Origin of the sequence: Kribbella sancticallisti (genome assembly GCF_039530625.1) — a bacterium.
Taxonomy (GTDB): Bacteria; Actinomycetota; Actinomycetes; order Propionibacteriales; family Kribbellaceae; genus Kribbella; species Kribbella sancticallisti.
Window position 1 is genome coordinate 141,429 of the sequence record NZ_BAAAOS010000037.1, and the last position, 57,671, is coordinate 199,099.

Here is a 57,671-nt window from a genome sequence, read left to right on the forward strand (position 1 = left end):
CCTTTCGCTTTGTCAGGACAGGGGTGTTTGTCAGGACAGCAGCGTGGTGCACCAGGGTTGTCCGCGCTCCTTTCGGTGCCAGGCCGTCGACTTTGGTCGGATGTGCCCGGCCCCGGAGTACGGGATCGTCGGGGGAGGGTCAGGGGCTTAACCGATGGCACACCGGTGGTGAGGACGGCAGAATCCCACCAGAGGTGGACCCACCGGATCCGCCCCGGGTCCGATGTGATGACCCGAATCGACCTCGATACTGGGGTTGTACGCCCGCCCGACGATTCACTGGCGCGCCACCGAACGAGGAGTACGGCGATGATCGAGGCACAAGGCCTCACCAAGCGATACGGCGCAACCGTTGCCGTTGACAACCTGTCCTTCGAGGTCAAACCCGGCAAGGTGACCGGCTTCCTGGGCCCGAACGGGGCCGGCAAGTCGACCACGATGCGGATGATCCTCGGACTCGACACCCCGACATCGGGTGACGTCCGGATCGACGGTCAGCACTACCGCGACCTGCGTCAGCCGCTGACCAAGATCGGCGCCCTGCTGGACGCCAAGTGGGTGCACCCGAACCGGTCGGCCAGATCTCACCTGATGTGGATGGCCGCCTCCAACAAGCTGCCCAAGTCCAGCGTCGACAACGCGCTGGAGATGGTCGGCCTGACCTCGGTCGCGAACAAGCGGGCCGGTGCCTACTCCCTGGGCATGTCGCAGCGGCTCGGCATCGCCGGCGCCCTGCTCGGCGATCCGGAGATCCTGCTCTTCGACGAGCCGGTGAACGGCCTGGACCCCGAGGGCATCGTCTGGATCCGGACCTTCATGCACCGGCTGGCCGACGAGGGCCGGACCGTGCTGGTGTCCAGCCACCTGCTGTCCGAGATGGCGCTGACGGCCGAGGAACTGATCGTCATCGGTCGCGGCAAGCTGATCGCGCAGAGCACCACCACGGAGTTCGTCGACCGCGCCAGCGGTACCACGGTCAAGGTCCGCAGCCCCCAGCTCGACCAGTTGCAGGGCGTCCTGCAGCAGCAGAACCTGGCGACCCGGATCGAGGACATCGACGAGCAGGGCAAGGTGTTGTTCGTCGAGGGCGACCTGACCACCGACCAGATCGGCGAGACGGCCGCCGCCCAGGGCATCGTGCTGCACGAACTGTCGCTGCAGCGCGGCTCGCTGGAGGCCGCCTTCATGCAGATGACCGGCGACTCGGTCGAGTACCACGCGCACGACGAGATCGCCGCGGTGACAGACCTCACCGCGGTTCCGCCGGTCTCCGGCGCCGAGGTGGCCGCCGGGCCGAAGGAGGACAACTGACATGTCGGTCATCACAGTCGAGCGGATCAAGCTCTTCTCCACCCGCTCCCCGTGGTGGTGCATGGTGGTCGCCGCGGTGCTCACCATCGGCTTCGCCGCGCTGACCACCGGCTTCCTGAAGGGAGCCGAGGAGCAGCAGGCGACGATCTTCATCACCCAGCCGGGCGCCCAGCTCAGCCAGATGGTGATGATGGTGATGGCCGCGCTCGCCGTCACCACGGAGTACCGGTTCAGCACCATCCGGACCAGCTTCCAGGCCGTGCCGCAGCGGGCCGCGCTGCTGCTGGGCAAGACCGCGGTCGTCGCGTTCCTGGCCGGTGTGATCGGCCTGATCGCGTCCTTCGGTGCCTGGTTCATCGGCAGCCTGTTCGCCGGCTCGGCCGACCTGGCGATCAACACCGGCGCCGAGTGGCGGCTGATCGCCGGGCAGGGGCCGATCTTCGCGCTGTCCGCGGTGATCGCGGTGGCGATCGGGATCCTGATCCGGCAGAGCGCCGGCGCGATCGCGATCCTGATCCTGTGGCCGTTGCTGGTGGAGAACCTGTTCACCCTGATCCCGAAGGTCGGCGACGACCTGCAGCAGTGGTCGCCGTTCGCCAACGGCAGTTCGTTCCTGAACCAGGGCCAGGACTTCGGTCTGGCCGGTGAAGGCGCCGGCGGCAGCCAGTTCGCCCTGACGCCCTGGTGGGCTCTGCTGTACTTCGCCGGCTGGGCAGCGGCGTTGCTGGTGATCGCGTTGTTCTCCGCGAGCAAGCGCGACGCCTGACAGAACCACCGCGGGGTGGCTCCGGCCATCGCGCGACTGTACGACCCCGGCCGTGGTTGAGGGGCCCTGGCCGGGGCGCGGGGTCCGGCCGGGCTGAGTGGTCCTGGCCGCTGCGGCCCGTGGAGCATCTGACTCAGATGTCCCACGGGCCGTTCTCTTGTTAGCCTGCGCTGCATGACCGATTGGGCGCAGGTGCGCGCCGACGGCTTCGCCGTGCCGACCGATCGCCCGCTCGCCGATCTCGTCGCCGAGCTGTCCATGATGCTGCGGTCACCCGATCCGCTGATCCGCGACCGGCAGGCGTACTCGACCCTCGCGACCTGGATCGGCACCGGGGTGCTCGCGCCCGATCAACTGCGCGCCCTCGGTGACGAGATGGTGGCCAGGTTCGGTGACGAGGAGATCCAGGCCCGGACCTTCGCGCCGCTGATCCTCGCCTCGATCGTCTTCCAGGGCGTCTTCGAGCCGAGTTGGGTGCCGCCCTTCGAGCGCTGGTACGTCGCCGAGGAGGATCTGCGCGGCCACGACCCGAAGCTGGGCTGGCTGCACGCCGTCGCGCACGGCAGCGACCTCCTGGGCGCTCTGGGCCGCCTCCAGGCCGTCGAGCCGGTGCAGATGCTCCGGCTGGGCATCGGACGGCTCCTGACCCCGACCGAGTATGTGCTGCGGGACTTCGAGGACGAGCGGCTCGGTTTCGCGCTCGCGACCACCCTGACTCGCGAGGACCTGCCGGCGGCGGACGCGACCGACTGGCTCGATCCAGCGGTGCGGGCGGTCGCCACCGTCCCGACCGACGGAATCCGCCCGGAGATCTCGAACACCGTGCGCGCCCTGCGGGCGGTCTACACGATGGTCGACCACGGCGTCCGCCTGGACGACGAGCACCCGAACGCGCAGGCGCGCCACCGAGACCTGGTGAAAGCCAAACTCGTCGAGGTGTTCCGCGCCGCCACCCCGTACTTCTTCTGACATGAGCACCAGCGACATCCGCGACAACTACAGCCGCATCGCCACCACGTACGACGGGAAGTGGGCGGGCACACTCGCCATCCACGCGCGCGCGGTGTCCGACCGGCTGCCGCTCGCCCGAGCCCGCCGGATCGCCGAGCTCGGGTGCGGCCCCGGGCGGGTCCTGCCGCACCTCGCGCAACTGGCTCCGCAGGCGAGGGTGATCGGGTCGGACCTGACCGAGCAGATGCTCCGGCTGGCCCCCGCGCGGTTCGACCGGGTGGTCGCCGACGCTCAGCGGCTGCCGTTCCGCTCCGGCAGCCTGGACGCCGTCGTGATGGCGTTCGTGCTCTTCCACCTGCCCGATCTGCCCGCCGGGCTGTCCGAAGTACGCCGGACGCTGGTGCCAGGTGGTTCGTTCGGCGCCGTCACCTGGTCCGAGTTCGACCCGCACCCGGCGTACGAGGTGTGGGTGCGGGTGATCGACGAGCACGGCGCGCCCCCGGATCCCTCGCCGCAGATGCCGTCCGACAACATCACCTCCGACCCCGGCAAACTCCGCAACGCCTTGCAGGAGGCGGGTTTCGAGACCATCGAGATCACCGGGGAGCGCTTCCACCACCAGACCACGGCGGCCGAGTTCCTGGCCCACTCCGAGGTGGTCGGCGCGATGGCCCGGCGGATCGACGAGCTCCCCGCGGCACGCCGTACGGCGTGTTTGGCGGCCGCCGAGCGTGAGCTGGCCGGGCTGGCGCCGGAGGCGTTCATCGAGTCCGGCACAGTGCTCTACGCCACCGCCCGAGCTGCGAAGATGGGCGGATGGAACTGAGTGCTGGTGTGGTCGATCGCCTCCGGGGTGCCTTCGAAGCGGCGGACTACACCGTCGACGGGGTCGCGGGACGGTTGGGGGAGCAGGCGAACGCGGCGCTGGCGCGCAACGAGACCACGCTCGCCTACCGGCGGACCGAAGCCGGTGATCCACTCGACACGATGATCCGTCTGTTCCTGTTGCAGCGGCCGGTGCCCACAACCCTTGTGGATCAGGCGTTTGCGGGTGTCGCGGAGGTGCTTGTTGCCCTGGGCATCTTGGAGGTCGGTGACGGGGAGGCAGTCGCGACCATCGACGTCCGGCCCTATGCGGAAGACGATCGGCACTGGTGGGTTGTCGCGGATCTGACCCCGGGGCTGGACGGCCGACGGGAGCCGATGCGATCGGACTATGTGCTCGGGATCGCGCCGGCGAGCTTGAGTCTGGTGAAGCTGACCGTGCCGATCAAGGCCGAGACCGCTCTCGACGTCGGCACCGGGTGCGGCATCCAGGCGCTGCACCTGGCGGACCGGGTCGGGCATCTCGTCGCCACCGATGTGAACCCGCGAGCGCTGCGGCTGACCCGATGGACCGCGGCGCTGAACCATATCGGGCTCGACGTCCGCGACGGCAGTCTCTACGAGCCGGTCCGGAACGAGCGATTCGACCTGATCGTCAGCAACCCGCCGTACGTGATCGCGCCGCCGAGCGATGGGCGGCTGACCTATCGCGAGACCGGGTTCGCGGGTGACGCCGTGGTCGAGCAACTCGTTCGCCAGGCGCCGCAACACCTCACGGACGGCGGCTGGTGCCAGTTGCTGGCCAATTGGACCTGCGTGCGCGGTCAGGACTGGCGGGAACGAATCGCTAGCTGGACCGGTGACCGGTCGAGTTGGGCGGTCCAGCGCGAGCAACTCGACCCGGCGGAGTACGTCGAACTGTGGTTGCGCGACGCCGGCCTGCACGGGCGCCCGGAGTACACGAGCCGGTACGACGCCTGGCTGCGCTGGCTCGACGAGCAGCAGGTGGAGGCGATCGGGATGGGCTGGATCAACCTGCACAACACCGTCGGGACCACCCACGCCGAGGAGTGGCCGTACGAGATCGAGCAGCCGATCGGGCCCTTCGTGCTGGACCGGTTCGAGCGGGCCGAGGGGCTTCCGGCCGATCTCACGCAGCTTTATCTGACGACCGCGCCGGACGTCGTACAGGAGACCGCCGGGCAGCCAGGCGCAGAGGATCCGGCGACGATCGTTTTGCGCCGGCAGCGCGGGATGCGCCGGGCTGAGCAGGCCGACACCGTGCTGGCCGGACTGGTCGGCGCGTGTGACGGGGACCTGAGCGTCGGCCAGATCCTCGCCGCGCTGGCCGATCTGCTCGGAAGGCCGGCCGACGAGCTCGCCGCCGACTACCTCCCGCAGATCAGGAACCTGGTCATCGAGGGGTTTCTCGACCGTTAGTGGCTCGGCGGCGGCGCTTGTCGTCGTACATCCGGCGGTCGGCTTCGGTGAGCAGGTCGCCGACGGACGTGCCGTCTGTGCTGCTCGCTTGCCCGATGCTCAGCCGCAGCATCGCGAACCACGGCTCGACGGCACCGCGGGAGATCCGGTCGGCGGCGCTCCTGATCCGCTCGACGAGCTCCCGCGCGCCCCTCTCGTCCGGGTTGTCGAGCACCACCACGAACTCGTCGCCACCGGCTCGCGCGACCACGTCCTCGGCGCGGCACTGCTCGGTCAGCACCTGCGCGACCCGGCGGAGCACCTCGTCGCCGCAGGCATGGCCGTGGCTGTCGTTGACCACCTTCAGGTTGTCCACGTCGATCGCGATCACCGCGATCGAGCGGCCGGAGTCCTGCGCTGCGCTCATCCGCTCGTCCAGCGCCCGGCGATTACCGACGCCGGTGAGCGGATCCTCCCGGGCGGCTCTCCACTCGGCGTCGTGCCGGATGGACAGCTCGTGGGTCGCCAGCGCGCTCCGTACGGCGTACAGGCCGCGGAGGCGTTCGGCCCACCAGCCGCGGGTGATCGCTCGCGCGTACTGCAGCCCGGCGGCGGCGCCGGCGTCGCCCGAGTTCGCGGCGATCTGCACGGCCGTGTGCCGGACCAGCGCCTCGACCGGCGGATCGGAGGTCGGCGGCAGATCGGTACCGGCCCGGTCGGCGGCCTCCAGGGCATCGTCCAGCCGGCCCATCGAGGCGTGCGCCTTGGCGAGGTAGGCCCCGGCGATCGCGGCCAGCTCGAGCGCGCCGAGCTTGGCCAACTGGTCGCGGCAGTCCTTCAGTACGACCGCCGCCTCGGCCGGATCGGCCTCGTAGTCGCTGGCGGCCAGCCACATCCGCCCGCTGATCGGCCAGTAGCCGACCAGGTTCGCGTGGACGATCACCTCGTTCGCCTCGGCGGCCCACCGCCGGGCCTCCTCGCGCCGGCGCCGGATCTCCCCGTCGTACGACGAATCGCTCAGCCGCTCCATCTCGTGCGCCCAGCGGAGGTTGGACTCGGCCAGGTTCAACCGGTTGATCGCGGGTGACTCGGGCAGCCCGAGCGGATCCACGTTCGCTTCGGCCGCGAGCTCGAAGTGCGGGATGCACAGCTCGAACAGGCGCAGCAGGTCGTAGGCATAGCCCAGTCCGGTGTGCGCCCAACTGGCCAGGCCGGCGTTCCAGGTCCGGGACAGGGCGTTCTCCGCGGCGACCAGGTCGGCGACCGAGTCGCCACCCTCGCCGTTGCGGATCAAGGTGATGATCCGGACCGCGAGCGCGTTCGCCTCCCAGCCGGGTTCGTCGATCGCGCGGGCCACCCGGATACAGGCCTCGACCGAGTCCAGGGCCTCCTCGGCGTCGCCGGTGTAGTGCGCGGCGACGGCACGGACGTACTCGGCGGCGGCGCGTTCGCTGGTCGGCTCCGGGCCGAGCTCGTCGAGCAGCCGGCGGATGTCGCCGGCGGCTCCGGTCGGGTTGCCCGACTGTGCGCGCGTCATCGCCGCACCGATCCGCGCGGTCACCCCCGACGTCTCGCGCACCCGACCTCCCCTGTCGCCCTGCTCAATTCACTGCCCGACTCACGGCTTGTCCCACGACTCATTCGATGGCTGGATCCACCGCTCATCGCGAGCTGCGCTTGTCTTCGTACAGCCGGCTGTCCGCCGTCGGGATCAGCTGCTCCACCGGAACCCCTTCCGCGGTGGCGGCGTAGCCGATGCTCAGACCCAGTCCGCTGAGCCATGGTTCGGTGGTGGTCGCCGCTACCCGCGCGATGGCGGCCCGGATCCGCTCGGCCAGCTGGGCGCCGCCCTTGGCGTCCGGCTGATCCAGCACCACGAAGAACTCGTCTCCTCCCGATCGAATCACGGCATCGGTGGCTCGTGCCTGTTCTACCAGCAGATTTGCCACTAGTTGCAGCAGTTCGTCACCGCGGGCATGCCCGAAGCTGTCGTTCACGACCTTCAGGTTGTCCACGTCGATGGCCAGCAGGGTGACCGCGCGCTGCGAGTCCCGGGCCGCGGCCAGCCGCTCGTCCATCGCCCGCCGGTTGCCGACCCCGGTCAGCGCGTCCTGCCGGGCCGCGTGCCACTCGGCATCGTGGCGGGCCGACAGATCGTGCACCGCCAAGGCATGCCGTACTGCGTTCAGCGCGCGACGGCGTTCCTTCCACCAGCCGCGAGCCACCGAACGCGCATAGGCCAAGGCTGCTACGGCTCCGGGGTCGCCGGCGCGCGCCGCGAGCTCCGACCTGGTCTGGAAGACCAGCAGGTTGGTGGACGGATCGGCCAACGGCAACAAGTCATCGGTGGCCTGCTCGGCGGCGCCCCGGGCTTCGCTGAGCTTGCCCTGAGCCGCCAAAGCCCTTGCCAGGTAGGCGCCGGCGATCGCGAGCCGCTCGGTCTCGCCGAGCTTCCTGAGCTGGTCGCGGCACTTCTCCAGCTCCTGAACGGCTGTCGCCGGATCGCTCGTGGTCGTGGCGGCGGCCAGCCACAGCCGGGCAGTCTGCCGCCAGTACTCCTGGCTCTCGTCCTCGACGATCACCAACTCCGCTTCGCCGGCCCAGTGGGCCGCGGCGGCCAGCAACTCCTCGATCTCCTGCTCGTACTGCGCATCGCCGAGCCGCTCGAGTTCGTGCGCCCAGCGCAGGTGGGTCTCGGCGAGATTGAGCCGGTCGATCGCCGGCGACTCCGCGAGTTCCAGCGCGTCGGCCTCGATACCGGCGGCGGTCTCGTAGTGCGGGATGCACAGCTCGAACAACCTCAGCACGTCGTAGGCGTACCCGAGTCCGGTGTGAGCCCAGCCGCGCAGGCCCAGGTCTGTGGTGCGGTCGAGGGCGTGCTCGGCGGCGAGCAGATCGTTGACGGTGTCACCACCCCGGCCGCTGCGGGCCAGGGTGATGATCCGGATCGGCAGCACGTTCGCCTCCCAGCCCGGCTCGTCGATCGCGCGGGCGACGGTCAGGCAGTCCTCCACCGCGGCCAGCGCCTCGTCGGCGTCGCTGGCGTGGTGGGCGGCGACCCCGCGGACGTATTCCGCGGCGGCCAGGTCGTAGCTCGGCACCCCGCCGAGCTCGGCACGGATCGCGTCGATCTGGACGGCAGCGATCGCGTGACCGCCCGACTGGGCCAGCGTCATGGCTGCCGCGATGCGTGCGGACAGCCGCCCCGCGTCCATCCCCCGCCCTCCCCGGTTTCCGTCACCCGCTGTTCGGGTGGGACCGCCCATTGTGGCCGCGACAGCCCCCGCTGTCACGGTCTCGCCGCAACCGCCCGCAGGAGGGTGGGTGCTTCTTGGGGAGGGTTTTACGTCAACCCAGGCTCCCACGCGGGCCCTTAGTCGCTACTGGTGAGCGACGGAGGAGCCAGCGTGCCAGGCCCGCGCGGGAGGACTAGCCGGCTGCCTGCCGAGCGTCCGCGGCGTGTAGTTGGACGGGAAGGGACTCGACGCCGTAGACGATGGAGAAGTCGCGGAAGCGGAGTTGTTCCTCGGAGACCGCGAGGGAGAGGTCTGGGAAGCGGTGGGCCAGGGCGGTGAAGGCGGCGCGTAGCTCCATCCGGGCCAGTTCGGCGCCGACGCAGCGGTGCATGCCGTGGCCGAAGGCCAGGTGCGCGGCAGGAGCGCGCTGCGGGTAGAAGGACTCTGCGTCAAGGCCGAAGATCTCCTTGTCGCGGTCGGCGCCGGACAGCGACACCGCCACCAGGTCACCCTTCTTGACCTGCTGCCCGAACAGTTCCTGGTCGTGCCGGGCGAACCGCGGGAAGGCGACCTGGACGACCGTCAGGTACCGCAGTAGTTCCTCGACGATCGCGTCCACCGCGCCGGGCTCGTTGCGGATGCGGGCGAAGTTCTCCGGGTCGCGGAGCAGCACCAGGGTGCCGAGCGCGAGCATGCTGGCGGAGGTCTCGTAGCCGCCGAGGAAGACGCCGTCAGCGAGCCCGCCGAGCTCGATGTCGTCGATCCCGTCGCCGTGCTCGCGGATGATCGAGCCGATCAGGCCGTCACCGGGGTTCTGCCGTTGCTTGCCGACGATCTCGAAGAGGAACTCGCGGGACTCGCTGGCCGAGCCGAACACCCCGATCCCACCGCCGGACAGGTCGAACCGGGCCGGGCCGAGGGCCCGAAACCGGTCGCGGTCGGACTCCTCCACCCCCAGCAGGTCGCTGATCAGCAGGAACGGCACGTTGAAGGCGAAGTCGGCGACGATGTCGACGACCGGGCCCTTGGCCTCCATCAGGTCCAGTTGGTCGTTGACGATCTTCTCGATCGCCGGCTCCAGCCGGGCCAGCCGGCGCTTGGTGAACTCCGGCGTCAGCAGCTTGCGCAGCCGGGTGTGGTCGGGCGGGTCGGTGAAGCCCAGTCCGCCGATCCCCTCCGACGGCTTGTTCGGGTCCGAACCGATCATCGGCCGGATGTCGTTGCTGAAGTTCGTGGTGTCCGCCAGCACGGCCTTGGCCTCGGCGTGGCCGCTGACCACCCAGACGTTCAGGCCGAACAGGTTGGCCAGCTTGTGCACCGGCTCGACCTCGCGGATCTGGCCCAGCTCCGGCGTCGGGTCGAGCCCGACGCGGCGCAGCGGCATCGACACCTGGCGAGGGAACACCCGCATCTTGGACAGGTTGAGACCACCCTTGCGGGTGGTCCTGCTCAAGACCCGGCTGCCGACCCATCTCTTGAGGTATGTCGCAACCATGACTCCCACGCGCCCTCTCTGACACTGCTGCCCCCGACGGGCTTCGTCTGTCTAGAAGTCAACCGCAACCGGGGACCAGATCTGATGGTGTTAGCACTACTTCCGCGGTGGCTTCTGCACCACCATGGGAGGGGGCCACGGCGCTGAGAATTGTTGCCAGGTCAGACCTTGTCATGGAGAGGGGCCGCGTTACCACCGGAACCCACCTGTTGCCTCCCCTGGGAGGGCGATCAGGTGGGTTCCGGGGTTCGTCAGGGAAAGTCCAGCCGAAAGTCGGATGCGCTCCGCGCGATCGGCTGCCAGGTCAGGCGTCCGCGCAGGTCAGCCGCGCCTCCGCCCAGTCTGCGTGGTCGCTGGTGACACCGTCGCCCGCATCGGTGACCTGCAAGGTCAGCGTCTGACCGCCGGTCACGTCAACCGTTACGGGCACGGTCGGTGACGTTCCGGTGAGCAGATCCGATGTGTACTTCACCACACCGTCGACGGCGACCTTGAAGCTCACCTTGCCCCGGTCCTCCATCTCGTCGTCCACCCCGATCTTGGCGGTGAAGACCGAACAGTTGGCGCCGAGCCGGACACTGACCGACGACGGTGCGTGCGTGCCCAGCCCCTTGGCGTACTGCGTACCGTCCAGCGTCAGGGTGGCTCCGTCCCCGGCGGCGTCCTCGCCGTTGCTCTTGTCCCGCTCCACCGGACCCCAGCCGTTGGTCGAGTCGATCCACTCCAGATCGCTGATCCAGGGTTGCCCCGTCGGCGCCGGCGGCAACGGCTTGTCCGCGAGCGTGGCCGCGAAGAACCCGAGCCCACCGCCGGGCAGTTTGATCGCCTTGACCGTCTTCCCGGCCTCCAGCGGGACGGCGGTGTAGAAGACCCGGTAGTCCGTGGTGGTGTTGGCCAGACCGGCCGCGGTGTACCGGCCCTTCACGCCGACCGCCAGTTTCGCTCCGCCGGTGGTCGGGTCCTGGCAGCACCAGTTCGGGAGTTGCAGCGGTGCTTGGGATTGCGAGCCGTCGGTGTAGATGACGGTGACGCTGCCCTTGGCGTTCAGACTGGCGCCCGCACCCAGGAGAGCCAGGTGTGAACCGGTACCGGACACCAGGATCGGCGCGGGCTGGTTCTTCACCAGGTTCGGGGTCCCGGGAACGCCGGTGGGCCAGGTGAACTCGGCCCCTTGGACGGTGACCTTGGCGCCGGGAGCGTAGCCGGCGGCGGCCAGGGCCTCGCCGTGGAAGGAGTTGCCGGAGCCGTCGAAGTTGCCCTTGGCAAAGCTGGACGCGTCGCTGACGCCGACCACGTTCGCGGCCTGCGACAACGATGCGTAGGGCAACTGTGCGGTGGCCACCGTGCTGCCGGTGTAGGCGTTGTCGTGGATCTGGTACGAAGCGTCCAGCCGCAGGGTGAAGCCGGCCGGTTTCACCGCGGCATCAGGAGTGACCGCGAGCTTGGTGCTGACGGTCTTGCCGGGGTCCACCTTGGCGAAGGTGCTCGTACCGGTGACGGTCCAGCCGGCCGGCAGGTCCAGAGCCAGGCGGACGTCGCGCATCGTCGTCGTACCGGCGTTGGTGAAGGTGGCGGTGACCTCGGTGGCCTGGCCCGGGGCGTTCCACAGGGATGGGCTGGAGAGCTCCGGGGTGCCGAAGGTCTCGAGCACGGCCTGACCGCCGCCGACGGAGGTGGTGCCGCTCAGTCGGACAGTGGCGTCGCGGGAGGTGGAGATCGACGCGGTCTTCACCAGCACCACGCCGTTGTCGTAGTACCAGCCGGTCGAGGCTGCGAGGTAGGCGTTCTTGCTGACGAGCTTGGTGAGCTTCTGGGTGTCCACGGTGACGTCGCGGGGTGCGGTACCGGTGTGGACGGTCAGTTCGTACGGGCGGGCGTTCGGCTTGCCTGTGTACGAGCCACGGCTGGCACCGATCTTCACGGTGACGTCGCCGCGAGCCGCGACCGGAGCGGTCACCTCCAGCAGTTGGGTGGCGGACCGGTCCTGCTTGTAGTCGCGAGTGACCCGGTCGTCCTCGTAGAGCGAGAAGGACGACTTGCCCTGCGGATAGATGTCGACTGTGAGCCGATCGCCGAAGCCCTGCTCGGCAGCCGAGTTGATCCCGCTCTTCCACATCGGGACCACCGCGCCGGCCTTCACGAACAGCGGCAACGTGTCGAGCTTCGAGTGGTAGCCGTTCACGGTCGTCGGGCCCTGGTAGACCTTGCCGGTCCAGTAGTCGACCCAGTTGCCCTTGGGCAGGTAGATGCCGCTCTTGACCTCGTCGGCGCCCCACATCGGGGCCACCAGGAACTCTTTGCCCGCGAGGAACTCGTACTTCGTGGTGTCGTCCCAGGTCTTCGGGTCGTTCGGGTACTCCAGCACCAGCGACCGGTTCAGCGGGGCACCTGTGCGGTGGGCCTCAGCGGCGTACGAGTAGAAGTACGGGAGCAGGCGCTCGCGCAGCTTGAGGTACTTGCGGTTGATCGAGGTGTACGGCTCGCCGTACGTCCACGGCTGCTTGAAGGCGGGCGTGGCCCAGCCGGACATCGTCATGAAGGCCGGGTTGAACACCTTCCACTGCAGGTCGCGCGTGTAGCTGGTGGGGGAGCCGCCGAAGATGCCGTCCACATCGCCCGCGCTGTAGGCGATTCCGGAGTTGCCGGAGCCGGTGATCGCGGGGATCTGCCACTTGATCGCGTCCAGCGAGCCGCTGTGGTCGCCGGTCCACTGCACCGCACACCGCTGCGTGCCCGCCCAGCCTTCGACCATCCAGGCGTACCCGCGGGCGTTGCTGTGCTGCTCGATGCCACTGTGCGCCGTGTCGCAGGCGCTCAGCGCGTACCGGTAGCCCGGGCCGACCCAGGCCACGTCCAGCTTGCGTACGCGGACTCCTGCTTCGCCTACCTCGGCAGGCTGGCGGTCGAGGGCCGACTGCGTCCACAGGCCCATCTCGATGTTGCGCTTGCGCAGTTCGTCGCCGGTCTGCTTGAGGGCGGGGATCTCCCGCTTGCCCCACCAGGTGCCGTCGACCAGTTCGGAGTCGGTGTCGTCGGAGTACCCGCAGCCGTAGTCGTCGTTGACCAGCATCCAGCCGCCGGGCATGTCGTTGTCCTGGAACTTCTGGGCGACCTTGACCGCGTCCAGCGTGGTCACCTTCTCCGGGTTGACCTTCCAGTCGTTGCTGGAGTCCGGGTCGGTGGCGTAGTGGCCGCGGTTGTAGCAGTCGGAGTCGCCGTACTCGAGGCCGTAGATCGGCGGCATGAACGGCCGGCCGGTGAGCTCGGTGTAGCGATCCAGCGAGGTCTTGAGGTCGCCGACGAAGTAGTACGCGTCGAACCGCTTCTCGTCGTGCCGGGTGACGACGGGCTCGGTGAAGCGGTAACTGCCGGGCGCGAACGTGTTCCGCAGTACGCCGTAGCCGGCGGTGCTCATGTAGTACGGCGACGCGTTCGGGTTGCCGCCGTCCTCCCAGTTGAAGTCGCGGGCGACGGTGATCGTCTGGTCGCGGTGCGAGAACCGGCCGTTCTGCATGCCGCCGCCGAAGTACTGCTCGGTGGCGCCACGGCTGAGGGACTGGCTCGCGGAGGTGTCGTTCCACGACAGCGGCGCGGTCTCCGACCAGACCTGCTGACCGTTGGCCCGATAGAGCGAGAAGCGCAGCGGCGACTTGTTCGCCCGTACCTCGATCGCGCCGGTTCTGAGCGAGTAGTAGCCGCCCTGGTCCTTCCAGGTGGTCTTGGGCTGGGCGTAGTCGGTCTTGACGACGATGTTCGACGCCGGTGCGGTCGGGTCCGTCGGTGGGGTGTTCGCCGGGTCGGTGAACGTGCCGTCCGGCGCGAGCCAGATCCGGAACACGTCGTCCTTGACGAACACCACCCGGACCTTCGCGGTACCGGCGCTGAGCGTGTACTGCGCTCCGTCGGCGGCGAAGGCGGTCACCGCACCCAATGCGGTCTCGCCGGCGGCGGCCGCTGAGCCGTCGCTGGAGTCGGCTGCGGCGGGTCCCGCGGTGACGGCGTTGGCCAAGGCACTCGCAAGCAGGGCCAGAGCTGTGCCAGTGACGACGGCTGAACGTTTAACGCGGACAAAGATGCTCACGAGTGCCTCACTTCACGCATCAATGAACAGGATTGCGCTATTGATAACTCACCACGGCGGGCTTTGTCACTAGCTCGCGCCCGCTGCCGTCATGAAGTTGAGACGGGGTCTCCATCGGACGGTGGCTCCGCGCCGGCTCGACGGCCGGTGACGATGATTCGCATGACGAACTATCAAAGCTTCAGCCGCCGCCGGATCCTGGGCGGCGGCCTGGTGGCGAGCCTGCTGCTGTCCAGCCCGGCGTCGGCCCAGGCCTACCCGCTGGAGCCTGACTTCGACATCGCTGTGGCGTCGGAGATGAAGCCGCAGACGATCGACCTGCCCGGTCCGACCGGGCGGTACGAGCTCGGAACCACGGAGTTGCACCTGGTCGATCCGGCCCGGACGGACGCGGCTGCTCCGGGCGGCAAACGGGAGTTGATGGTCAGCGTTTGGTACCCGGCCCGGCCGGAGGGTGAGATCGCCAGGTACATGCCTGCCAAGACGGCGGCCGCGGTCGACAAGAACCTCTCCGAGAGCATCGGCGCTCCGCTGGGTACTTTCGACTTCGCCAAGAGCCAGACCCACGCTCACCTTGATGCTCCGGCGCGGCCCGGCAAGCACCCGGTCGTGCTGTTCTCACCCGGCTATCCGTCCAGCCGGTTCCTGAACACGGCCCAGGTCGAGGAACTGGCCAGCCAGGGCTACGTCGTGGTGACGATCGACCACACCCATGAGGGCCCGGTCGAGTTCCCCGGCGGCCGGTTCGTGCCGAGCACGGTGAACCCCGAGCCGACCGCCGACCAGTACCGGCAGGTGATCGACACCCGCGTCGCCGACACCCGCTTCGTGCTCGACCAGATCATCCGGCTCGCCTACGGCACCAACCCGGACGCCGATGAGCGCAAGCTGCCGGCCGGACTGCCGAAGGCCATCGACCTCCGCAAGATCGGGATGTACGGCTTCTCCGCCGGCGGCTTCACCACAGCCGCCACCCTGTACGCCGACCGCCGGGTCGCGGCCGGCGCGGACCTGGACGGCACGCTCGCCTACGACAGGGTGAACGGGCCGCTCAGCGAGGTCGCGCGGCGCGGACTGGACCGGCCGTTCCTGCTCTTCGGCTCGGACGGGAGCCAGCGGACCAAGCCGGGGGAGAACCACGAGAGGTCGTGGGCCGAATTCTGGCAGGCGCAACAGGGCTGGAAGCTGAACCTGCAACTGCCCGGGTCGCGACCCCTCGCCTTCTCCGACTACCAGTTCATCTACTACGACGTGGTGTCGAAACTCCTCGGCGACGACGACGAGATGAACGTGGCCGACCAGATCCAGGCGAACATCGCCGGCGTCGTCGACCGCCGACGCAGCGTGGCCGCCCAGCGCGCCTATCTGACGGCGTTCTTCGACCAGACCCTGCGCCACGAACCGCAGGCCCTTCTCCGCACCGAGTCCCCGGACTACCCGGAAGTCACCTTCGTCCGCTGACAGTCGGCCCGACGTACAGTTCGTCAGGTAGGCGGGTATGCGGTGGGTCACTCGCGACGCGCGCCGGGAGGGTTCCGCGGCCGGTTTCTGAAACCCTGATGAGGCCGGCGACGCCCCGAGCGGTTACCGTGCGTTGAGAAATGCGTTGCTGTCGGCCGTACTCTGTCCCAGGTAGGGACGGGTCGGTTGCGCTCGGGGGGCTCTGCTCATCGGGGAATGGGCTGTCCGGCTGCAGGCGTTAAGGGCATGACTAGGCGTTGACAGGCAAGGAGCGCAGTGGCAGGGGCAACAGGGACAAAGACATCGTCCGGCTCGTCGACGGCGGCGGCCGGACGTCAGCGTCGACTGGTGATCGTCGAGTCGCCGAAGAAGGCGCGGATGATCGCCGGTTTCCTGGGCGCCGGATACGTGGTGGAGTCCAGCTTCGGCCACATCCGGGACCTGCCGAAGGGCGCCGACGAGATCCCGGCGAAGTACAAGGGCCTGCCCTGGGCGCGCCTCGGGGTCAACATCGAGGACCATTTCGACCCGCTGTACGTCGTACCGGCGGACAAGAAGGCGCAGATCCGCAAGCTGAAGGACCTGCTGAAGGAAGCCGACGAGCTCTACCTGGCCACCGATGAGGACCGCGAGGGCGAGGCCATCGCGTGGCACCTGCTGGACGAGTTGAAGCCGAAGATCCCGGTCAAGCGGATGGTCTTCCACGAGATCACGCCGAAGGCGATCCAGGACGCGGTCGGCAGTGCCCGGGACATCAACGACGCGCTCGTCGACGCCCAGGAGGCCCGGCGGATCCTGGACCGGCTGTACGGCTACGAGGTCTCGCCGGTGCTGTGGAAGAAGGTCATGCCGAAGCTGTCGGCGGGCCGGGTCCAGTCGGTCGCGATCCGGATGGTGGTCGACCGTGAGCGCGAGCGGATCGCGTTCCGCAGCGCGTCGTACTGGGACCTGGACGCCAAGCTCGACGCCGGCGAGGGCAAGACGCCCCGGCTGTTCCCGTCCCGGCTGGTCTCGGTGGACAGCCGGCGGGTCGCCCAGGGCCGCGAGTTCGCCTCGACCGGCGAGCTGAAGAGCGGCAACACGGTCCACCTGGACGAGTCGACCGCCACCGCGCTGGCCGCGGCGCTGCGTAACTCCTCCTTCACCGTCCGCTCGATCGAGTCCAAGCCGTACACCCGCAAGCCGTACGCGCCGTTCCGGACCACCACGCTGCAGCAGGAGGCCGGGCGCAAGCTGAACATGTCCGCCTCGCAGACGATGCAGATCGCGCAGCGGCTGTACGAGAACGGCAACATCACCTATATGCGGACCGACTCGGTGACGCTGTCGGACACGGCGATCACCGCGGCCCGGGCGCAGGTCCGCGAGCTGTACGGCGCGTCGTACCTGCCGGACAAGCCGCGGGTCTACACCTCCAAGGTGAAGAACGCGCAGGAGGCGCACGAGGCGATCCGGCCCGCCGGTGAGGTCTTCCAGACGCCGGCCCAAACCGGGCTGAGCGGCGCGGAGTACCGGCTGTACGAGCTGATCTGGATGCGGACGATCGCGTCGCAGATGAAGGACGCGGCCGGGAACAGCGTCTCGATCAAGATCGACGCCACCGCCGGGACCGGGGAGAAGTGCGAGTTCACCTCGTCCGGCCGGGTGATCACCTTCCACGGCTTCCTGAAGGCGTACGTCGAGGGCGCGGACGACCCGTCCGCCGAGACCGACGACCGCGAGACCCAGATCCCGGACGTGTCCGAGGGCGACGTACTGCCGGCCACCGAGGTGATCGCGTCGGGGCACGAGACCAAGCCGCCGGCCCGCTTCACCGAGGCGACGCTGATCGCGCAACTGGAAGAGCGCGAGATCGGCCGGCCGTCGACGTACGCGTCGATCCTGGGCACCATCCAGGCGCGCGGCTACGTCTACAAGAAGGGCAACGCGCTGGTCCCGGCGTGGCTGGCCTTCGCCGTGGTCCGGCTGCTGGAGGAGCACTTCACCCGGCTGGTCGACTACGCGTTCACCGCCTCGATGGAGGACGTGCTCGACGACGTCGCGGCCGGGAACCTGGAGCGCGAGGGCGTGCTGGGCCGGTTCTACTTCGGCGACGACGGCATCGAGGGCCTGCAGTCCATGGTCAGTGACCTGGGCGACATCGATGCCAGAGAGATGTCGACCTTCCCGGTCGGCCCGCCGGACAGCGGCATCGTCGTCCGCGTCGGCCGCTACGGCCCGTACGTCGAGGGTCCGGAAGAGGCCCGCGCGAACGTGCCGGAGGACCTCCCGCCGGACGAGCTCACCGTCGAGCGGGCCCAGGAACTGCTGAGCCAGCCGTCGGGTGTCGAGCTCGAGCTCGGGAAGACGCCGGACACCGGTCTGATGGTGGTCGCCAAGGCCGGCCGCTTCGGTCCGTACGTGACCGAGGTGCTGCCCGAGGACGCGCCGAAGAGCGCCAAGCCGCGGACCGGGTCGCTGCTCAAGTCGATGTCGCTGGACACGGTGACGCTCGACGACGCCTTGAAGCTGCTGTCGCTGCCGCGGGTGGTCGGCAAGGACCCGGAGTCCGGGGACGAGATCACCGCGCAGAACGGCCGCTACGGCCCGTACCTGAAGAAGGGCACCGACTCGCGGTCGCTGCAGACCGAGGACCAGATGTTCGACATCAACCTCGAGGAAGCGCTGAAGATCTACGCCGAGCCGAAGCAGCGCGGCCGCCGCGCCGCGGCACCGCCGCTGAAGGAACTGGGCGAGGACCCGGCGTCCGGTCAGCCGGTGGTGGTGAAGGAGGGCCGCTTCGGTCCCTACGTCACCGACGGGGAGACGAACGCGACGCTGCGCAAGGACGACTCGGTCGACACCATCTCGCTGCTGCGCGCGGCCGAACTGCTGGCTGACAAGCGGGCTCGGGGTCCGGTGAAGAAGACGGCGAAGAAGGCCGCCAAGAAGACCGCGACGAAGAAGACCGCCGCGAAGAAGACGACGGCCAAGAAGACCACGGCCAAGAAGACGGCCACGAAGAAGACCACGACCAAGAAGGCCGCCGCCAAGAAGTCCTGATAGGGGACACTGAAGCGTATGGCGACTACTTCGAAAGGCCCGGCCGAGGTCACCGCATCACGCGGCCCGGCCGAGGTCACCGCGGAACGGCTGCGGGAACGAGGCGAGCGGGTCACCCCCGCCCGCCTCGCGGTCGTCGAGGTGCTGGCCGGCACCGAGGAACACCTGAGCGCGGAGCAGATCGGCGAGCGAGCCGAACAGCTCCGCCCAGGCATCCACCGCGCCACCGTCTACCGCGCCCTGGACGCCTTGGGTGAGTTCGGCCTGGTCACCCACGTGCATCTCGGCCGAGCCGGCACTACGTACCACCTGGCCGGCGACCTGGCCCCCCGGCACCTCCACCTCCGCTGCAGCGAGTGCGGCACCGTCCTGGACGTGGCCGGCGACATCCTCGACCCGGTCCGCCGCAAGCTCCTCCGCGAACTCGGCTTCCACTTGGCTCCCGAGCAGGTCGCCCTGGTAGGCCTCTGCAAGGACTGCGCCGGCTGACCCCACGCACCTGAAGAAGCCGGCATGGCCTGTTTCGTGGCGGAGAATCGTCGGCCGAAGGCAGTTGTCAACGGTTGGGGAGTCAGCAACGTGGTGGATGTCGATGTGGTCGTCGTGGGTGCCGGACCGGCCGGTTTGATGCTTGCGGCCGAGTTGCGGTTGGCCGGGGTGAGGCCGTTGGTGCTGGAGCGGCGGCTGGACGTCCGGGAGGTGCCGAGGGCCAACGGGCTCGGTGGGCAGATCCTGGAACTGCTGCACTACCGCGGCGTGCTGGAACGCCTGAAGTCGGCGAGTACCGATTCCAACCCGGTTCCGCGCTTTCCCTTCGGTGGTGTGCAGCTGGATCTCACGCAGTTGGCGGATCCGCCGTTGCACGCGGTGCAGATCCCACAGCCGCGACTGGAGCGGCTGCTCGGGGAACGGGCCGGTGAGCTCGGCGCCGAGGTACGCCGCGGGCACGAGGTCGTCGCGGTGAGGCAGGACGACGCGACGGTGACCGTGGACGTGCTCGGCCCGGACGGGGAGTACCAATTGACCGCCGGGTACGTCGTGGGCTGCGACGGCGCGCGGAGCCGGGTCCGGGACCTGGCGGGTATCCCGTTTCCTGGTACCACCTACCCGGAGGTCCAGCGGCTCGGCCAAGTCGGCCTGGCCGATTCGGTGACCCAGCTCGACAACGGGGACCTCGACGTACCGGGGGTCGGGCGGATCCCGGCCGGCTACACCCGGACGGACCGTGCGGTGTTCGCGCTCGGCTCGCTCGTCCCCGGCGAGCTGTTCATCTCGACCACCGAGGACGAGTCCACCGACGCCGACGACGACGACCCGATGACCGTCGCCGAGCTCCAGGACAGCATCCGCCGCGTGCTCGGCGTGGATCTCCCGCTGGGGGCGCCGATTCGGCTGTCGCGGTACACCTATCAGGCCCGCCAGGCCGAGCAGTACCGCGACGGACGAATCCTGCTGGCGGGCGATGCCGCTCATCTGTTCCCCGCCACCGGCATCGGACTCAACGCCGGCATGCTCGACGCCGTCAACCTCGCTTGGAAGCTGGCCGCCACCATCCACGGCTGGGCACCGACCGGCCTCCTCGACACCTACCACGACGAACGCCGGTACGCCGGTGCCCGAGTGATGCTCCAGACCGAGGCCCAGGTGGCCCTGAGACGCGGCCATGACTCAGCCGCCGACGCGCTCCGCGAAGTCTTCCAGGAACTGGTCACCGACGAGCCGGCCGTACGCCGGATGGCAGCCATGATCGCCACCACCGACCTTCGCTACCCCATGCCCGGCGGCGACCATCCCGTGACCGGCACCTTCGCGCCCGACCTCACCCTGCACAACGATCAGGGCACGAGCACCGTCGCGGACCTCATGCACCAAGCCCGGCCTGTCTTCCTCGACCTGGCCGACCGCCCGGATCTCCGCGAGGCTGCCCGCGAGTGGGCGGACCGCATCGACATCCACACCGCCAAGACCGCCGACCGACCAGCCGAGGCTCTCCTGATCCGCCCAGACGCCCATATCGCCTGGGCCGCCACACCCGACTCCACCGCCTCCGCCTTACGAGAGGCCCTCACCAACTGGTTCGGCGCGCCCCTACCAGAGCCGACCCTGGCAACCTGACGCGGTCGCACCGCTCGATCTCGTCAGTCAGAGGGGTGGCGGGCCTGGTTCGTCTCGCGGACTACGGACCAGGCGTCCGCCACCGGGCCCAGGTGCGCGAGCTTGTCGGGGTTGAGCACCGCGCGGATCGTCTGGATCCGGCCGTCGAGGATGTCGAGCGTCAGGGTGTTGACCACCCTGCCGTCCCGGTCGCGGAAGATCGCGCCCGGCTGGCCGTTCACCTCCTGCGCCTCCACCACGCCGCCGATCCGGACGAACGGCGCGATGGTCGCGGCCAGCAGGCGGCTCACGTTCTCGACGCCGAAGATGCCCTTGCCCCAGAGCGGGGCCTTGCCGCCGCTGTCGGCGATCATCTGCACGTCAGCGGCGAACAGCGTCCGCAGTCCGTCGACGTCCCCCTCCCGGATGGCCTGGAAGAACCGGTCGGCGAGTTCCTCCCGCTCGCGGCGATCCGCCGCGAACCGGGCCCGGCCCGCGTCCATGTGACGCCGCGCCCGGACTGCGAGCTGGCGGCACGCCGCTTCCGACCGGCCCACGGCAGCCGCGACCTCGGCGAAGCCGAAGCCGAACACCTCGCGCAGGACGAAGACCGCCCGCTCGAGCGGACTGAGCCGCTCGAGCAGCAACAGGGCCGCCATCGACACCGAGTCGGCCAGCTCCGCCGACCGCGCGGGGTCCTCGTACGGGTCGGTGAGCAGCGGCTCGGGGAACCACTGCCCGACGTACTCCTCCCGGCGGAAGCGGGCCGAGCGCAGTACGTCGATCGAGATCCGGGTGACCACCGCCGAGAGGAAGGACTTCGTCGACGTGTGCGGCGCCGGCGAGGCCTCGTAGCGCAGCCAGGTCTCCTGGACAGCGTCCTCGGCCTCGCTCACGCTGCCGAGAATCCGGTAGGCGATCGAGAACAGCAACGCCCGCAACTGTTCGAACTCTTCGGCCTTGGTCACACCAGTTCCTCTCCTTGAACCCGTACCTGAGACGACACGGGCACGCTGTTTTGTGACATGGGCCGGGCGATGTCACAGAACTACCGGGCTGTCTCGTCCCGAGGGAGACGCACTCTCTCGAACAGGAGCTTGACGATGAACGAGCACAAGGTGGCACTCGTCACCGGCGCGAACAAAGGGATCGGTCGCGCCACGGCCGAACAGCTGGCCTCGCTGGGCATGACCGTCCTTGTCGGCGCCAGGGACGCGCGGCGCGGTGAGGAGGCCGCCGCGGCGGTGCGTGCGGCCGGCGGTGACGCCCACGCGGTCATCCTCGACGTGACCGACCCGGCGGTCGTCCAAGCGGCCGCGAAGCAGGTGGAGGAGCGCTTCGGCCATCTGGACGTCCTGGTCAACAACGCCGCCATCACCGGCTCCGGCCAGGTCTCGCCCCACGAGGCCCTTGACCAGGTCCCGAGCTCCGTCGACCTGGACATGGTCCGGGCGGTGTTCGAGACCAACGTCTTCGGGGTGATCACCGTGACCAACGCCATGCTCCCGCTGCTCCGGCGGTCGCCGGCGCCGCGCATCGTCAACGTCAGCAGTACCGCGGGATCGCTGTCCATCGGCGCCGACCCGGACGGCCCGCTGACAGCGCTGCCGGCGTCGGCCGCGTACTCGCCGTCCAAGGCCACGCTGAACGCGTTGACCGTGCAGTACGCCAACGAGTTGCGGAAGGACGGCGTCCTGGTCAACTCCGCCGACCCCGGCTTCGTGGACACCGAGATCAACAACCACACCGGCTACCTCACCACCGCGCAGGGGGCCGCCGTCGTGGTGCGGCTCGCCACGCTCGCGGCGGACGGACCCACCGGCGGCTTCTTCAACGAGAGCGGGCCGGTGCCCTGGTAACGCCTCCGTAGCAGCAAAGTTGTCCATATCTGTTCATCGGTGTGGATTCGTGAACAGATCGGGCTTAGGGTCGATGTCTGTGACCTACGACCACAGTTATGTCGAAGACTTTGCTCCCGGCGCGGGTGTGCTGCCCCCGCGGGCCCGGCTGGACGACGATTCCGGCCGGGTCTCGCTGGACGGGGACTGGAGGTTCCGGCTGTCGCCGAGCCTGGCTGAGGCGCCGGACGACCTGAAGGACCCCGATACCTCGTCGTGGGACACGATCAGCGTGCCGGGGCACTGGCAGTTGAGCGGGTACGGCGCTCCGGCGTACACGAACATCGACTACCCGTTCCCGGTGGACCCGCCGTACGTGCCGAGCGGCAACCCGACCGGGGACTACGTCCGCACCGTCACGATCCCGGCGGACTGGGACGGCAGCCGGGTGGTCCTGCGGTTCGAAGGCGTCGACTCGCGGTTCGCGGTGTTCGTCGACGGGAACCCGGTCGGCTGGTCGTCGGGGTCGCGGTTGCCGAGTGAGTTCGAGCTGACCGATCTCGTTGCCCCAGGCAAGGAGATCAAGGTCGCCGTCCGGGTGCACCAGTGGTCGGCGGGCAGCTATGTCGAGGACCAGGACATGTGGTGGCTGTCCGGGATCTTCCGCGAGGTGAACCTGCTCGCGCTCAAGCCGGCCGCGCCGACCGACGTGTTCGTGCACGCCACGTACTCCGAGGGGTCCGGCTCGCTCAAGGTCGACTCGGACGTGCCGGGCACCGTCGTCGTGGCAGAACTGGGCCTGGAGTTCCCGACCGGCTTCGAGGTTCCCGTCGCGGCGGTGGAGCCCTGGAGCGCGGAAAGCCCCCGCCTGTACGACGCCGTAGTACGGGCCGAAGGTGGTGACGTCCGGCTGCGGATCGGTTTCCGGACCGTGGCGATCGTCGACGGCGTGCTCACGGTGAACGGCAACCGGGTGCTCTTCAACGGTGTCAACCGGCACGAGTTCCACCCCGACCGCGGCCGCGCGCTGACCGAGCAGGACATGCTGGACGACGTCCTGATCATGAAGCGGGCCGGCATCAACGCGGTCCGTACCAGTCACTACCCGCCGCACCCGCACTTCCTCGACCTGTGCGACGAGTACGGCCTGTACGTCGTGGACGAGTGCGACCTGGAGACCCACGGGTTCGGCTACGAGCCGGAGCCGCCGAAGCTGCCGAACCCGGTGATGGATCCGCGCTGGCGCGACGACCTGGTACTGCGGATGCGCCGGATGGTCGAGCGGGACAAGAACCACCCGAGCATCGTCATCTGGTCGCTCGGCAACGAGTGCGGGATGGGCGAGAACCTGCGCGCGATGTACGAGTTCGCGCACGACCGGGACCCGTCGCGGCCGGTGCACTACGAGCGGGACACCGAGGCGGAGTTCGTCGACGTGTACTCGCAGATGTACACCTCGCCGGAGGACGTCGCGAAGATCGGCGCGGACCCGGCGTCGTACCGGGGGCTGCCGTTCATCCTGTGCGAGTACGGGCACGCGATGGGCAACGGGCCGGGCGGGCTGTCCGACTACCACGCGCTGTTCGAGCAGTACCCGCGCTGCCAGGGCGGGTTCATCTGGGAGTTCATCGACCACGGCCTGCGGACCTCGGTGGACGGCAACGAGTTCTACGCGTACGGCGGGGACTTCGGCGAGGAGATCCACGACGGCAACTTCGTCTGCGACGGCCTGCTGTTCCCGGACCGTACGCCGTCGCCCGGCATGCTCGAGTACATCAAGGTGATCGAGCCGCTGGTGATCACGGCCGACGGCAACGGCGGCATCAGCATCACCAACCGGTACGAGGTGCTCGACACGAGCCACCTCACCTTCCAGTCCGTCACCGAGGTCGCGGGAGAGGTGGTCGGCAGTGGGAACCTGCCGGTGCCCTCGATCGCCCCGGGCGAGACCGCGACCCTAGTACTGCCGCCAGGCATTGTTAAGCAGCAGGACGCGAATCAGCCCGAGACCTGGTTGACCGTCACGGCGGAGCTGACCGAGGCGACCACCTGGGCCGAGGCGGGCCACCGGATCGCGTGGGGCCAGGTGCGGCTCGACGTACCGGCGGCAGACCAGGCGCGGCACGCAGGCAGCACCTCAGAGGCTGAGGGCGCCAGCGGAGAGGCTCGGCACGCCAGGGCCGAGGCAGTCGGAGAGGGCGGCACAGCCACCGCCGCCGGCATCAGCCTGGGCGAGCTGCCGATCCGCAACCTGCGCCTGGACGTCTGGCGTGCCCAGACGGACAACGACGCGATCCCGGGCGTGACAGACGCTTGGCGAGAGGCCGGCCTGCACCGAGTGCAGCACCGGGTGGTCTCGGAGGGCGTCAAGGACGGCGCCTGGGAGGTAGTCACCCGTACTGCGCCGCCCGCGCTGCAGTGGGGTCTAGTGGCCACCTGGCGCTTCACCCACGTCGCAGAGGGCTCGCTCGGCCTGGATCTCTCCATCGAGCCTGAAGGCCAGTTCCCGGCGACCCTGCCGCGACTGGGCATCACCTTCGAGCTGCCGCGGGTCGACACGGTCGAGTGGTTCGGTACCGGACCCAGCGAGGCATACGTCGACACCCGCGCCGCCGCTGCCGTCGGCAAGTACTCCGCGACCGTCGACGAGCTCCAGACGCCGTACGTGCGCCCCCAGGAGAACGGTCACCACCTCGACACCCGCTGGGCAGTCGTCGGCCCCCTCCGCATCGAGGCGACTCCGACCCTGTTCGGCCTGACCGTCCGCAACTGGACCACCTCAGCCCTGGAGTCCGCCAAGCACGCCCCTGACCTGGTCGCCACCGACACGACGTACGTCACCGTCGACCTCGCCCAGGCCGGCATCGGCTCCAACTCCTGCGGCCCGGCCCTACCTGACAAGTACAAGCTCCCAACGGCCCCAGCCACGCTGTCGGTGAAATTCAGCAGGTAGAACCCAGCGACACCCGCGAGGCGGCATTTACGCTTTAGCACAACCTTTTCGAGCTCGTAGCCGTCAGGTAGTGCATGACATCCTTGCCTGTTGCCCTCCGTCGATGACGGAGTTTCCCGGCTCTCCCGCGATCGGGCGTTACGACGTCCGGTCCGGGATGGCCAGGGCACTGTTACCGATCTGCGCGGCCATCATGGCGCTGCACGTCGTGTCCGTCGCGGTGCTCAGCCTCGTCCGGCCGGGTCACGGCGTCCTGGTCGAAGTCATGGCACTGCTGAACGCCGCACAGGAGCGCTCGCTGGCGAGTTGGTGGACCTCGACGCTGCTGGCGGCCTGCTGCCTGGCGGCCGTTGCCGCCGCCAGGCTGGCCGATGGCGGCTCCGTCACCGGCTCTGTCACTGGCTCTGTCACCGGCCGGGCCGGGCGGTCCTGGCTGGTGCTGGCCGTCGTCTTCGCGCTGCTCTCTCTCGACGAGGTCGTCTCGTTGCACGAACGCGGCGCCAAGTTCACCGCCGCCGTGGTCGACAACGGCTCGCTGCTGGGGCGCCTGGGGTGGACGATCCCGGCCGCCGCGGTCCTGGTGCTGTCGCTCCTCGTGCTGGTTCCCGCGTTCCGGGCCATCCCCGCCCGGCCCCGCGTCGTCATCCTGGCCGGCCTCGCCACGTCGATCGCGGGAGCGCTGGGCATGGAGGTCGTGAACGTCCTGCTCACCAGGGCGGGCGCCCGGTACCTGTGGCGGCACCTGGCGATGGCCGTCGAGGAGACGGCGGAGATGGTCGGCGTGGTGATCGTCCTGCTCGGCGTCCTGACCGCCGTGCGGGTGCGCTGGGCCGAGCGCCAGTTGACCGTGAACTACGACGCCGGGCGCTGACCCGGCCGACAGACGCTGACCCGCCGGCGAACGCCGTCGAAGTCACGGTCCGCGTCCGGGTTGTCCACGCACCCGACTAGGCTTCGTGTCGTGCCGGAGGTGTATGACCCGCTGACTGATCCTGCACCGGCGCACGATCTGCGCGCGGTGTTGCGCATCCGGGCGTTTCGGCGGCTGTGGATCGCGTTCGGGCTGTCCAGTCTCGGGGACTGGATCGGGCTGCTGGCGCTGACCGCGATGGCCAAGTCCTTCGCGGGGGACGACTACCAGGCGGCCAACTTCGCGATCGGCGGGGTGCTGTTCCTGCGGGTGCTGCCGGCGCTGGTGATGGGCCCGGTGGCCGGCTGGGTCGCGGACCGGCTGGACCGGCGCTGGACGATGATCCTCGGCGACCTGATCCGGGCCGCCTTCTTCGTCAGCATCCCGATCGTCGGCACCCTGACCTGGGTGCTGGTGGCCACCGTGCTGATCGAGATCGTCAGCCTCATCTGGGGGCCGGCGAAGGACGCCAGTGTGCCCAACCTGGTCCCGCGGCACCGCCTCGAGGCGGCGAACCAGCTCAGCCTCGTCACGACGTACGGGAGTGCGCTGCCGGCCGCCGTCATCTTCACCGCGATCACGCTGGCGGCCCGCGGCCTCGGCGACTTCGCCATCGACCTGGCGGTCTACGTGAACGCCGCCACCTTCTTCATCTCCGGCCTGGCGATCGTGTCGGTGTCCGAGATCGGCCGGGCCGGCGGCCACGAGCACGAGGAACACCCGACCCTGTGGCGCACCATGGTCGAAGGCTGGTCCTACGTCACCGGTACTCCGGTCGTCCGCGGCCTGGTGGTCGGCATCTCCGGCGCGTTCGCGGCCGGTGCGGTCGTGATCGGGCTCGGCCGGACCTACGTGGAGGACCTGGACGCGGGCGACCCGGGGTACGGCGTGCTGTTCGGCGCCGTTTTCGCGGGTCTGGCGCTCGGGATGGGGTTCGCGCCCCGGCTGTTCTCCGGGCTGTCGCGGCGCAGGTTGTTCAGCGCAGGGCTGGTCGGTTCGGGGATCGGGCTGGCAGGGCTCGCGCTGATCCAGCAGATCGAGATCGCCACGATGATCGCGGTCGTGCTCGGCTTCTGCGCCGGCGCCTCCTGGGTCTCGGGATACACGCTGCTCGGGCTGGAGGTGCCGGACAACGTCCGCGGCCGGACGTTCGCGTTCGTGCAGTCCGCGGTCCGGACCGTGCTCGCGGTGACCCTGGCGGTGGCGCCGTTCGTGGCCGGGGCGATCGGCCGGCGCACCCTGTCGGTGGGCGACCGGTCCATCACCTACAACGGTGCCGCGATGACGATGCTGATCGCGGCCGTCCTGGCCGGCGTGATCGGGCTGATCGCCTGGCGGCAGATGGACGACCGGCCGGGCGTGCCGTTCTGGCGTGACCTGCGCCGCAGCTTCGGCAAGACTCCGGGTGTGTATCCGACCACCGGCCTGTTCATCGCGCTCGAAGGCGGCGAGGGAGCGGGCAAGTCGACCCAGTCGGCGTTGCTGATCAGTTGGCTGAAGGAGCAGGGCCAGCAGGTGCTGCTCACCCGCGAGCCGGGCGCGACCGATCTCGGCAAGACGCTGCGCCAGATCGTGCTCGACCCGGCGACCGGCGACATCTCGCACCGCGCCGAGGCGCTGCTGTACGCGGCGGACAAGGCCGAGCACGTGGACTCGGTGATCAAGCCCGCGCTGAAGTCCGGCACCGTCGTGATCACCGACCGGTATGTCGACTCCGCGCTGGCCTACCAGGGGTCGGGCCGGGATCTGGACCTCGACGACGTCGAGCGGGTGAATCGCTGGGCCACGGACGACCTGCGGCCGAATCTGACGATTCTGCTGGATCTGCCGCCTAAGCGTGGGCTCGGCCGGTTCGAGGAGCGGGACCGGATCGAGGCGCAGTCGGCGGACTTCCATGAGCGCGTCCGGACCGCGTTCTTGGAGTTGGCCGCCGCTGAGCCGCAGCACTATCTGGTGCTCGACGCGACGCAGGACCGCGAGGTGATCGCGGCGCAGATCCAGGCCCGCTTGCTGCCGATGTTGCCGAAGGTGGGGTAGGACGTGTCTGTTTGGGACGACCTGGTCGGGCAGGAGCCGGCGGTCGCAGTATTGCGGAGGGCTGTGGCCGGCGCGTCTGCACGGCTGAGAGGTGAGAGCGGCGCGGCGACAGCCGGGATGACGCATGCCTGGTTGATCACTGGTCCGCCCGGGTCGGGGCGGTCGAACGCGGGCCGGGCGTTCGCAGCCGCTCTGGAATGTCTCAACGACGGCTGTGGCGAGTGCGCCGTCTGTCGTACTGCGCTGAACGGGGCGCACCCGGATGTTTCGCTGATCCGCACCGAGTTGCTGTCGATCCGGGTGGGGGAGATCCGGGAGTTGGTTCGCCGGGCCGCGATGAGCCCGACGCAGGGGCGTTGGCAGGTGATGGTCGTCGAGGACGCGGATCGCCTCACCGAGCAGGCCGCGGACGCGCTGCTGAAGAGCATCGAGGAGCCCGCTCCCCGGACGGTGTGGGTGTTGTGCGCGCCGACGGTCGAGGACGTCGTGCCGACGATCCGCTCCCGCTGCCGCCTGCTCGTACTGCGTACGCCGCCGGTGGCTGCGGTCGCGGAGATGCTGACCGTCAAGGCTGGGGTTGAGCCGGAGTTGGCGGGCTTCGCGGCGCGGGCCGCTCAGGGGCATATCGGCCGGGCCAAGGCGCTTGCTCGGGACGAGCAGGTCCGCAGCCGTCGTACGAGGGTGCTGGAGGTTCCGTTCGAGTTGCGGGATATCGGCGCTTGCCTGAACGCGGCGCAGCGACTTGTCGACGCGGCGAAGGAAGAAGCCAAGGCCAGCGCGGCGCAGGTCGACGAGCGGGAGCGGACCGAGCTCGAGCAGGCGCTCGGGGTGGGCACGAAAGGCGCCAAACCACGCGAGGCTGCCGCAGCGGTGAAGGATCTCGAGGAGCAGCAGAAGGCCCGCGCCAAACGCTGGGAACGTGACGTGCTCGACCGGTCGCTGGTCGATTTGATGGCGCTCTACCGCGATGTTCTGGTTCTCCAGACCGCCCCCGGTACCGAGTTGATCAACGCCGAACTCCACCAGGACCTCGCGCAGTTGGCGACCCGCACCACCCCCGAACAAACCATCCGCCGAATCGACGCCCTGGCCGGCTGCCGAGAGGCCATCGAAACCAACGTCGCCCCCCTCCTGGCCCTGGAAGCCCTGACAATCGCCCTCTTCGAAGGCTGAACCAGTCACCCACCCGCCCCGTGGTGAGGGTCAACGGGTGAGATTGGTGTCTGTGGAGCGGACGCGGGTGTAACGCGGGGGTGGGTCTGGCCGATGTCTGGGTGCTAGGGCGCGCCGGCCGGCGCGGAGAGTTCGAAGGATGTCTGTTGACCCAACCGCCGCTGCCGATCCAGCCTGCGCGGACTCCGCTCCCGTCGGCTGAGTCCTGGTTGGAGGGTGTACCGACGCCTGCGGAACGTCGGCTGGATCGCTATGCCGTGGCGGCGTTCGTCGTGAGTCTCCCGGGCCTGGTGCCGTTCGCCGCGGTGCTGGCGCTGGTCGCGTTCCCGCGGATCCGCAAGTCCGGCGCCCGCGGTCGCGGGCTGGCGATCGGTGCGCTGGCGATCAGTTGCTGCTGGGTGATCGCGATCGGCGTCGCCGCCGCCCTCGGCCTGTACGGCGAACGCAAGGCCGGCATCGGCCGGACGGTCGCGATCGCCGAGGTGCACGTCCAGCAGTGCTTCGACGCGGACCTGAATGTCGCCACCCTGCGTGTGGTCCGGATCGCCGACTGTGCCGTTCCCCACACCGGCGAGGCCTACGCGAAGGTCAGGGCGACCTTGACCGGGCTGACCGCCGAGCAGACCAGCACTGTCGCCACCCAGCAGTGCGCGACCGCCTTCCAGGCCTTCGTCGGCAAGGCATACGAGAGGTCCGAACTGGACATGTACTACGTCGTCCTGGAAGATCATGCTGTTGCTGATGGCAACGTGCTGTGCATGGTCGGCACGCCCCGCGAGAAGTTGTCCGGTTCCATGCGCGGATCTCAGCGCTAGCGTCCGGGGGAGACCAGCTGTGAGTTACCCGCCACTACCGCCGGGAGCGGACCCGAATCGGCCGCAGGACACGCCTCGGGCTTTCCCGAACTACGGCCGCCCGGAGCAACCACCGCCGCCGTACCAGCAACCGCCCCAGCAGCAGAACCCGTACCAGCAGAACCCGTGCAGCCAGCAACAGGCGCCGTACGGGCAGCAACAGAACCCGTACCAGCCGCCGCCGCAGCCGCAGTATCAGGCGCCGCCGCAGCCCCCGGTCTATCCGCCGCCGCAGGCGCAGTTCGGGTATGGCTACGGCTACCCGGGCGACTCGTACAACAAGACGAACGGTCTGGCGACCGCGGCGCTCGTCACCGGCCTGGCCGGCATCCTGTTCGCGATCACCGCGCCCGTGGCGGTCGGCCTCGGTATCGCCGCGCTCGTCCAGATCAAGCGGCGCAAGGAGGGCGGCGCCGGGCAGGCGATCGCCGGTCTGGTCGTCGGTGGGGTCGTCACGCTCGCCTGGGCCGGGTTCATCGCGCTCGGGGTGATCGTCGGTCTCAACTCCGATGACTACCAGAGCGAACCGCCGCCGACGTACTCGAACACGACGTACGTCGACGAACTCGCCGTCGGGGAATGCTTCGACGACGCCGGCGAAGAGGACGAGGTACTGCGCCGCCCGTGCTCGGTGCCGCACGACGGGGAACTGGTCTCCAACGTCACCCTGCCGTCCGGCCCGTACCCGGGCGATCGCAAGACGGAGGACACCGCGAGGGCCCGGTGCGACGCCGAATTCGGCAAGTACATCGGCAACACCGTGGGCAAGTCCGAGCTCAGATCCAGCTACTGGTACCCCGACGAGGACTACTGGTCCCGAGGCGATCGACTGGTCGTCTGCGCGGCGTACGGGCCCAGGAATGAGCCGCTCACCGGCACAGTCAAGGACTCCAAGCGCTAGTCGGCACGCAGAGGGTATGCCCTAGTCTGGCCGCGTGGGCATGGTGATGGCGGTGTCGTTCGAGCGCTACGGGCGGCTCTACTACCTGGACCCCGGCCCGCACAGACCGCGGGTCGGGGACAAAGTGCTGGTCCCGACCGATGACGGTCCGGAGGTCGCCGAATGCGTCTGGGCGCCGCAGTACGTCACCGAGGAGATCGGTGGGCTGCCGCTGTGTGAGGGCGTCGCGACCGCGGCCGATCTGCAGCGGGACGAGCAGAACCGGCAGCGCCGGGCCGACGCGCGGCTGACCGCCAAGCGGCTGATCCGTGAGCACGGGCTGCCGATGAAGGTGGTCGGCATCGACTTCGTGGACCGCCGGCCGGACGTCGACCAGTTGGTGATCATCTACTTCTCCGCGCCGCATCGGGTGGATTTCCGTGAACTGGTCCGGGATCTCGCCCGCGGGCTGCGCGCCCGGATCGAACTGCGGCAGGTGGGCGCGCGGGACGAGGCGCGGTTGCAGGGCGGGATCGGGCCGTGCGGGCGGGATCTGTGCTGCGCGACGTTCTTGAAGGACTTCGAGCCGGTGTCGGTCCGGATGGCGAAGGATCAGGATCTGCCGCTCAATCCGCTGAAGATCTCCGGCGCGTGTGGACGGCTGATGTGCTGCCTGAAGTACGAGCACCCGCTGTATCAGGAGTTCAACGCGAAGGCCCCGGCGACCGGTACTGCGGTCGAGACGCCGGCGGGTGATGGGGTCGTCGTCGGACACAACGTTCCGAGCGACACCGTCGTAGTCCGCCTCGCCGCCTCGGGTCGCCGCTGCGCCTGCAGCCGAGCAGACGTCTGCTCGCCCCGCCAGCAGTACGAGGCCTCCGACACCACCACCCCGGACGCTCCTCTCCCCGAGTCCCTCGCCGAGCCCCAACTCCGCGAAGAACTAGACCAGGCGAGAAGGGCGGAGTCAGTCCCGCCCGAGCCGCCGACCTCCGCCCGCGCGGCAGGACCCGCAACTGGCGATCCGGCGCAGCAAAACCGGCAAGGTGCGCAGTCGGCAGCTGAGTCGACTGCGCTGCCGGAGGCAGCGGCACCGGAAGCTGCTGAGCAGGCGGAGCCCGCAGGCCGCCCACGGCGGAAGCCGCGGCGGCGCCGACGCCTCAGCCACGCCGCGAGCGACGACCCGGCCTCGGCCGTAGGCGAGGCGGCCGAAGGCGCCCCCGCGGAAGCTGCCGTGAGTGAGGGTGCGCAAAGCACCGCCTCGGGTGAAGGTGCGCCAGGGAATGCCGGGGGGCAGGACAGCGGAGTACCGGACGACAGCACGGGAGACGGTTCGTAGTGAAGATTCGCAAGGCGGCCGTGGTGCTGGTTGGGGTGGCGGTGCTGGTCAGTTCGTGTGGGGTGGCCAGTCGGGCGCAGGATGCTGATGGGTCAGGCGCGACGCAGCCGAGTGCCGGTGGCACCAAGGGGCCGGCCGGGCCGGTGCCGGCGGGGCTGGAGAAGTTCTACCAGCAGCAGCCGGACTGGGAGCGGTGTGGCTCAGGGCAGATGTGCACCACCATCACCGTCCCGCTGGACTACGACCAGCCGACCGGCAAGACGATCGAATTGCGCGCCCGCAAGGTCCCGGCCCGGGACCGGACCGGCAAGATCGGCACGCTGTTCATCAACCCGGGCGGGCCGGGTGCCTCCGGTCAGAAGTACGCGGCGGCGGCCGCGTTCGCGCTCGGTGCGCCGTTGCTGCGGAAGTTCGACGTGATCGGCTGGGATCCGCGCGGTGTCGGCGACTCGACACCGGTGCGCTGCCTCGACACCGAGCAGATGGACACGTTCATCGCCACCGACGGCAGCCCGGACGACGACGCGGAGATCACCGAGCTGAACGCCGTCGCCAAGAGCATGGCGGACGGCTGCGAGCAGCGTTCCGGCGATCTGCTGGCGCATGTCTCCACCAAGGACGCGGCCCGCGACATCGACGTACTGCGGGGAATCGTCGGCGACAGCGAGCTCTACTACCTCGGCAAGTCCTACGGCACCCTGCTCGGCGCGACGTACGCGGAACTGTTTCCCAAGAACGTCGGCCGGCTGGTCCTGGACGGCGCGGTGGATCCCTCGAACACGTCCGAGGAGAACAACATCGCCCAGGCGAAGGGGTTCGACGCCGCGCTGGACGCCTTCGCCGACGACTGCGCCCAGCGGGCCTGCCGGCTGGGCAGCAGCAAGGCCGAGGTGCTCGCCAAGATCGACAAGCTGATCGACGACAGTGACGCGAATCCGCTGCCGGGCGACGGCAAGCGCACCGTCTCGCAGGCGCTGGTCGTGCTCGGCGTGATCTTCCCGCTCTACCTGAAGGACTACTGGCCCCGGCTCGAGGACGCGGTGCTCGACGGGCTGAGCGGGAAGGGTGCCCGGCTGCTCGCGCTGGCCGACGAGTACACCAACCGCACGCCGCGCGGCTACTCGGACAACGCGGGCGAGGCGATCTACGCGGTGAACTGCCTCGACCGTCCCGACATCACCTCGATCGCGCAGGCGAAGGCGGCGGAGCCGAAGTTCACGGCGGAGTCGCCGCGGTTCGGGACGTTCCTGCTCTGGGGCTCGCTCCCGTGCGCGAACTGGCCGGTGAAGCCGACGGACAAGCCGCACGTGATCAAGGCCGCCGGCGCCAAGCCGATCGTGGTGGTCGGAACCACCCGCGACCCGGCGACGCCGTACGACTGGGCCGTCGGGCTGGCCGGGCAACTGGAGAGCGGCGTACTGATCACCCGCGACGGTGACGGCCACACGGGCTACCACGAGGGCAACTCGTGCGTCGATGACGCCGTCGAGGCCTACTTCCTGAAGGGAACCGCGCCCACCAGCGACATCAAGTGCTGATCAGCTGGGCCGATTGTCGTTGGTGCCGGAGAGTTGCAGGGTGTCGGTGGCACGCTCCAGGACGGCGCGGAGGCCCGCCTCGTCCTGAGGCCGGCCGCCGACGGTGATCTCCACCGCGGTGCGCTTGCCGCCGTCCGCCGGGATCCAGCGGGACAGGCCCATTCGCGGGCCGCGGACCTTGTCGACGTAGGTGTAGATGAGGGTGCCGTTGTCGCGGCTGATCACGGTGAGGTCCTGCTCGTCGATGCTCTTGGCGCGGGCCTCGACCTGCTCGTCGGGAGTCTGCTTGCTGCCGCGCGCGTCGAACCGCAACTGCCAGACGCCGGTGGGATCGAGGAACCGCGGCCTGGTCCCCTCCTGCGTGCTCTTCCAGCCCGTCGGCACGTCGGCCGTGACCGGGTCGTCCTCGGAGCCGAAGGTCTGCGAGGTGTACTGCAGCGCATCGGCCTGGAGACCGTCACCGGCACTGGGCGTCGGCGTGGGCTGGCTGTTGGCCACGTTGGGCGAGGCGGCGGGCGCCTCATCGCGGTTGATCGCCAGAACGGTGCCGAAGACGGCAACACCCACGGTCATTCCCGCAAGTGTCGCCAGCAGCGCCTGGTGCCTGGGCGTGAGCATCCCGACCTCGCTTCCAGTTCTCGGTCGCGGTTCGATTATCAGGTACGAAGGGGGCGCGGACGAAACCCGGCGTACGCTGACCCGCTGTGGAGATGGACGAGGCACTGCGCCGGTACGACGCGGGCGAGGCCGGCCGGGCGGATCTCAAGCTGCTGGTGAAGGAGTTGCTGAAGCTGCTGGTGGCGAAGGCGCCCGGGCACGCGGTCGAAGTACGGGTCCCGCCGTACGGCGCGGTCCAGGCGATCGAGGGCCCGCGCCACACCCGCGGTACTCCGGGCGCGGTGATCGAGATGCCCGCCGAGATGTGGATCGACCTGGCGCTGGGCCGAACCACCTGGGCGGAAGCTCGCGCCACCGGCAAGGTCCGCGCGTCGGGTGAACGCACGGACCTCACCGCACTGCTGCCGTTGCTGAAGCTCTGACGACCGCAGGCTGAAAACAGGTTCGTCCTGGGCTGACACCGATGTCACTATGAGCCGGTGGCAACAAGTCTCCGTACCAGGCTGGCGCGGCTGAGGGTCGATCTGACCCCGTGGCGCGGTTCTCGCGACTTCCGGATCCTGGTGATCGCCGGCTCGGTGTTCTTCCTCGGCGGCATGGTCGGTTATGTCGCGCTGCCGTTCCAGCTTTACCAGTTGACCCACTCGAACTTCGCGGTCGGCGCGATGGGCCTGGTGACGATCGTCCCGCTGGTCGTCTTCGGCCTGTACGGCGGCGCGCTGGCCGACCACGTGGATCGCCGGAAGATGCTGATCGGGACCGGGATCGCCCAGGCGCTGATCTGCGCCGTGCTCCTCGGCAACACCCTGCTCGACAACCCGCAGGTGTGGCTCATCTACGTCTGCGGCGGCCTGAACGCGATCGCCTCGTCGCTGCAGCGGCCCAGCCGGGAGGCGTTGTTCCCGCGGGTGGTCCGGCACGAGGAGATGCCCGCCGCGGTGACGCTGAACTCCCTCACGCTGCAGGTCGGCCAGCTCGCCGGACCCGCGCTGGGCGGAGTACTGGTCGGCACCGCCGGAGTGACCTGGGCGTTCGCGGTGGAACTGGCCGGGCTCGTGGTCGCCACCCTGCTCTACTTCCGCCTCAGGTCGTACAAGCCGGCCGAGCATGCCACGCCGCCCAGCCTGCGGGCGATCGGCGAGGGCATCAGCTACGCCTTCCGTCGCCGGGACCTGCTGGGCACCTATGCGGTCGACATGGTCGGGATGTTCCTGGCGATGCCGATCGTGCTGTTCCCGGCGTTCGCGACCGAAGTACTGAAAGAACCGAAGCTGCTCGGGCTGCTCTACAGCGCGGAGGCGATCGGCGCGATGCTCGCCACCCTGACCAGCGGCTGGGCGCGGAGGGTGCACCACCACGGCCGGGCGGTGGTGCTGGCGACCATCATCTGGGGCGCCTCGGTCGGGATCGCCGGGCTGGCGCCGAACATCTGGTTCGCGATCGCCTTCTTCGCCGTCGCGGGCGGCGCGGACATGATCTCCGGCCTGTTCCGCGCGGTGATCTGGAACCAGACCATCCCGGACGAGATGCGCGGCCGGCTCGCGGGCATCGAGATGCTCTCGTACTCGCTGGGCCCGCTCGGCGGCCAGACCCGCTCCGGCCTGGTGGCCGACCTGACCAGCGTCCGTACGTCGATCGTCAGCGGCGGCGTGCTCTGCGTCGTGGGCGTGGTCGGCACCTCCATCTGGCTTCGCGACTTCTGGCGGTACGACGCCCGCACCGACGAGCACGCCGTCCGGGAGCGCGACCTACGCGCCGGAGTACAGCCGATGGCGTAGCGGGGTGCAGCCGACGGCGAAGCTGGGTACTGGCGTTCCGACACGGGGGCACTAGCTGAAGGAGCGCCATGACCACCATCGCTGAGCTGCTCGTGGAATCGCTCGCCGAGCACGGGGTCACCTCGGTCTGGGGTGTCGTCGGCGACGCGCTCAATCCGGTCACCGACGCGATCCGCCGAGAGGACCGGATCGAGTGGATCGGCGTCCGGCACGAGGAGGCGGGAGCCTTCGCCGCCGGCGCCCAGGCCTCGCTGAGCGGCCGGCTCGGCGTCTGCATGGGCACGGTCGGGCCCGGCGCGATCCACCTCCTCAACGGGCTGTACGACGCCGCGAAGTCCCGGGTCCCGGTGCTCGCGATCTGCGGCCAGGTCCCGCGTGAGGAGATCGGCAGCGACTTCTTCCAGGAAGTGGACAACGACGCCTTGTTCGCGGACGTCGCCGTGTTCTCCGAGACCGTCAGCACGGTCGAGCAGGCGCCGGGACTCATCGAGCAGGCCGTGAACGCGGCGCTGGCCGAGCGCGGTGTCGCCGTGCTCTCGATTCCCGGCGATGTCGGCGGACTCGAAGTACCGAAGGGCACCCCGGTGCCGAAGTTCCTCGAGCCCGCGTCGCACACGGTGCCCGATCCGGCCGAGCTCGAACGGGTCGCGGCGGTGCTGAACGCGGCGGAGAACATCACGCTGCTGGTGGGCACGGGCGCCGGGGAGGCAATCGCCGAGGTGCAGCAACTGGCGACCACCCTGGCAGCGCCGGTGGTGCTCACCCTGAAGGCGAAGGAGGGCTTCGAGGAGCGCCTGCCGCAGGAGGTCGGTCAGTCCGGTCTGCTCGGCAACCACGCGACCAAGGTGGCGTTCGACGGCTGCGACGTGCTGTTCCTGGTCGGCACCGACTTCCCGTACCGCGAGTTCCTGCCGGCCGGGAAGACCGTCGTACAGCTGGATCTGCGCGGGGAGCACATCGGGCGGCGGATCGCGGTCGACCACGCCCTCGTCGGGCATGCCCGGCCGACGCTCACGCAACTGCTGCCGTTGCTCCAGCAGAAGACCGGCACGGGCCATCTCGACAAGGCCAGAGAGGTGTACTCCGCCTGGCGGGAGCGGCAGCAGCAGTTCACCGATCCGAAGTTCGACCGGAAACCCAAGGGCCTGCTGCGGCGCAGGGTGGACAACCCGGACGCGCGGATCCGGCCCGAGTTGCTGGCGGCGGCGATCGACCGGCATGCGGCCGACAACGCGGTCTTCACCAGCGACACCGGGATGTCGACGGTCTGGCTGGCCCGGTACCTGCGGATGCGGGGCGACCGGCGGGTGGTCGGGTCGTACAACCTCGGCTCGATGGCGAACGCGATGCCGCAGGCGCTCGGCCTGGCCGCGCTGGACCGGGAGCGGCAGGTGATCGCATTGTGCGGTGACGGTGGCCTGTCGATGCTGCTGGGCGACCTGATCACGGCGGTCTCGTACGAGCTGCCGGTGAAGCTGGTGGTGTTCAACAACGAGCGGCTCGGCATGGTGAAGCTGGAGATGGAGCAGGTCGGGCTGCCGGAGTACGGGACGAAGCTGCAGAACCCGAACTTCGCCGCGGTCGCTACCGCGATGGGTCTGGTGGGGATCCGGGTCACGAAGCCGGATGAGGTCGACAGTGCGGTGCAGCGCGCACTAGCCTCGCCGGGCCCGGTCCTGCTCGACGTACTGACCAATGCCGACGAGGTGGCGCTCCCACCCCAGCCAACCCTCACCCAGGGGTGGGGCTTCGCCATCGCCAAGTCAAAGGAGTTCCTGGAGAGCAGGGAGCACTAGTCTGGGTCACCATGCGTACCCGTTCGGTAGTAGCTCTCATCGGTAGTGCCGCTCTGCTGGCCGGGTGTAGCGGTCCGGCGGGAGAGGATGCGCCGAGCGTGCCGCCGCTGGTATCAGTCAGTACGCCGCCGCCGTCGGAGACCCCGACGCCGACAGAGACCCCGAGCAGCCCGCCCACCGCGAAGGTGGCGGACACCCTGTGCACGCGGGTGAACCAGAACCTGGTGCAGACGACTCTGGCCGCGCCGGTGGTGCAGATCCAGCCGAAGGGCGTGCCTGCGGAGTTCGGCCTGCCCGCGACGTACGACGTCTGCCAGTTGGGTCTCAGTACGAGCCCCAACGGCCCCGTACTGCGGATCGGCGTCTCCGTGCTCCCCGCGACTCCCGCGACGCTGGGGGCAGTGCGGAAGGCGTACGACGCCACCAAGTCGGAGCCGGTCAAGCCTGTGGAGCTCGGGCAGGCCGGTTTCGGTACAAGCAAGTTCGTGGTGTTCCTGCTGGACGGCAAGGTCTACAAGGTCAGCGGACCAGCTGCCACGCTCGCGAAGTACGTAGTCCTGGGGAATGAGGTTCTGCAGCAGGTGCCGGGGTTGCCGGACGCGGCACCACTGATTACCCGCCCGGACTGCGAGCGCGGATCCTCCAAGGCGGACAAGGTGCTCGGCGCGCCTGCCATGGTCCGCCGGGACAGCGAGACCGCGGTCGGCGACCTGGTCTGCGGCTGGGTGACGGCGACCGGCGTGCTCTACACCGGCGTACGGCGGGTCGCCGACGCCGAGGCGGTGATCGCCCCCGTGCGGAAGGCTCCGACCTCGGAGTCGGTCCCGCTGGGTGACGAGGGCTACGTCGACACCGCGACCGGCCGCGGCATCATCCGCGTCGGCACGGACAAGATCGTCGATCTGGTCCCGCTGCCCGCCGGCAAGGCCGACAAGGACGACATGGTCGCGTTCGCTCTCGCGATGTCGCCGCTCTACACCCGCTAGCTGTACTCGGTCAGGACAGCTAGCCGGACCCGGCGATGCGAACGCGTCGCAGCTGGGTTACGGTGACCGCGCCGTGGTGTTCGGGAAGCCGGTGCGATACCGGCGCGGCCCTCGCCACTGTGTTCGGGAAGTCCGCAGGCCGTTCCCTCTGGGAGACCACTGGTCAGTTCTGACTGGGAAGGTCAGGTCGGCGGACGCTGTTCCCGTCAGCCAGGAGACCGGCCACGGCGTGTCACCCGTCCACGAGGTGTTGGAGGCGCGCGTGAAAGCGCTGGCTGCTGCTGTCGTTGTCCTGTCCCTGCTCTCCGGTTGCGGCGGGTCCGCCACCGCCGGTCCGAGCGCTGATGCCGTCACCGTGAAGAACTGCGGCCTCGACGTGACCGTCGACGGCCCGCCGAAGCGGGTGTTCGCGGCGTACCAGCCGGCCATCGAGATGGCGCACGCGCTGGGCATCTCGGACCGCCTGGTCGGTACGGCGTACCTGGACGCGGAGGTGCTGCCGGAGTACGCGGCGGCCCAGCGGGACCCGAAGTATTACCAGAACCTGCCGAGCCGGGAAGAACTGCTCAGCCAGAACCCCGACTTCGTGCTGTCCGGGTTCAACGACGTGTTCAGCGCGAGTGGGAGCGATTCGAGTTTCGGCAGCCGGAAGAGCCTGTCGGACCTGGGCGTGCGGACCTGGATCTTCAGCCCGCTCTGCCCGACCGCGGACGGCAAGGGCGACGAGGCGATCGACCCGGCGACCGTCTCGATGGACAACGTGTACGCCGACCTGCGCGACCTCGGCGAACTCTTCGGTGCCGGGGACAAGGCCGAGGCGGTGATCGCCGACCAGAAGAAGCGGATCGCCGCCGTCGAGGCGAAGGTGAGCAGCGCGGACAAGCCGACCGTGGCGATCCTGCGGCCCGGTCTCGAAGGGGGCGGCGTGACGGTGTCGGGCGGACCCGACTTCGGCACGGTGCTGATCCGGCAGGCCGGCGGGGTGAACGCGTTCGCCGACCTGACCTCGAAGCGCAACGTGAAGATCAGCGTCGAGGAGTTCATCAAGCGCGACCCCGACTACATCCTGATCAGCGGTTGCTGCGACGCCACCCTGACCGAGGCGCAGGTCCAGCCGGAGGTGCGGAAACTGTTGACCAACCCGGCCTACGCGAATCTCAAGGCAGTGCAGAACAAGCACGTCGTCCCGTGGCTGTTCGCGCACCACTCGGCCGGCGTCCGCGGCGCCCACTCGACCGAGTTGATTGCCAAGATCATCCATCCCGACCTGGTCAAGTGAGGTCCGAGCCGGCCCTGTTGCGGTGCGGCGGATCGCGGACGGCCGGGCTGGTCCTGGCCGTCGTCGTACTGCTCGCGGCCTTCCTGCTGTCGCTGCTGGCGGGCAACCAGTGGTTCGGGCCGCATGACGTGTACGTCGCCGCCGCGGACTTCACCGGATCCGACACCGATCGGGTGATCCGCTACCTGCGCTTCCCCCGCACAGCGGCCGGGCTGCTGGCTGGGATCGCGCTGGGGTTGTCGGGCGCCGTGATGCAGGGGATCACCCGCAATCCCCTGGCCGATCCGGGCATCCTCGGCGTCAACGCCGGCGCCGCGCTCGGGGTGGTGGCCGCGATCGGGCTGCTGGGCGTGCGGTCGCTGACCGGCTATGTCTGGTTCGCGATGGGCGGCGCCTTGATCGCGACGATGGTGGTCTACCTGGTCGGCTCGGTCGGCCGAGGTGGTGCCACTCCGGTGAAGCTTGCCCTTGCCGGTGCCGCGCTCTCGGCACTGCTCGGTTCGGTGACCTCGGCGATCACCTTGCTGGATCTGTCCACCCTGAACGAGTTCCGCTTCTGGGTGGTCGGGTCCTTGACCATGGCCACCGGCGGAGTGGTTGCCCAGAGCATTCCTTTCCTTGCCGTCGGCACCCTTCTGGCGCTGGTCCTCGGCCGCTCGCTGAACCAGATCGCTCTCGGCGAGGAACTCGCCTCCACGCTCGGCACCCGGGTCGGAGTGGTCCGCGTCCTGGCCGGCCTCGCGATCGTCCTGCTGGCCGGTACCGCGACCGCGATGGCCGGGCCGATCGCCTTCGTCGGACTCGCCGTGCCGCATGTCGCACGCGCCCTGGTCGGCGCCGACTACCGCGGGATCCTGCCGTGGTCCCTGGTCCTCGCGCCGACGATGCTGCTACTGGCCGACGTGCTCGGCCGGTGGGTGGCACGACCGGACGAGCTTCAGGTCGGCATCATCACCGCGCTGATCGGAGCGCCGCTGTTCATCGCGTTGGTCCGCCGCCGCAAGTTGGCCGAGCTGTGAAGGCGCTGAGAATCGGCCCGTTCTCCACCAGGGTGGACCTGACCGGCGTCGTGGTGACGCTGATCGCTCTGCTAGTCACCTTGGTGATCGCCGCGGTGTCACTGACGATGGGGGACTACGAGATTCCGTTGGCGCAGGTGCTCGACACCCTGGCCGGCAACGGATCCCTGATCATGACGGACGTGGTGGTGAACAACCGGCTGCCGCGGGTGCTGGTGGCGATCGGGGTCGGCCTCGCGTTCGGGATCTCGGGAGCGATCTTCCAGCGGCTCGCGCGCAACCCGCTGGTCAGCCCGGACCTGATCGGGATCAACGCCGGCGCGGCGCTGGCCGCGGTACTGATGATCACTGTGTTCGGCAGTGCGACCGATTGGCTGCCGGCCGGTGCGTTGGCCGGGTCGTTGCTGACAGCGATCACTGTCTATCTGCTGTCCTACCGAAGGGGCGTGGCGGGCTATCGGTTGGTGCTGGTCGGGATCGGGATCACGGCGATGGTCGGCTCGGTCACCACGTACCTGCTCACGCTGGCCGACATCTACACGGCCAAGAGCGCGACGATGTGGCTCGCGGGCAGTCTCGCCGGGCGGGGCTGGCCGCATGTGACCTTGATCGGGGTCAGCGTGCTGGTCCTCGTTCCAGTTGCTCTCGCCTCGTCGCGGCAGTTGCGGTTGCTCGAACTCGGCGACGACCTTGCCCGGACGCTCGCGGGCAGGGTCGAACTGTCGCGTGGCCTGCTGATCGCTGTTGGCGTGGGACTGGCCGCGCTGGCGACCGCTGCTGCCGGGCCGATCGCCTTCGTCGCGTTGGTCGCACCGCAGATCGCCCGGCGACTGGTCGCCGAACGTGTGGCCGGGCTGCTGTCAGCCGGCGCGATCGGGGCGCTGCTGGTGGTCGCGGCCGATCTGCTCGCGCGGGAGATCTTCGCCCCGACCGCGCTGCCGGTCGGGGTGGTCACGGCCTTCGTCGGCGCTCCGTACCTGCTGGTTCTGATGGCCCGCGCGAACCGCGTCGGGCAAGGAGGCTGACATGCCCGTACTGCGTACCGAGAACCTGAGCCTCTCGTACGACGCGACGCCCGTGGTGTCCGGGTTGTCCGTCGAGATCCCGGCCGGGCAGATCACCGTCATCGTCGGCGCCAACGCCTGCGGCAAGTCCACCTTGCTCCGCGGGCTGGCGCGGCTGCTCACTCCGCAGGGCGGCGCGGTCTATCTGGACGAGGTCGACCTGGCCCGGCTGTCCGGTGGTGCGCTGGCGACCAAGCTCGGCATGCTTCCCCAGCAACCGGTCGCGCCGGAGGGGATCACCGTGTCGGACCTGGTCGGGCGCGGGCGGCATCCGCATCAGCGCTGGTTCCGCCAGTGGTCGGAGGACGACGAACGGGTGGTCGCGGCGGCGCTCCAGGCGACGGGCGCGACGGAGTTGGCGGATCGCTCGCTGGACGAGTTGTCCGGTGGTCAGCGGCAGCGGGTGTGGATCGCTCTGGCGCTGGCCCAGGACGCCGAGACGATGCTTCTGGACGAGCCGACGACGTTCCTCGACCTGGCTCACCAATTGGAGATCCTCGACCTGGTCCACGACCTCAACCACGACCGCGGCAAGACCATTGTCCTGGTCCTCCACGACCTCAATCTCGCCGCGCGGTACGCACACCATCTGATCGCGCTGAAGCACGGCAAGGTGGTTGCCGTCGGCACCCCCTCCGAGGTCGTCACCGCCGAGGTGGTCGAGGAGGTCTTCGGCCTGGCCTGTGAGGTCATCACGGACCCGTTGACCGGAACCCCGTTGGTTCTGCCCCGCCCTCGCCGACCTCAGGCTTCGGAGTCGACGCCGGCCGAGCCAACTGGTGGTCGCCGACGCTCAGTTCCGTACTGCCGTCCAGGCTGACCGCGCGGACCTCGAACTGATCACAAGACGGAAATCTATTTCAAGGTCTTCAAGGCGGTGGCGATGGTGGCGATTGCTGTGGTGATTTCGGTGGGAGTGCGGGCGGCGTAGCCGAGGACCAAGCCCGGCGGCTGGGGTTTCTGGGAGTGCCAGGACAGGGGTTGGGTCTTGATGCCTCGTTCCAGTGCTGCCGCCGCCAGGTCCAGGTCGTCGACACCTGACGGGTGGTCGTCGAAGGTGATGGTGAGGTGCAGGCCGGCGGCGGCGCCGTGGACGGTGGCCGTCGGCAGGTGGTTGCTGATGGCATCGATCATGGCGTCGCGCCGGGTCCGGTGCCGCCTGCGGACGTAGCGGAGTTGGCGTTCCAGCTCGCCCGACTCCATCAGTTGCGCGATCACCAGCTGTGGCAGTGCCGCGTTGCCCAGGTCCGCAAGGCGTTTCGCGCCGACCAGAGCCTCCTTGTACTTCGCCGGCGGCAGCATCCAGCCGATCCGCAGGGCGGGGGCGAGTAGTTTTGAGATGCTTCCCGCGTAGATCACCTGCTCGGTCAGCATCGCTCGCAAGGCGGGCACCGGTGGCCGGTCGTAGCGGTGTTCCGCGTCGTAGTCGTCCTCCACGATCAGACCGCCGTCGGCAGCCCATCGCATCAACTCGCGCCGCCGCTCCCCGTCCAGTACTACACCCGTCGGGAACTGGTGTGCGGGAGTCACGAGGACCGCCGGTGCGCCGCTCTCGCGTAAGTCGTCGACGCGGAGTCCGTCGGTGTCGACCGGGATTGGTGGAGTCTCCATTCCCCACAACTGCAGGTGTTGCCGCGATCCGAGCGACCCGGGGTCCTCGACGGCCAGTTCGGTGATGCCGTCCGCCCGGAGCACCTGCGCGATCAGCCCGAGAGCCTGCGAGACGCCTGCCACGATGATGATGTCGGCTGGGTCGGCCTTGATCCCACGGTTGCGCGCCAGCCAGTTCGCGACGGCCAGCCGGAGCGCCGGAGTACCGGCCGGGTCGCCGTAGCCGAATGCCGACGCCGACAAGTCGGTGAGCACGGTCCGCTCAGCCTTCAACCAAGCCGCCCGCGGAAACGCCGCCAGATCAGGCACACCCGGAGTCAGATCGATATCCGCGGGCAGCGCGCGCATCGCATCGAACACCTCCAACCCCGGCCCCGCCACCACCGCTGCAGCCCCACCTGAGGTGGACGCTGGGTGGGGAGCGCCACCCCCGAACGCCAGGCGCTCCGCCCGGCCCAGGGGTGCGGGTGGGATGCCGACTGGGGCGGCTACGACGATCGTGCCGGCTCGGCCTTGGCCTGAGATGTGGCCGTCTTCGGTTAGGCGTTGGTAGGCCTCGGTGACTACGCCGCGGGAGACCTGGAGTTCGGTGGCCAGCTGGCGGGTGGCGGGGAGTCGGGTGCCGAGGGGGAGGCGGCCGTCGGAGATTGCCTCGCGGAGGCGTTCGGCCAGCCAGTGCGACAGGCCGCCTGGCGGCGCTTCCTCGACCCGGAGTTGGAGGAAGTCGGCACCGGCGGATTTGGACCTGCCAATCTTGGACTGATTGGACCTGTTCACTGGTCCATTGTGACGGCACGTTGGAGATATGGGAACTGACTACGTGCACGGCTACACCGCCGCCGAGACCCGCCGGCTGACGGATCAGGCGAGGACGCTGGCGGACCTGCTGCACGCCGGTACGCAGTACGAGGCGGGGGCGCGGGTGCTCGACGTCGGGTGTGGGGTGGGTGCGCAGACCGTGCGACTCGTCACCGGGAGTCCGGGGATCGAGCTCGTGTCCGTCGACATCTCGGAGGATTCGCTCGCTCAGGCGAAGGCTCGGGTGGCCGCCGAAGCCCCGAACGCGCAAGTGGAGTGGCATCTCGGCGACCTCCTCGACCTGCCGTTCGAGGACGGCTCGTTCGACCACCTCTTCGTCTGCTTCGTCCTCGAGCACCTGCCCGAGCCGCAACAGGCGCTGAAGACTCTGCGCCGGCTGATCCGGCCGGGCGGCACGATCACGTTGATCGAAGGCGATTACGGGTCGGCCTTCTTCCATCCCCGCAGCGACGCGGCGCAGGTGCTGATCGACTGTCTTACCGACCTGCAGGCGCTCGCCGGCGGCGACGCGTTGATCGGTCGCCGGGTGCAACCGTTGCTGGCCGCCGCCGGGTACGCCGACGTGCGCGCCTGGCCGTGCACCGTGTACGCCGACGAGACCCTGCCGCACCTGGTCGACGGGTTCACCCGGAAGACCTTCATCGCGATGGTCGAGTCGGTCCGCGAGCGCTCGATCGCCGCCGGCCTGCGGACGCCCGAGCAGTGGCGTGAAGGCATCCGCGACCTCGAACGCGCCGCGGAACCAGGCGGCACCTTCCACTACACCTTCTTCAAGGCGGTCGGGCGGATCCCGGACGGAGCCGAACCATGTGGCTGATCCTGGTCGCCCTCGTCGTGGTGCTCGTGGTCGGCCTGGAGTGGAACCGCCGCCGCCAGCCGAATCCGCGTGACCAGCGCGCCGGGCGGACCGGAGTACAGGACCGCGATCTCGAGCGGGTCCGGGACGAACTGCGGGCCGCGAGTGGTGACGCGCAACGGGATGCGGCTGATTGACCCCGCCTGGTAGACAAGGGACATGTCGGCGACCGAGCAACTCGAGATCGAGACCAAGTACGACGTCGACGAGCAGGCGATGCTGCCCACCCTGCACGAGTTGCCGGGCGTCGCGAGCGTCGCGCAGCCGGTCGAGCTGCAGTTGGAGGCCGTGTACTTCGACACGGCCGCGCTCGATCTCGCCGCGGCCAAAGTGACGCTGCGGCGGCGTACGGGTGGTGAGGACGACGGCTGGCACGTGAAGCTGCCGGTGTCCTCGGGCGAGCGGCTGGAGATCCGGCACCCGCTCGGCGAGGCCGTCCGCGAGGTGCCGATCGACGTGGTCCGCGCGGTCCGCGTGCACGTCCGCGACAGGGAACTCGTCCCGGTGGTGACGCTGGCGACCCGCCGGATCGTCCACCGGTTGCTCGACGCCGACGGTGAGGTTCTCGCCGAGATCAGCGACGACCAGGTCACGGCCACCGTCGACGGCACGACGGAGAGCTGGCGGGAGTGGGAGATTGAACTCGTCAACGGCGAGCGCGAACTCCTCGAATCCGCCGAGCCCGTACTGCGGGCCGCCGGCGCCGCGCCGGCCTCGGGTCCGAGCAAGCTGGCTCGCGCTCTCGGCGACCGGGTGCCTGCGAAGACGAACCGGGAGTTGCCGGAGAAGCCGACCACCGCGGACCTGTTCCGCGCGTACGCCGCGGCGCAGGTGAAGGCGATCCACCAGCGCGACCCCGAAGTACGGCGGGATCTGCCCGACTCGGTCCACAAGATGCGGGTGGCGACGCGCCGGCTCCGGTCGGCGCTGGCCACGTACCGTCCGGTGGTCGATCGCGAGGCGGGCGATCGTCTGCGCGCCGAGCTGAAGTGGCTCGCAGGGGAGCTTGGCGGCGCGCGCGACGCCGAGGTGATGCAGGAGCACTTCCAGACCGCGGTTGGCGCGCAACCCGTCGAGCTGGTGATGGGAGCGGTCGGCGACATCATCGACACCCACCTCCGAAGCGCCTATCAGGCCGGCCGGGTGGATGCGCTGGCCGCGTTGGAGAGCGAGCGGTACTTCCGTCTGCTCGACTCCCTCGACGAATTGCTTGCCGACCCGCCGCTGATCGGCAAGCCGCGCAAGGCCGCGAAGCAACTGCCCAAGCTGCTGAAGCACGACTGGAAGCGGATGCGGAAGGCGGTCGAGCGGATGGAGGCGGCCGAGGACACCGCCACTCAGGACCACGAACTCCACGAGGTTCGCAAGGCATCCAAGCGACTTCGGTACGCCGCGGAGTCGGCTGAGCCTGTTCTCGGCAGTGAGGCCACCGACCTTGCTGCTCGCGCCGAGCAGGTTCAGGAGGTGCTCGGCGACCACCAGGACAGCGTGGTCGCCCGCGATCTCCTTCGGCAGTTGGCTGTCCAGGTCTTCCTCGACGGCGGCAACGCGTTCACCTTCGGCCGTCTGCACGCCGCCGAGGAACAACGCGGCGAAAACTCCCGCCTGGCCTTCCTGGACCTCTGGCCAACCGTCCGCTGAGTCAGCTGATCCAGGGTGGGGTGCCGCGGTCGGTGTCCTCGCCGGGGACGAAGACCTTGGCGGTGCCGTGACCGGCGACCACAGCCGCGAACTCCTGCCCGGCGGTGATCCTGCGCGTCACCCCGGCGGGAAAGACGACGGTCTCGCCTTCCTTCAGGTCGATCGTCTCGTCACCGAGCTCGACTGACGCAGTACCGGCCAGTGCCGTCCAGATCTGCTCGCTGTCGAACACGTGCAGCGGACCCTGCGCGCCCTGCTTCATCTGCACCCGCCACAAGCTCAACCCGTCGCTGCCCTGGGTCGGCGAGGCGTACGTCGTCATCACCGCGTTCGGGGTCTCTGTCACTCGATACATCCCTGGCATCTCCTCACGTCGCACTTCGTCAACCTGGTTGTCGAAATAGTACACCGGGTTGTCGATCTGTCCAGCGGTTCGGGATGATGCGGGGATGGATCGGTTCGGGTTCGAGTTGCCGCTGCTGCTGGCCGGGGCGTTCCGCGGCCTGATCGACGAACTCCATCGGCGGCTGGCCGAGCGGGGCCACCCGGACCTGCGTCCGGCGTACGGGTTCGCGCTGCAGGCGGTCGGGCCGGACGGCGCGACGATGTCGGAGGTCGGCCGGCGGCTCGGGGTGTCGAAGCAGGCGGCGACCAAGACCGTCGGCAAACTGGCCGACCTCGGCTACGTGGACCGCGCGCCCGACCCCGCCGACGCCCGCGCCGTGCTGGTCACCATCACCCCCCGCGGCCGCGACTGCCTCCGTGCCTCGGCCGAGATCTTCGAGGACCTCCGCCGCGACTGGATCAAGGAGTTGGGCAAGCCCCGCCTCGAAGCGCTGGAAGCCGACCTCACCACCATGGTCAGCCGAGCCCCAACCGCCACGCTCGGCGACCTCCCCGGCTGGCTCCGCTAACTCAGCCGACCACAGGAACGGGCCCGGCTGGAGGCCGGGCCCGTTCGTGGGGGTGGGGCTGTCAGGCAGGATCGCGAGGAATGAGCAGGGCCTGCCTGACAGGTTTCAGGGGATCAGTGCTGTACCGCCTTCTCGGCGCCCGCGCCGGTGAGGGACCGGACCTCCATCTCGGCGAACTTGTCGACGTTGGTCTGCTCCTTGCTGGTCAGCGTGCCGACGATGCCGAGCACGAAGGCCAGCGGGATCGAGACGATGCCGGGGTTGTCCAGCGGGAACCAGTGGAAGTCGATGCCGGTGTCGGTGATCATCGACAGGCTGGCGCCGGTCTTGGCGTCGACCTTGCCGGAGACGACCGGGGAGAACGCGATCAGGATGATCGCCGAGCCCAGGCCGCCGTAGATGCTCCAGAGCGCGCCGCGGGTGTTGAAGCGCCGCCAGAACAGCGAGTACAGGATGGTCGGCAGGTTCGCACTGGCCGCCACCGCGAAGGCGAGGGCCACCAGGAAGGCGATGTTCTGGCCGTTGGCGAAGATGCCGCCGACGATCGCGACCACACCGATCACGACCACGGTGATCCGGGCGACCCGGACCTCGCCGTCGCCGGTGACCTGGCCCTTCTTGATCACCTGACCGTAGATGTCGTGGGCGAACGACGCGCTCGCGGTGATGGTCAGACCCGCGACCACCGCCAGGATGGTGGCGAAGGCGACCGCCGAGATTACGCCCAGCAGGATCTCCCCGCCGAGTTCGTAGGCCAGCAGTGGAGCCGCCGAGTTCGCCTTGCCGGGCGCTGCCCGGATGACGTCGGGGCCGACCAGCGCCGCGGCGCCGTACCCGAGCACCAGGGTGAACAGGTAGAAGATGCCGATGATCCAGATCGCCCAGCTGACGCTGCGACGGGCCTCACGCGAGTTCGGGACCGTGTAGAAGCGCATCAGCACGTGCGGCAGACCCGCCGTACCCAGCACCAGGGCCAGGCCGAGCGAGATGAAGTCGAGCTTGCTGATCCCCGTTGCGCCGTACTGCAGTCCCGGGTCGAGCAGCTTCTCGCCCGCCGCGCTTTTCTCGACGGCACCGCCGAGCAGACCGGACAGGTTGAAGCTGTACTTGGCGAGCACCCACAGCGTCATGATGCCGGCGCCGATGACGAGCAGCACCGCCTTGACGATCTGGACCCAGGTGGTGCCCTTCATGCCGCCGACGAGCACGTAGGTGACCATCAGCAGGCCGACCACCGCGATCACGACGCTCTGGCCGGCGCGGTTGGAGATGCCCAGCAGCAGCGCGACCAGACCACCGGCACCGGCCATCTGGGCCAGCAGGTAGAAGAAACTGACCACCAGGGTGGAGATCGCGGCGGCCATCCGGACCGGGCGCTGCTTCAGCCGGAAGGACAGTACGTCGGCCATGGTGAAGCGGCCGGTGTTCCGGAGCAGCTCCGCCACCAGCAGGAGCGCCACCAGCCAGGCGACCAGGAAGCCGATCGAGTACAGGAAGCCGTCGTACCCGTTCAGCGCGATCGCACCGGCGATACCGAGGAACGACGCGGCGGACAGGTAGTCACCGGCGATCGCGATGCCGTTCTGCGGCCCGGTGAACGAGCGGCCACCGGCGTAGTAGTCGGCGGCGGTCCGGTTGTTGCGCGAGGCCCGGATGACGATCGCCAGGGTGGCCACCACGAACAGCGCGAAGATCGCGATGTTGACGGTCGGGTTGCCGATGTCGGTTGCCAACGGCAACATCAAAGGTGCGCTCACTTGTCCGTCCCCTCGATCAGGTCACGCATCTTCTCGGCCGCCGGGTCGATCTCCTTGTCGGCCCAGCGGACGTAGATCATCGTGATCGCGAAGGTGGAGACGAACTGGCCGAGACCGAGCAGCAGTGCGACGTTGATGTTGCCGCCGACCCGCTGCGACATGAAGCCGGGGGCGTAGTCGGCGAGCAGGACGTAGAGGAAGTACCAGGCCAGGAACAGGCCGGTCATCGGGAACACGAAGCGCCGGAAGCGGCGACGCAGTTCGGTGAAGTCCGGCGAGAGCTGGACGTCACGGTACGTCGTCAGTTCCGGATCGCCGGCCGCGCTGCGGGTGTCGCTCATCGCGGGACCTCCAGACTGGATCAGGCCGGGCGGATACCGGCGCGCAGGGTTGCAGTCCGTACTGTGGGCCAGCTCACTCCCGCCCCGACACCCCCCGCGCGGGCTGAGCGCCCAATGGCGCCCAGCTCTCGACCGGCGGTGAACGCCGCTGCGATGAGCGGTCGGAACGGTACGACGAACGGTTCCACCGGGCGGTACGGCGTGGTCGAGGGCTTCAGGCCGGCGGGAAGCCGCGGTCGACGTCGACGGCTTCGGGGGTGTGCAGGCGGACCATGCTCCGGGCGGTGCCGCGGGGGATCTTGTGCGGGGTCAGCTTCGACACGACGATCACGGTGAGGAACGCGAGTGGCATCGTCCACGCCGCGGGCTGCCCGATCAGCGCCTTCGGCCAGCCGCCGCCCGGTGGCTCGATCACGTTCACCAGGACCGCGGCGATCGCGGCGACGCCACCCACCACCAGCCCGCCCGCGGCGCCGACCGTCGACATCCGGCGCCACCAGATCCCCAGCACCAGCAGCGGGCAGAACGTCGACGCGGCCACGGCGAACGCCAGGCCCACGGTGTCGGCGAGACTGAGCGCGCCGGTCAGGTTGAACGCGAGGTAGGGAACCGCGATCGCCAGCAGGGCAGCGATCCGGAAGCTGTTCACGGCCAGGTAATCCCCGCTGGTCAGCCGGTGCAGCCTGCTCCGCAACAGGTCCTGGTCGATCACGCCGGCGATGGCGACGGTCAATCCTGACGACGTCGACAGGAACGCCGCGAACGCTCCGGCGGCCACCAGAGCACCGAGCAGATCCCCTGCTGTACCAGGGAAAATCCGCCCTGGCAGCTCGAGAACGACCGTGTCAGCCCCGGTGCCGATCAGGTCGGGCGCGAAGGTCCGCCCCAGTACGGCGTACAGGGGTGGGAACAGGTAGAACGCCCCGAGCAGAGCGAGTACGACGACGGTGGTGCGACGGGCGGCTCGGCCATCGGGGTTCGTGTAGAACCGGACCAGCACGTGCGGCAGCCCCATCGTCCCGAAACAAAGGGCCAGGAGCAACGAGTACGTCGCGTACAGCGGGTGGTCCCGGCCGCCCGCGGTGGACAACGGCTCGGCCCACTCGGCGCCCGCACCCTGCAGCGATTCCAGTACTCCGGCCGGGTGCTCGGCGGACCGCCAGGCGATCAGGATGACGAAGATCGGGACGGCCAGCGCCGTGAGCTTCAGCCAGTACTGGAATGCCTGGACGAAGGTGATCGAGCGCATTCCACCGGCCGCGACGTTGATCACCACGATCACCGCGACCACGGCCGCGCCGAGCGACGGTGGTGCTCCGGTCACCGTGTGGAGCGTCAGGCCGGCGCCGCGGAGTTGAGGGAGCAGGTACAGCGTGCCGATGCCGACCACCAGGAGGGAGCAGATCCTGCGGACGACGGCGGACTCGAAGCGGGTCTCGGCGAAGTCGGGCAGGGTGTAGGCGCCGGACCTTCGCAGTGGTGCCGCGATGAGTACCAGGAGCATCAGGTAGCCGACGGTGTAGCCCACCGAGAACCACAGCATGTCGGCGCCGTTCACCAGCACGAGGCCGGCGACGCCGAGGAAAGATGCCGCCGACAAGTATTCGCCGCTGATCGCGGACGCGTTCCAGCGCGGCGTCACCGCCCGGCTGGCGACGTAGAAGTCGCTGGTGGTTCGGGAGATCCGCAGCCCGAACAGGCCGATCCCGATGGTTGCCGCAACCACCAGACCGATCGCGGTCAAGCTCATCGCCGGTGACATTCAGTGCTCCTACTTGCGTCCCACGAACTCGGTGAACTCGGTCTCGATCCGTTCGGCGTTGCGGACGTAGATGCGGGCGGCGACGTAGACGACCGGGTAGACGGCGATGCCGAGCAGCAGCCAGGGCAGCGGCAGGCCGAACACCGAGAAGGTGCGGGTGGCCGGCACCAGCAGGAAGAGCAGCGGCAGGCTGCCGAGCGTGAGGGCCGCGCCCGCGATGACGGCGAGAGCGAGCCGGAGTTGCGACTGGATCAGCGAGTGCATGTAGACCTCGCCAACCCGCGTCTGCTCGTCGATCTCCCGGGTCCCGGTGTTGATCGCCATCCGCCGTGCCGCACTGGTGCGTGGACTGGTGACCCGAACCCGCCGAGGCACCTCCGGCGTACTCACTCGCGCACCTCGGCCTGGCTGACGGGCGCTCCACGCAATCCCAGCTCGCGCGGCTCGCGTGCGTACGGGGTCGGCATGTCAGCCGCGCAAGGACGTCGAGCGGACCAGCAGGTCGCGGAGTTCGCGGGTGTGGCGGCGGCTGACGGGGAGCCAGTCGTCGCCGACCCGGACGGCGCAACGGCCGCCGTCCACGCGCATCTCGTCGACATGCGCCAGGGCGACCAGCGTGCTGCGGTGGATCCTGGTGAAGCCCGCGTCGCGCCAACGTTCTTCCAGGGTGCTGAGCGGGACCCGGACCAGATGGGAGTTCTGCCCGGTGTGCAGCCGGGCGTAGTCGCCCTGCGCCTCGACGTAGCGAACGGTGGAGCGCTGGACGAACCGGGTGACACCGGCGAGCTCGACGGGGATCGTCTCATCCTCGGCATCGTCCTGAGGCGGAGCTGCCGTCGGAGTGCCGGCGTTGACGACCCGGCGTACGGCCTCGGCCAGGCGCTCGGCCCGGACCGGCTTCATCACGTAGTCCATCGCGTCCAGGTCGAAGGCGTCGACCGCGTGCTCGTCGTACGCGGTGACGAAGACGATCCTCGGCCGGCTGGCGAACTTGGACAGCACCCGGGCCAGGTCGATCCCGTCCAGCCCGGGCATCTTGATGTCGCAGAACACCACGTCGACCTCGGCCGCCTGCAGGATCTTGAGCGCCTCCGGCCCGTTCGACGCGGTCTGGATCGGGCCGATCCGCGGGTCCTTCGACAACAGATAGACCAGCTCGGCCAGCGCGGGCTCCTCGTCGTCGGCGACAAGTGCACGCAGCGGCGGCAGCGACTCGGTCATGGGCACACACTAAGGACACTAGGCGGACGCATGCACCCCTGAGGAGTATTTGGGCACCCGGAAGCTCACCTTCGTGCCTGCCTCCGGCGCGGTCTCGACCACCAGGCCGTAGGCGTCGCCGTACACCTGCCGGAGCCGGGCGTCGACGTTGCCGAGCCCGACCGAGTCGTTGCTCGACTCGCCGGCCAGGGCGGCCCGGATCACCTCCGGATCGCTGCCGGCGCCGTCGTCCTCGACGCTGATCTCGGCCTCCAGGCCGCGGTCGTCGGCGCGGATCGTGATCCGGCCGATCCCCGTGGTCCCGTCCAGACCGTGCCGGACCGCGTTCTCCACCAGCGGCTGGACCACCAGGAACGGGATCGCCACCGACAGCACCTCCGGCGCGATCAGCAGCGACACCGTCAGCCGCTCGCCGAACCGCGCCTGCTCCAGCACCAGGTACCGCTCGACGTTGCGAAGCTCGTCCGACAAGGTGGTGAACTCGCCACCGCGTCGCAGCGCATAGCGGGAGAAGTCGGCGAACTCCAGCAGCAACTCGCGGGCGCGCTCCGGGTCGGTCCGCACGAACGACGCGATCGCGGCGAGCGCGTTGTAGATGAAGTGCGGGCTGATCTGGGCCCGGAGTGCCCGGAGTTCGGCCTCCATCGCCCGAGTGCGTTCCTTGTTCAGCTCGGCCAGTTCCACCTGGCCTGAGACCCAGCGAGCCACCTCTTCCGTGGCGCGGACCAGTGCTGCCGAGGACCGCGGGCTGTAGGCGACCAGGACGGCTACTACGCGATCCTCCGTCACGATCGGAGCCACTACCGCAGTACGGATCGGGCACTGCGGGTCGTCGCAAGCAACGTCGTGCGCACCCAGTACTGCGGTCCTACCGGTGCGCAGGGTGGGAGCCGCGATGGCCTTGGCGTCCCTGCGGTGGTTGCTCTCGTACGGACCGCCTACGCCATCCCAGGCCAGTACTCCGGACGAGTCGCAGATGGCGATCGCCGCAGTACCGAGGAGGTCCCGCAGATGCTTGCTGGCCTTTCCTGCCGCTGACGGAGTGAGGCCTTCGCGCAGGCTCGGCGTGGCCAGGGAGGCGGTATGCAGGGTCGCATACGTCGCCTTGTCGGCCGGAGTTCCGAAGTGCTTCCGTCGCCGCGCGAACATGCCCCGACGGTAGCCGCTCAGACCTCCGAGCGCGGCCTGAACGCCTCGAGCGCCTCTGTGTCGGAGTAGTTGGCGAGGAGGTACTCGTCCGACCAGCCGTCGATACCGGAGTACGACGAGTGCTTGGCGAGGTACTCCGCTGCCTTGGCGGTGTCGAAGTACGTCCTGCGGAGTTCCACCCCGGCGGGAGTCAGGAGAGCCCAGCTAGCCCCCGGAGCGCCGTACGGCATCCCGACGCTGCCTGCGTTGACCACGAGCCGCCGATCGACCTGCCGCGCGTAGGGCATGTGGGTGTGCCCGCACACGACGGTCCGGACCTCAGCCGGTACTCCGCTCAGCACGTCCGCCCACCGTGAGATCGGACTGTCGACGAGCACCATCTCCTCGTCGTCCCGGGGAGTCGCGTGGCAGATCAAGGTGTTCCCGATGGTCACGCTGGTCGGCAGCCGGTCCAGCAACTCCACCTGATCCACCCGCAACGCCGCGGCCGCCCACGAACTCACCTGGTCCTGCGGCTCGCCCTCGAACTCCCCACGCGCCATCGCCACCAGTTCACGATCCGCGTTCCCCCGAACCCAGACCGCTCGCTCACCCAACGACACCAGCAGATCCAGCGTCTCCACCGGCATGGGCCCACTCGCTATGTCGCCGGCCAGCACCACCGCGTCCGCAGTACCGACGTCGGGCTCAGCCAGCACGGCTTCCAACGCGGGCAACACCCCATGGATGTCCGCCAACACCACGATCCGTTCCATCCGCCCAGTCTGCCGCCGAACGGCGGCCCGGTCCCGGGGGTTAGCTGGCAGCAGACGCCGTCAGGAACCGATCGAGGCGCCGGTGCCGCTCAGCGGCGTGGCCAGTTCGCAAGCTCCGGTGGTGAGGGTGCAGCGGATGATGGCCCGGCTGCCGTAGCCGTCCTCGCCACCTCCGTCGGTGGCATCCGCGACGATGAGGAGATGCTGGTCGTCCTCGGCGACGGTCTGGTGGAAGCAGCCCGACCACTCGCGGAACAGCCGGCCCGTCGTCGCGTCCAGGGCTGCGGCGGTCCCGGCGCAGTACCCGTCGGCGTACGCCGGTCCACCGAAGGCCGTGCGGCCGTCCGGCGTGAAGCCCTGGACGCTGCTCTCGCAGGTCCGCCAGAGGCGCTTGCCGGTGGCGACCACCGTGACGTCCGAGCACGAGCCGGCGTCGGTGATCTGGCTCATCGAGGCGGTGATCCGGCCGTCGGGGGAGAGCGCGCTGGGCGAACCGATGGTGATCTCGGTGGCCTTCGAGGAGCCCGGCGTCCAGGAGTAGAACTGCCAGGCGCCTCGGTCGTCGGTGTCGGCCCGGAAGTAGACCTTCCCGTCGACGTAGCCGAGCACCCTGAGATTCGAGTCGTTCGGTCGCTTGAGCGTCTCCACGTCCAGGCCCGAGTCGGCGTACAAGGTGCCGCCCTTGAGCGCTCCTCCGTCGTCGCCTCGGCGAGTCGCCGCGTACGCCGTCGCGGAGCCGTCCGCGGCCGACACGATCGAACTGACGTCGGCAACCCGGCGGACCTCGCCGTCGGTCGGCCCGAGCTTGAGCAACTCCGACCCCGACCCCTTGCCGACGACGGCGAGCACCACGACGTTCTGCCGGGCGATCTGGTGAATCGGCTCCTTGCCCGGGATCTTCACGGCGCCACCGGCGCCACCGCGGACCTCCCGGCCGATCAGGTACGGAACCTGGGGTTCGCGCCCCTTGGGGAGCTTGGCCAGGTTCACCGGGACCTTGACCGGACCGCTGGGAGTGACGGTCGGCGTCGACGTCGGCGGGCGCGACGGTGTCTTACTGGGCGAGGCGGTCGTCGGCGAGGTCGAGGGCGCCTTGGTCGGAGCCGAGAGCGGGGCGGCATCGGCGCTGGCGTTGCTGGGACCTTGCCGGTACGCGAGCACGCCGCCGATGGCGACCGCCGCTACCGCGACGGCAGCGACCACCACGACCAGCCGGCCGTTGTTCTGCCTCATCTCCAGGCTCCTTACAGTCGTACGTCGAACCACATCGTCGCATCGACGCGTTCCCCTGCCGGTATGACGCCCGGCCGGGTGGTTTTGTTGTCAGACCCCGATCGCGACCGCGGTGCTGCTCAGTCCGGTGGCGAGCTCGCAGCCGCCGGTGGTGACGTCGCAGCGCAGGATCGCGGACGTCGGCCCGTTCGCGCCGTCGATCGGGCCGCCGCCGGTGTGCAGCAGCACATGCTGGTCGTCCTCGGCGACGGCCAGGCCGAACGATCCGCTCCACTCGCGGATCAGCTTCCCGGACTTCGTCTCCAGCGCCCTGACCAGGCCGGCCGGACCGTTGGCTCCGTAGGCAGCGACGGTGAGCGTGGTGGCGGCGTCGGGCGTGAAGCCGGTGACGAGATCCTCGCAGGTCTTCCACAGCCTTTTGCCGGTGCCGACCGCGGTCACCGTCGAGCACGTCCGCGCGGTGTCCGTGCTGGTGATCGAGGCGGCGATCTCGCCGTCGCCGGACACGACGCTCGCCGAGGGAACGGTGCTGACCTGCTTCCCGGCCGCCGCACCCGGAACCCACTCGTAGAGTTTCCAGGGTCCGGTCATCTCGGTATGGACCCGGTAATAGACCCTGCCGTTCGCCAGTCCGGCCAGGTGAACCTCCGCGTTCGGCACGGCCAGCTTCTCGATCCCGCCGGAGGTCTCGGCGTACAGGACGGCCCCCAGGAGCGGTTCGCCGTTGGGCCCGGTGCGGACCGCCACGTAGGCGACGGTGCCGTCTTCGCCGCTGATCATCGAGCTGACGTCCGGGGTGTGCCTCGTCGGCTTGGCCGGGTGGATCCGGAGGAGTTCCGTGCCCTTTCCTTTGGTGACGACCGCCATGG

47 protein-coding genes and 1 riboswitch (1 of these 48 only partly in view) are annotated in these 57,671 nt (G+C 69.3%); of the genes, 30 read left to right on the forward strand and 17 right to left on the reverse strand.

The genetic code is table 11. The features are described 5' to 3' along the window. Nucleotides 1-309: 309 nt before the first annotated feature. From ABD255_RS25670 to ABD255_RS25690, 5 genes are all read left to right on the forward strand, one after another. Nucleotides 310-1,311 carry an ABC transporter ATP-binding protein gene (locus ABD255_RS25670; RefSeq protein ID WP_344218258.1) on the forward strand — a complete coding sequence of 334 codons (1,002 nt, stop codon included), beginning with the start codon at nucleotides 310-312 and terminating at the stop codon, nucleotides 1,309-1,311. A 1-nt stretch (nucleotide 1,312) separates the two neighbouring features. Beyond that, the gene (locus tag ABD255_RS25675) at nucleotides 1,313-2,077 is read left to right on the forward strand and encodes a hypothetical protein (RefSeq protein ID WP_344218260.1); all 765 of its coding nucleotides are present in this window, start codon (nucleotides 1,313-1,315) and stop codon (nucleotides 2,075-2,077) included. Between the two features lie 174 nt (nucleotides 2,078-2,251). Next, on the forward strand, nucleotides 2,252-3,046 hold the full coding sequence (locus ABD255_RS25680) for a DUF2785 domain-containing protein (RefSeq protein WP_344218262.1): 795 nt from the start codon (nucleotides 2,252-2,254) through the stop codon (nucleotides 3,044-3,046). 1 nt (nucleotide 3,047) lies between these two features. After that, nucleotides 3,048-3,854, forward strand: a complete 807-nt coding sequence (locus tag ABD255_RS25685; RefSeq protein WP_344218264.1) for a class I SAM-dependent methyltransferase — start codon at nucleotides 3,048-3,050, stop codon at nucleotides 3,852-3,854. Beyond that, complete coding sequence (locus ABD255_RS25690; protein ID WP_344218266.1) at nucleotides 3,845-5,293, forward strand: DUF7059 domain-containing protein; 1,449 nt, start codon at nucleotides 3,845-3,847, stop codon at nucleotides 5,291-5,293. Before ABD255_RS25685 ends, ABD255_RS25690 begins: the two co-directional genes overlap by 10 nt. Here the strand turns inward: ABD255_RS25690 and ABD255_RS25695 are convergent. From ABD255_RS25695 to ABD255_RS25710, 4 genes are all read right to left on the reverse strand, one after another. Then, complete coding sequence (locus ABD255_RS25695; RefSeq protein ID WP_344218268.1) at nucleotides 5,268-6,851, reverse strand: GGDEF domain-containing protein; 1,584 nt, start codon at nucleotides 6,849-6,851, stop codon at nucleotides 5,268-5,270. The genes ABD255_RS25690 and ABD255_RS25695 overlap by 26 nt on opposite strands. A gap of 82 nt (nucleotides 6,852-6,933) precedes the next feature. Then, a complete protein-coding gene (locus ABD255_RS25700; RefSeq protein WP_344218270.1) occupies nucleotides 6,934-8,487 on the reverse strand; it encodes a GGDEF domain-containing protein in 1,554 nt (517 codons plus the stop codon). Between the two features lie 214 nt (nucleotides 8,488-8,701). Beyond that, nucleotides 8,702-9,961: a cytochrome P450 gene (locus tag ABD255_RS25705; RefSeq protein ID WP_344218272.1), complete on the reverse strand. Its 1,260-nt coding sequence runs from the start codon at nucleotides 9,959-9,961 to the stop codon at nucleotides 8,702-8,704. A gap of 346 nt (nucleotides 9,962-10,307) precedes the next feature. Beyond that, nucleotides 10,308-14,012, reverse strand: coding sequence for an NPCBM/NEW2 domain-containing protein (locus ABD255_RS25710; protein ID WP_344218274.1), 3,705 nt, complete (start codon nucleotides 14,010-14,012; stop codon nucleotides 10,308-10,310). Between the two features lie 234 nt (nucleotides 14,013-14,246). Between ABD255_RS25710 and ABD255_RS25715 the strand changes: the two genes are divergently transcribed. From ABD255_RS25715 to ABD255_RS25730, 4 genes are all read left to right on the forward strand, one after another. Continuing rightward, nucleotides 14,247-15,545 (forward strand): alpha/beta hydrolase family protein, encoded by a 1,299-nt coding sequence (locus ABD255_RS25715; RefSeq protein WP_344218276.1) that lies wholly within the window; start codon nucleotides 14,247-14,249, stop codon nucleotides 15,543-15,545. A 348-nt stretch (nucleotides 15,546-15,893) separates the two neighbouring features. Continuing rightward, entirely contained in the window at nucleotides 15,894-18,587 is a 2,694-nt protein-coding gene (gene topA, locus ABD255_RS25720; protein WP_344218278.1) for a type I DNA topoisomerase, read from the forward strand. Nucleotides 18,588-18,605: 18 nt separating this feature from the next. Beyond that, nucleotides 18,606-19,076, forward strand: coding sequence for a Fur family transcriptional regulator (locus tag ABD255_RS25725; protein ID WP_344218280.1), 471 nt, complete (start codon nucleotides 18,606-18,608; stop codon nucleotides 19,074-19,076). A 24-nt stretch (nucleotides 19,077-19,100) separates the two neighbouring features. Further along, the gene (locus ABD255_RS25730) at nucleotides 19,101-20,702 is read left to right on the forward strand and encodes an FAD-dependent monooxygenase (protein WP_344218281.1); all 1,602 of its coding nucleotides are present in this window, start codon (nucleotides 19,101-19,103) and stop codon (nucleotides 20,700-20,702) included. 23 nt (nucleotides 20,703-20,725) lie between these two features. Here ABD255_RS25730 and ABD255_RS25735 read toward each other — a convergent pair whose 3' ends face one another. Beyond that, complete coding sequence (locus ABD255_RS25735) at nucleotides 20,726-21,649, reverse strand: RNA polymerase sigma-70 factor (protein ID WP_344218283.1); 924 nt, start codon at nucleotides 21,647-21,649, stop codon at nucleotides 20,726-20,728. A 135-nt stretch (nucleotides 21,650-21,784) separates the two neighbouring features. On the opposite strand from ABD255_RS25735, the gene ABD255_RS25740 reads away from it, so the two are divergent. From ABD255_RS25740 to ABD255_RS25780, 9 genes are all read left to right on the forward strand, one after another. After that, nucleotides 21,785-22,540 (forward strand): SDR family NAD(P)-dependent oxidoreductase, encoded by a 756-nt coding sequence (locus ABD255_RS25740; protein WP_344218285.1) that lies wholly within the window; start codon nucleotides 21,785-21,787, stop codon nucleotides 22,538-22,540. Nucleotides 22,541-22,613: 73 nt separating this feature from the next. Next, nucleotides 22,614-25,472, forward strand: coding sequence for a glycoside hydrolase family 2 TIM barrel-domain containing protein (locus ABD255_RS25745; RefSeq protein WP_344218287.1), 2,859 nt, complete (start codon nucleotides 22,614-22,616; stop codon nucleotides 25,470-25,472). Between the two features lie 103 nt (nucleotides 25,473-25,575). Continuing rightward, nucleotides 25,576-26,343, forward strand: a complete 768-nt coding sequence (locus tag ABD255_RS25750; protein WP_344218289.1) for a hypothetical protein — start codon at nucleotides 25,576-25,578, stop codon at nucleotides 26,341-26,343. 90 nt (nucleotides 26,344-26,433) lie between these two features. After that, nucleotides 26,434-28,419, forward strand: a complete 1,986-nt coding sequence (gene tmk, locus ABD255_RS25755; RefSeq protein ID WP_344218291.1) for a dTMP kinase — start codon at nucleotides 26,434-26,436, stop codon at nucleotides 28,417-28,419. Between the two features lie 3 nt (nucleotides 28,420-28,422). Beyond that, nucleotides 28,423-29,592, forward strand: coding sequence for a DNA polymerase III subunit delta' (locus ABD255_RS25760; RefSeq protein ID WP_344218293.1), 1,170 nt, complete (start codon nucleotides 28,423-28,425; stop codon nucleotides 29,590-29,592). Nucleotides 29,593-29,738: 146 nt separating this feature from the next. Continuing rightward, a complete protein-coding gene (locus ABD255_RS25765) occupies nucleotides 29,739-30,407 on the forward strand; it encodes a DUF4190 domain-containing protein (RefSeq protein ID WP_344218295.1) in 669 nt (222 codons plus the stop codon). A gap of 19 nt (nucleotides 30,408-30,426) precedes the next feature. Further along, nucleotides 30,427-31,347: a DUF4190 domain-containing protein gene (locus ABD255_RS25770; RefSeq protein ID WP_344218297.1), complete on the forward strand. Its 921-nt coding sequence runs from the start codon at nucleotides 30,427-30,429 to the stop codon at nucleotides 31,345-31,347. A 40-nt stretch (nucleotides 31,348-31,387) separates the two neighbouring features. Further along, nucleotides 31,388-32,665, forward strand: a complete 1,278-nt coding sequence (locus ABD255_RS25775; protein ID WP_344218391.1) for a PSP1 domain-containing protein — start codon at nucleotides 31,388-31,390, stop codon at nucleotides 32,663-32,665. Next, nucleotides 32,665-34,203: an alpha/beta hydrolase gene (locus tag ABD255_RS25780; protein ID WP_344218299.1), complete on the forward strand. Its 1,539-nt coding sequence runs from the start codon at nucleotides 32,665-32,667 to the stop codon at nucleotides 34,201-34,203. Before ABD255_RS25775 ends, ABD255_RS25780 begins: the two co-directional genes overlap by 1 nt. Here the strand turns inward: ABD255_RS25780 and ABD255_RS25785 are convergent, their stop codons facing one another. Then, nucleotides 34,204-34,821, reverse strand: a complete 618-nt coding sequence (locus ABD255_RS25785) for a hypothetical protein (RefSeq protein WP_344218301.1) — start codon at nucleotides 34,819-34,821, stop codon at nucleotides 34,204-34,206. It abuts the gene before it with no gap. A 92-nt stretch (nucleotides 34,822-34,913) separates the two neighbouring features. Between ABD255_RS25785 and ABD255_RS25790 the strand changes: the two genes are divergently transcribed. The 8 genes from ABD255_RS25790 (at nucleotide 34,914) to ABD255_RS25825 (ending at nucleotide 43,563) form a co-directional block, all read left to right on the forward strand. Then, nucleotides 34,914-35,243, forward strand: a complete 330-nt coding sequence (locus tag ABD255_RS25790) for a sterol carrier family protein (protein WP_344218393.1) — start codon at nucleotides 34,914-34,916, stop codon at nucleotides 35,241-35,243. A gap of 57 nt (nucleotides 35,244-35,300) precedes the next feature. After that, the gene (locus tag ABD255_RS25795; RefSeq protein WP_344218303.1) at nucleotides 35,301-36,599 is read left to right on the forward strand and encodes an MFS transporter; all 1,299 of its coding nucleotides are present in this window, start codon (nucleotides 35,301-35,303) and stop codon (nucleotides 36,597-36,599) included. 68 nt (nucleotides 36,600-36,667) lie between these two features. Beyond that, nucleotides 36,668-38,395, forward strand: a complete 1,728-nt coding sequence (locus ABD255_RS25800; protein ID WP_344218305.1) for a thiamine pyrophosphate-dependent enzyme — start codon at nucleotides 36,668-36,670, stop codon at nucleotides 38,393-38,395. 11 nt (nucleotides 38,396-38,406) lie between these two features. Further along, on the forward strand, nucleotides 38,407-39,381 hold the full coding sequence (locus tag ABD255_RS25805; RefSeq protein ID WP_344218307.1) for a hypothetical protein: 975 nt from the start codon (nucleotides 38,407-38,409) through the stop codon (nucleotides 39,379-39,381). Nucleotides 39,382-39,438: 57 nt separating this feature from the next. Then, a riboswitch (cobalamin riboswitch) is annotated at nucleotides 39,439-39,622 on the forward strand. Between the two features lie 21 nt (nucleotides 39,623-39,643). After that, nucleotides 39,644-40,660 (forward strand): ABC transporter substrate-binding protein, encoded by a 1,017-nt coding sequence (locus tag ABD255_RS25810; protein WP_344218309.1) that lies wholly within the window; start codon nucleotides 39,644-39,646, stop codon nucleotides 40,658-40,660. Further along, on the forward strand, nucleotides 40,657-41,679 hold the full coding sequence (locus ABD255_RS25815) for a FecCD family ABC transporter permease (RefSeq protein WP_344218311.1): 1,023 nt from the start codon (nucleotides 40,657-40,659) through the stop codon (nucleotides 41,677-41,679). Before ABD255_RS25810 ends, ABD255_RS25815 begins: the two co-directional genes overlap by 4 nt. Further along, entirely contained in the window at nucleotides 41,676-42,704 is a 1,029-nt protein-coding gene (locus tag ABD255_RS25820) for a FecCD family ABC transporter permease (RefSeq protein ID WP_344218313.1), read from the forward strand. The genes ABD255_RS25815 and ABD255_RS25820 overlap by 4 nt, the downstream gene beginning before the upstream one ends. A gap of 1 nt (nucleotide 42,705) precedes the next feature. Further along, on the forward strand, nucleotides 42,706-43,563 hold the full coding sequence (locus ABD255_RS25825; RefSeq protein WP_344218315.1) for an ABC transporter ATP-binding protein: 858 nt from the start codon (nucleotides 42,706-42,708) through the stop codon (nucleotides 43,561-43,563). A 35-nt stretch (nucleotides 43,564-43,598) separates the two neighbouring features. Here ABD255_RS25825 and pdxR read toward each other — a convergent pair whose 3' ends face one another. Beyond that, the gene (gene pdxR, locus ABD255_RS25830) at nucleotides 43,599-45,131 is read right to left on the reverse strand and encodes a MocR-like pyridoxine biosynthesis transcription factor PdxR (RefSeq protein WP_344218317.1); all 1,533 of its coding nucleotides are present in this window, start codon (nucleotides 45,129-45,131) and stop codon (nucleotides 43,599-43,601) included. Between the two features lie 28 nt (nucleotides 45,132-45,159). Here pdxR and ABD255_RS25835 point away from each other — a divergent pair, with 28 nt between their 5' ends. The 3 genes from ABD255_RS25835 to ABD255_RS25845 are packed head-to-tail and all read left to right on the forward strand — an operon-like array spanning nucleotide 45,160 to nucleotide 47,670. Beyond that, nucleotides 45,160-45,990 carry a methyltransferase domain-containing protein gene (locus ABD255_RS25835; protein WP_344218319.1) on the forward strand — a complete coding sequence of 277 codons (831 nt, stop codon included), beginning with the start codon at nucleotides 45,160-45,162 and terminating at the stop codon, nucleotides 45,988-45,990. Continuing rightward, on the forward strand, nucleotides 45,981-46,166 hold the full coding sequence (locus tag ABD255_RS25840) for a hypothetical protein (RefSeq protein ID WP_344218321.1): 186 nt from the start codon (nucleotides 45,981-45,983) through the stop codon (nucleotides 46,164-46,166). The genes ABD255_RS25835 and ABD255_RS25840 overlap by 10 nt, the downstream gene beginning before the upstream one ends. 22 nt (nucleotides 46,167-46,188) lie before the next feature. Beyond that, nucleotides 46,189-47,670 (forward strand): CYTH and CHAD domain-containing protein, encoded by a 1,482-nt coding sequence (locus ABD255_RS25845; protein ID WP_344218323.1) that lies wholly within the window; start codon nucleotides 46,189-46,191, stop codon nucleotides 47,668-47,670. A 1-nt stretch (nucleotide 47,671) separates the two neighbouring features. On the opposite strand, the gene ABD255_RS25850 is transcribed toward ABD255_RS25845, so the two are convergent. Further along, nucleotides 47,672-48,025 carry a cupin domain-containing protein gene (locus ABD255_RS25850; protein WP_344218325.1) on the reverse strand — a complete coding sequence of 118 codons (354 nt, stop codon included), beginning with the start codon at nucleotides 48,023-48,025 and terminating at the stop codon, nucleotides 47,672-47,674. Between the two features lie 94 nt (nucleotides 48,026-48,119). Here ABD255_RS25850 and ABD255_RS25855 point away from each other — a divergent pair, with 94 nt between their 5' ends. After that, entirely contained in the window at nucleotides 48,120-48,584 is a 465-nt protein-coding gene (locus ABD255_RS25855) for a MarR family winged helix-turn-helix transcriptional regulator (RefSeq protein ID WP_344218327.1), read from the forward strand. A 113-nt stretch (nucleotides 48,585-48,697) separates the two neighbouring features. Here ABD255_RS25855 and ABD255_RS25860 read toward each other — a convergent pair whose 3' ends face one another. The 9 genes from ABD255_RS25860 to ABD255_RS25900 form a co-directional block, all read right to left on the reverse strand. Beyond that, on the reverse strand, nucleotides 48,698-50,341 hold the full coding sequence (locus ABD255_RS25860; protein WP_425554526.1) for a solute symporter family protein: 1,644 nt from the start codon (nucleotides 50,339-50,341) through the stop codon (nucleotides 48,698-48,700). Continuing rightward, nucleotides 50,338-50,682, reverse strand: a complete 345-nt coding sequence (locus ABD255_RS25865) for a DUF485 domain-containing protein (protein WP_344218329.1) — start codon at nucleotides 50,680-50,682, stop codon at nucleotides 50,338-50,340. Before ABD255_RS25865 ends, ABD255_RS25860 begins: the two co-directional genes overlap by 4 nt. Before the next feature lie 214 nt (nucleotides 50,683-50,896). Further along, nucleotides 50,897-52,444, reverse strand: a complete 1,548-nt coding sequence (locus ABD255_RS25870; RefSeq protein WP_344218331.1) for a sodium/solute symporter — start codon at nucleotides 52,442-52,444, stop codon at nucleotides 50,897-50,899. Between the two features lie 9 nt (nucleotides 52,445-52,453). Continuing rightward, on the reverse strand, nucleotides 52,454-52,834 hold the full coding sequence (locus ABD255_RS25875; protein ID WP_344218333.1) for a hypothetical protein: 381 nt from the start codon (nucleotides 52,832-52,834) through the stop codon (nucleotides 52,454-52,456). 78 nt (nucleotides 52,835-52,912) lie between these two features. Continuing rightward, nucleotides 52,913-53,665 (reverse strand): LytR/AlgR family response regulator transcription factor, encoded by a 753-nt coding sequence (locus ABD255_RS25880; RefSeq protein WP_344218335.1) that lies wholly within the window; start codon nucleotides 53,663-53,665, stop codon nucleotides 52,913-52,915. Nucleotides 53,666-53,683: 18 nt separating this feature from the next. Continuing rightward, on the reverse strand, nucleotides 53,684-54,814 hold the full coding sequence (locus tag ABD255_RS25885) for a histidine kinase (RefSeq protein WP_344218337.1): 1,131 nt from the start codon (nucleotides 54,812-54,814) through the stop codon (nucleotides 53,684-53,686). Between the two features lie 17 nt (nucleotides 54,815-54,831). Further along, on the reverse strand, nucleotides 54,832-55,569 hold the full coding sequence (locus ABD255_RS25890) for a metallophosphoesterase family protein (protein ID WP_344218339.1): 738 nt from the start codon (nucleotides 55,567-55,569) through the stop codon (nucleotides 54,832-54,834). Nucleotides 55,570-55,629: 60 nt separating this feature from the next. Further along, on the reverse strand, nucleotides 55,630-56,802 hold the full coding sequence (locus ABD255_RS25895) for a hypothetical protein (protein ID WP_344218341.1): 1,173 nt from the start codon (nucleotides 56,800-56,802) through the stop codon (nucleotides 55,630-55,632). 90 nt (nucleotides 56,803-56,892) lie between these two features. Continuing rightward, on the reverse strand, nucleotides 56,893-57,671 hold the 3' portion of the coding sequence (locus tag ABD255_RS25900) for a hypothetical protein (RefSeq protein WP_344218343.1). It continues 418 nt past the right edge of the window; the window shows 779 of its 1,197 coding nt (coding positions 419-1,197); the start codon falls outside the window, past its right edge; the stop codon is at nucleotides 56,893-56,895.

Coding starts and splice junctions, on each gene's coding strand:
- ABD255_RS25865 (WP_344218329.1), bottom strand. CDS start 50,682: ATGAGCGACACCCGCAGCGCGGCCGGCGATCCGGAACTGACGACGTAC.
- ABD255_RS25805 (WP_344218307.1), top strand. CDS start 38,407: ATGCGTACCCGTTCGGTAGTAGCTCTCATCGGTAGTGCCGCTCTGCTG.
- ABD255_RS25750 (WP_344218289.1), top strand. CDS start 25,576: ATGACGGAGTTTCCCGGCTCTCCCGCGATCGGGCGTTACGACGTCCGG.
- ABD255_RS25775 (WP_344218391.1), top strand. CDS start 31,388: ATGGTGATGGCGGTGTCGTTCGAGCGCTACGGGCGGCTCTACTACCTG.
- ABD255_RS25745 (WP_344218287.1), top strand. CDS start 22,614: ATGTCTGTGACCTACGACCACAGTTATGTCGAAGACTTTGCTCCCGGC.
- ABD255_RS25800 (WP_344218305.1), top strand. CDS start 36,668: ATGACCACCATCGCTGAGCTGCTCGTGGAATCGCTCGCCGAGCACGGG.
- ABD255_RS25740 (WP_344218285.1), top strand. CDS start 21,785: ATGAACGAGCACAAGGTGGCACTCGTCACCGGCGCGAACAAAGGGATC.
- ABD255_RS25840 (WP_344218321.1), top strand. CDS start 45,981: ATGTGGCTGATCCTGGTCGCCCTCGTCGTGGTGCTCGTGGTCGGCCTG.
- ABD255_RS25890 (WP_344218339.1), bottom strand. CDS start 55,569: ATGGAACGGATCGTGGTGTTGGCGGACATCCATGGGGTGTTGCCCGCG.
- ABD255_RS25845 (WP_344218323.1), top strand. CDS start 46,189: ATGTCGGCGACCGAGCAACTCGAGATCGAGACCAAGTACGACGTCGAC.
- ABD255_RS25680 (WP_344218262.1), top strand. CDS start 2,252: ATGACCGATTGGGCGCAGGTGCGCGCCGACGGCTTCGCCGTGCCGACC.
- ABD255_RS25790 (WP_344218393.1), top strand. CDS start 34,914: ATGGACGAGGCACTGCGCCGGTACGACGCGGGCGAGGCCGGCCGGGCG.
- ABD255_RS25870 (WP_344218331.1), bottom strand. CDS start 52,444: ATGTCACCGGCGATGAGCTTGACCGCGATCGGTCTGGTGGTTGCGGCA.
- ABD255_RS25685 (WP_344218264.1), top strand. CDS start 3,048: ATGAGCACCAGCGACATCCGCGACAACTACAGCCGCATCGCCACCACG.
- ABD255_RS25895 (WP_344218341.1), bottom strand. CDS start 56,802: ATGAGGCAGAACAACGGCCGGCTGGTCGTGGTGGTCGCTGCCGTCGCG.
- ABD255_RS25785 (WP_344218301.1), bottom strand. CDS start 34,821: ATGCTCACGCCCAGGCACCAGGCGCTGCTGGCGACACTTGCGGGAATG.
- ABD255_RS25835 (WP_344218319.1), top strand. CDS start 45,160: ATGGGAACTGACTACGTGCACGGCTACACCGCCGCCGAGACCCGCCGG.
- ABD255_RS25715 (WP_344218276.1), top strand. CDS start 14,247: ATGACGAACTATCAAAGCTTCAGCCGCCGCCGGATCCTGGGCGGCGGC.
- ABD255_RS25700 (WP_344218270.1), bottom strand. CDS start 8,487: ATGGACGCGGGGCGGCTGTCCGCACGCATCGCGGCAGCCATGACGCTG.
- ABD255_RS25725 (WP_344218280.1), top strand. CDS start 18,606: ATGGCGACTACTTCGAAAGGCCCGGCCGAGGTCACCGCATCACGCGGC.
- ABD255_RS25880 (WP_344218335.1), bottom strand. CDS start 53,665: ATGACCGAGTCGCTGCCGCCGCTGCGTGCACTTGTCGCCGACGACGAG.
- ABD255_RS25670 (WP_344218258.1), top strand. CDS start 310: ATGATCGAGGCACAAGGCCTCACCAAGCGATACGGCGCAACCGTTGCC.
- ABD255_RS25675 (WP_344218260.1), top strand. CDS start 1,313: ATGTCGGTCATCACAGTCGAGCGGATCAAGCTCTTCTCCACCCGCTCC.
- ABD255_RS25825 (WP_344218315.1), top strand. CDS start 42,706: ATGCCCGTACTGCGTACCGAGAACCTGAGCCTCTCGTACGACGCGACG.
- ABD255_RS25885 (WP_344218337.1), bottom strand. CDS start 54,814: ATGTTCGCGCGGCGACGGAAGCACTTCGGAACTCCGGCCGACAAGGCG.
- ABD255_RS25855 (WP_344218327.1), top strand. CDS start 48,120: ATGGATCGGTTCGGGTTCGAGTTGCCGCTGCTGCTGGCCGGGGCGTTC.
- ABD255_RS25690 (WP_344218266.1), top strand. CDS start 3,845: ATGGAACTGAGTGCTGGTGTGGTCGATCGCCTCCGGGGTGCCTTCGAA.
- ABD255_RS25730 (WP_344218281.1), top strand. CDS start 19,101: ATGGCCTGTTTCGTGGCGGAGAATCGTCGGCCGAAGGCAGTTGTCAAC.
- ABD255_RS25850 (WP_344218325.1), bottom strand. CDS start 48,025: ATGTATCGAGTGACAGAGACCCCGAACGCGGTGATGACGACGTACGCC.